We start from the raw sequence: 53,691 nt of genomic DNA on the forward strand, positions 1-53,691 counted from the left end.
AGCGTGACGACGGCGGGCAGCGCGGCGAAGGCGACGGCATACGGCAGCGGGGAGAGGACGGAGCGCTTGAGCCAGAGGTTGTACGCCCAGCCCGAGGCCACGCCGAGGAGCAGGTGCACGAGCGCGGCGCGCCAGCCGCACGCGAACGACAGGACGACGCACGCGAGCACGGCGGTCCCGCACGCCGCGCGGACGGCCGACTCGGACACCTCGCCGGCGGCGACCGGCTTGTCGGGACGCCCGACGGCACGGTCGCGGCGCACGTCGACGAGGTCGTTGGACCAGCCGATCGACAGCTGGCCGGCCAGCACGGCCGCCGTCACGAGCATCCCGCTCGCCAGGGTGTGGCCGGCCGACCACGCGAGCAGCGCGGTGAAGACCGTGACGGCCAGGGTCGGGCCCGGGTGGCAGGCGCGGAGGAGCCCGCGTGCCGTCCGCCGCCTCGCTCGCTGCACCACCACGGGCCGAGCCTAGGTCCGGATGGGTACGTCAGACCCGTGAGCCACCTCGCGGCCGTGCGCGGCGTCCTTCCCGGGCACACCTACGCCCAGGCCGAGGTGACCGCCGCCTTCGCCGACGTGCTCGGCTCGACCGGATCGGACCGCGCGCTGCTCGAGCGGTTCCACGCCAACGCCGGGGTCAGCCAGCGGCACCTGGCCCTGCCACTCGAGCGCTACTGGCAGCTCGCGGACTTCGGCGAGGCCAACGACGAGTTCATCCGCGTCGCCACCGAGCTCGGCTCGCACGCCGTCAGCAAGGCACTCGCTGCGGCTGGTCTCACGCCTCGGGACGTGGATCTCATCGTGTCGACGACGATCACCGGCCTCGCCGTCCCCTCGATCGAGGCGCGCGTCGCCGCCGAGATCGGCCTGCGCGACGACGTCAAGCGCGTCCCCCTCGTCGGCCTCGGCTGCGTCGCCGGGGCAGCAGGCGTCGCCCGGGCGCACGACTACCTCCTCGGCCACCCCGACGACATCGCGGTGCTGCTCTCGGTCGAGCTGTGCAGCCTCACCGTGCAGCGCGACGACCGCTCGGTCGCCAACCTCGTCGCGAGCGGCCTCTTCGGCGACGGCGCCGCCGCCGTCGTCATGGTGGGCGCCAACCGTGCCGCCGCGCTGGCCGCGGCGCAGCCGCGGGTCGTCGCCACCCGCAGCCGGCTCTACGCCGGGACCGAGCGGGCCATGGGCTGGGACGTCGGCGCCACCGGCCTGCGCATCGTCCTCGGTGCCGAGGTGCCCGACCTCGTGCGGGAGAACGTCCGCGACGACGTCGACGGGTTCCTCGCCGCGCAGGGGCTGGCCCGCTCCGACATCGGCTGGTGGGTCGCGCACCCGGGCGGGCCGAAGGTGCTCGAGGCCATGCAGGAGGCGCTCGAGGTCGACCGCGAGGCGCTCGGCGTCACCTGGCGCTCGCTCGACCGGATCGGCAACCTCAGCTCCGCCTCCGTGCTGCACGTCCTCGCCGACACGCTCGCCGACCACGCGCCCGCGCCCGGCTCGTGGGGCGTGCTCATGGCGATGGGCCCGGGCTTCTGCCTCGAGCTGGTGCTCCTGACGATGCCCGACTGAGACAGACTGGGACGCGAACCGGCTCGCGCCCGGCATCGAGAGAGAGAAGGAGTGGCGGTGTGACCTCGCAGTGGCTCTTCACCGCCCTCGTCCTGCTCGTCGGGCTGGAGCGCCTCGCCGAGCTCGTCGTCTCGAAGCGGCACACCGCGTGGGCCCTCGCCCGGGGCGGCGTCGAGCGCGGGCAGTCGCACTACCCGGCCATGGTCGCCCTGCACACGGGCCTGCTCGTCGGCGCGGTGGCCGAGGTGTGGCTCGCCGGCCGTCCCTTCGTCCCCGCCCTCGGCTGGACCATGCTGGCGCTCGTCGTCCTGAGCCAGGGCCTGCGCTGGTGGTGCATCGCGACGCTCGGCAACCAGTGGAACACCCGCGTCGTCGTCGTGCCGGGCCTGCCGCTCGTGCGGCGCGGGCCCTACCGCCGGGTGCCACACCCCAACTACGTCGCGGTCGTCGTCGAGGGCCTGGCCCTGCCGCTCGTGCACAGCGCGTGGGTGACCGCCGTCGTCTTCACCATCCTCGACGCCGCGCTGCTGACCGTCCGCATCCGCTGCGAGGACGCTGCCCTGCGCGAGCTGGCCGCGCCGGCGGCCGCGCCGGCCGAGGTGGCCCGGTGAGCGGCTCGGGTCGCGCCGACGTCATCGTCATCGGCGGCGGCCCCGTCGGCCTCGCCGCCGCGCTGTATGCCGTCCGCTCGGGCCTGTCTCCCGTCGTCCTCGAGCCTCGGGCCGGCACGATCGACAAGGCCTGCGGCGAGGGGCTCATGCCCGGTGGCCTGCAGAGCCTGCTCGAGCTCGGCGTCGACCCGCAGGGCTATGACCTGCACGGCATCCGCTACCTCGCCCGTGGCCGTTTCGCGGAGGCCGACTTCACGGCCGGCCCCGGCCGCGGCGTGCGCCGCACCACCCTGCACGACGCCCTGTCCGAGGCCGTGGCCGAGGCCGGGGTCGAGGTGCTCCCGCTGGAGGCCGCCGAGGTGACGCAGGACGACACCGGTGTCCGGGTGCGCACCGTCGAGTCGGGCCGGGCGGGGCCGACACTGACCGCGGCGTGGGTCGTGGCCGCGGACGGGCTGCACTCGCCGACCCGGCGCTCGCTCGGCCTCGACCGCGACCGGGCGCCGCGAGATCGACCCGCCGACCACGCCACTGACCAGCCCGGCGACCGGCCCGGCGACCGGCCCGGCGACCGGCCCGGCGACCGGCCCGGCGACCGGAACGGCGACCGGAACGGCGAACGGCCCGAGCGGCGCTACGGGCTGCGCCGGCACTACGGCATACGCCCGTGGAGCCACCACGTCGAGGTGCACTGGGGCGCGCACGGCGAGGCGTACGTGACCCCCGTGGCCGAGGACCTCGTCGGGGTGGCCGTCCTCAGCAAGCAGCGCGGGTCGCTCGACGAGGCCCTCGCCGAGTTCCCCCAGCTGCGCGAGCGGCTGGACGGCGCTCCCGTCGTCACCTCGGTGCGCGGAGCCGGCCCGCTGCGACAGCGCACCACTCGCCGCGTCGCCGGCCGGGTGCTGCTGGCCGGTGACGCCAGCGGCTACGTCGACGCCCTCACCGGCGAAGGGATCTCGCTCGGCCTGGCCCACGCCCGCGCAGCGGTCGCAGCGGTCGCCGCCGACGACCCGGAGTCCTACGAGCGGTCCTGGCGGGTCGCGACCCGCCGCTACTCGCTGCTCACCCACGCCCTCGTGCAGGTCACCCGCCCGGCGTGGGGCCGGCGCCTGCTCGTGCCCGCCGCCGCCAGCCTGCCCCCCGTCTTCCGGGGCGCCGTCAACGAGCTGGCACGGCCGGGCCGATGACCCGCGGCGATGCCCCGCAGGCGACCACCGAGGAGCTCGTGGTCCTCGTCGCCCCGGACGGCCGCGCCATCGGCACGGCCCCCAAGGCGACGGTCCACCATGCCGACACACCGCTGCACCTCGCCTTCTCCGTCTACCTCTTCGACGACGCCGGCGACGTGCTCGTCACCCGCCGCGCGCTGCACAAGGCGACCTTCCCCGGGGTGTGGACCAACTCCGCGTGTGGGCACCCCGCCCCCGGTGAACCCGTCGAGGACGCCGTCCGACGCCGGGGGCGCCAGGAGCTCGGCATCGAGGTGCACGACCTGCGTCTCGTGCTGCCCCGGTTCTCCTACCGCGCCGAGATGGACGGCGTCGTCGAGTGGGAGCTGTGCCCGGTGCTCGCCGGGCGGGTCCCCGGGGCTGCGCCGCAGCCGAGTCCCGACCCGGACGAGGTCGCGGGCGCCGAATGGGTGCCGTGGGAGGTGTTCGCCGGCGACGTCCGGTCGGGTCGCCGCGAGGTCTCCACGTGGTGCCGCGAGCAGGTCGGCGAGCTGAGCCGGCTCGGACCCGACCCCGCCGCTTGGCCGTCCGCCGACGCCGCCGACCTGCCAGCCGCCATGACGACGAAGGACCTGTAGGCGCGCACGAAGGTCCGGGTTGGGTAAAGGAGAGGCGTGAGCTCCCCCTCCAGCCACCTGCCTGCACCGGCTCCCGACCCCGCGCAGCCGTCCGGCGCGTCCACACTGCCGGCCGGTGTGCCGACGCCACCGTCCCGGGCCGCCGGTACTGCCCTCGCCACCGGGCTCGGGGTGGTCGCGTGGGTGACCGGGCGCAAACCGTTGCACGCCGCCGGCAGCACGTGGGCCGCCCACCTGCGCGTCGACTCGCCGCTGCCCGAGCTCGGGGTGCCGCTCGTCGACCAGCGCGGCGTCCACCCCTGCACGGTGCGGGTGTCCCGGGCGGTCGGGACGCCGGACGGTTGGTGGGACGTCGGGGGCCTGGCCCTCCGCATCCCCGGAGCCGGGTCGGCGGGCCGGCCGGCCGACCTGCTCTTCGCCACGACGGGCACCGGGCGCCTCAGCCGACACCTGCTGCGGCCGGTCCGGCAGGCGGCGACGCGACCCCTCACCACGCTGCTGCCCACGCGTGCCGGGGAGCGCTCGATCGAGCTGCTCGTCCGCCCAGCCGGCGACTCCGACCAGCCGCGCGAGTACGAGCTGGCCGTCTCCGTCGACGGCGGCCCCTGGACGGGCCTGGGGCTGCTGCAGCTCCAGGTCCAGCTCGCCGACACGCGTGCACGCTTCGACCCCATCGTCGACCAGCTGGCCGGAACGTCGACGCCGCCGTGGGTCGTCGCGCTGCGCGAGCCGGCCTACCGCTGGGCGCGGCGGCTCAGCCGCAGCCGCTCGTCCGACGCCGGGGCGCTGCCGGCCGCCGGGGACTGACCCTGCGGACCGACTCCGGCACCGACTGCGGCACCGACTCCGGCACCGACTCCGCCGGGCCGGCGGATCAGAGCAGCTCGCTCGCCAGGTCCTCGAGGACGACACGGTCGCAGCCGGCGGCGAGGGCCTCCCGCGTGGCGTCCCGGGCCGCCGCCAGGGCGTCCGGCTTGAGGGCGGCGATCACGGCGGCGACCGCACGGGCCTCGACGCACTCGTCGTGCAGGTGCAGCTGGGAGAGGTCCGCCGTGCGGGGATCGGCGCCGAGGCTCGCCTCGCACGCGGACTCGAGCCGGCGCTCGAGCTCCCACAGCTTCACGAGGTCGTCGATCTCCGGGTAGTGCTCGAGACCGCCACGGGCCACCTCGAGCGCGGTGTTGTCGTGGACGCCCGCCACCGAGCAGGCGAGCCGGGCGACGCGGAAGGCGAAACGCCGGGCCTGGCCTCGCTCCGCGCCGGCGATCCGGGCGGCCAGGCCGGGAGCCACGACCTCGACCTGGTGCAGATCCACGGGGACTCCTCGTCGGTTTCGGGCTCGGGCTGCCTTGCAGCAGCCCACCGGGCCATACCCGCTCTCGTCCCGGCCCGACCGGCCGCGTCCACGGGCGCGTGCCCCGACGCGTCCGGGAGCGGGTGGCTCAGGCCACCGGCAGCCGCTCCCGCAGGAACTCCATCGTCGTGGCCCAGGCCAGCGTCGAGGACGCCGGGTCGTGCCACGGCATGTCGTCGTTGTCGAACGCGTGGTCGGCGCCGGCATACGTCTCGACGACCGTGTCGGGCTGCCGGCTCAGCGAGGCCTCGATGCGGCGGACGGTGTCGGTGTCGATGAACGAGTCGGCGAGGCCGAAGTGGTGCAGGCTCGGGGCCGTCACGGTGAGCGACTCGTGCAGGCTCGGCAGGGAGGACCCGTAGTAGCTGACGAGCGCATCGAGCGGCGCCGAGTCGCCCGACTCGAGGTGCGCGGCGACGTTGTAGCCGAGGCCGCCGCCGAAGCAGAAGCCCACCGCGCCGACGCCACCGGTCACCTCGTCGCGGTCGCGCAGCCACTCGACCGTCGCGGCGGCATCCGTGACGGCGGCGTCCCAGTCGAGCCGCTGGACGAGGCCCATGCCCTGCTGCAGCGCGTCCTCGCCCTCGACCGGCTCGGTGACGCCGAGCCGCCAGAAGATCTCGGGCGCCACCACGACGTAGCCGGCCTCGGCGAGCTGGGCGGCGCGACGCTGGATGTAGTCGCTGACGCCGAAGATCTCCTGGAGCACGACGATCCCGGGGCCGTGGCCGGTGGGCGGGAGCCAGAAGCGTGCGGGCATCTCGCCGGCGTCGGTCGCAATCGTCACGTTCTCGGTCATGGCGCACAGTATGGCGAGCCTGCCTGAACGGCATCCGACGTCCCGGCGTATGCCGTGTGGCCGGGTCAGCGGGCAGGCAACGGGTCAGCGGCGGGCCCGGAGCTCCTGCAGTCGCGCCTCGTACATCTGGACCCGATGGGCCAGGGCGTCGTGCTCGGCCTCGTGGCGGCGCAGGACCACGACGAGTGCCACGACGACGAGGACGAAGGCGGCGGCGAGCAGGGCCAGGACAACCGCGCCGGGCGCGGCCTCGGCCCGGCCGGTCGCCAGCAGCACGAGGACGGCGGCGAAGACCGCGGAGCCGGTGAGCGCGAGCGCCCCGACGCGGCGTGAGGCCGTCCGGTCGGTGGCCTCGAGCGCCTGCTGGGCGATCGCGCGCTCCTCGCGGGCCACGGCGCGGCAGAGGTACGTCGCGGCGGGGAAGCGGTGCATGGAGCGGCTCTTGCCGGCGGCGGGACAGCGCAGGTCCGACGGGGCGTCGGCGAGGTGGTGGGCGCGTACGGCGGCGGCCGACGCGGGGCGGGTGGTCAGGGTGGTCATCAGCACTCTCCTTCGTCTACGTGGTCGGCAGGGGCGACCGCCGGGTGCGCCGTCACGGTCAGCGTGCACCCAGCGGTCGCCCGGTGTGGGCGCTTCGCTCAGTCGTCCGAGCCGACGTGCAGCCGCGCGCCGAGGGCGTGGGCGGCGACGACGAGCGCGGAGGCGGCGAGGACGATGTCCTTGAGGACGTACTGGCCCATCAGCGTGGGGCCGTGCGGGAACAGCTCGGCCGTGAAGAGGGCGAGCGGCGACATGATCCCGACGAGCGCGCCGGCGAGCACGACGAGGCCAACCCGCAGGAGCTTCCCCGAGACCAGGGTGATCCCGATGACGGTCTCGGTCACGGCCGTCAGCAGCACCGCGGCGTGGCCCGTGACCAGGCCGAAGGTGAGCCGGTCGAGGGTCGCCGAGGCGATCGCCTCCGCCGGGCTGAGGCCCGGGAAGAACTTCAGGACGCCGAAGCCGAGGAAGACCAGGCCCAGGCTGATCCGCAGGGCCACGAGGCTGTGGGCGACGAGGACGGCCAGCAGGCGGTCGACCGCCGAGGAGGCCAGGCGCGTGGCCCGCACGGTGAGCGAGGCCAGGCGGACGGACGGGATGGAACGGTGGGCGTCGGGGCCGGTGGGCCGGTCGATGACGTACTGCGACATGGTGCTCTCTCCTTGAGGTCGGACTGTCGAGACCTCAGAAGGAGCAGGGCCGCGGCGAGATACGCGGCGGCCGGGGTTTGAGTCGCCCTACCTAGACGAAAGTCGTGTGTTCGCAGGCAAATCGGGCGAGCTCACCAGTTGACGAGCAGGCGCTGCTGGGCGTCGCGGAAGCCGCCGACGAGGATGACGATCAGGTCGGCGAGCCACCAGATGCCGAACCCGCCGAACGTCACGAGCTGCAGGATGCCGGTGCCCACCTTGCCGACGTAGAAGCGGTGCACGCCGAAGACGCCGACGAAGAAGCACAGCAGCGCTGCTGCGAGCCTCGACCGGTCGCTCACCGGCATGCCGTTCGCGTCGGTCGCCACCGGCACGAAGGCCGACGCCAGGGACGGCGCGGCGTGGACCGGCTGGGCGGGCTGCATCTGGGGCAGCAGCGGGCCGAGCTGGTCGGTCCACTCCGCGCCGTCCCAGTAGCGCGACTGTGCCCGGCCCTCGGGGTCGGGATACCAGCCGGCGGGGATCTCCTGCGGGACGGGCACGGCAGACCTGGCCGGCGGTTCGGGCTGGGCGGCTGGCTGGCTCATCGGTCGACTCCGAAGCGGGGGTGGGAAACGGTGGTGGGACGGTGCGGCACGTCTCGGCACCAGCATCGTCCACACCGCCGCCGTACGCGCGCCAACGCGGACATCCGGGCCGGGCGGCAGGGCAATTCGGTTGCGCCACCGACCGGCGGCTGGTCTCCTGACCGCGTGACCGACCTGTGCACCGAGCGGCTGACCCTTCGCGCCATCGACGTCGACGAGGCCGAGCGCATCGTGGCGCGCCGTCCCGGGCCGCACGACTCGTGGGCGCCCGACTTCCCCTTCGACGGCGACGTCATCGGCGCCACGATGTTCCTGCGGGCGATCGCCGCGCATGGCGACCAGCGGCCCTTCGGCCACTACGTGATCGCCCGGACCGCCGACGGGCAGGCGATCGGCGGCATCGGCTTCAAGGGGCCGCCCGAGGACGGGACGGCCGAGATCGGCTACGGCCTCGCTCCCTCCGGCCGGGGCTCGGGCTTCGCGGCCGAGGCCGCGCGGGCGCTCGTCGACCTGGCCCGTGAGCACGGCCTCTCGCGCGTCGTCGCCGACACGGACCGGGACAACGTCCCGTCGCAGCGCACCCTCGAGCGAGCGGGCTTCACCCGGACCGGCGCCGACGGCGACCTCTACCGCTGGACACTGGCCCTCTGAGCACGCCGAAGCCGTATGCCGCGTCGGGAGGTCGGGCGGCATACGGCTTCGGGTGCCGGCCTACGTCGGGTTGCCGGCGGGGGAGTCCTCGTCGAAGGCACTGTGCTTGTCGTCGGGCACGCCAGGGGTGGGAGGAGCTGCCTGGTCGTGCTTGTCCACGAGCTTGTCAATGCCCTTGTCGACCGAGGCTCGAACCTTGGTGACGGTGTCGGCGTGCTTGCCGCCGGTCTTCTCGCTGATCTTGGCCTCGGCCTTGTCGAGGGCGCCGTCGACCTTGCCTCGGTTGTCCTGGGCGTAGCCGGCTGCGACCGACATCGCGGCCCTGGCCATCTCGACGAGGGCGTCGCCGAAGTCCTTGGCCTTCTCCTGGAAGTGGACCTCGTCAGCCTTGTGCTTCATCTGCTCACCGAACGACACGGTGTCTCCTCGTCTGCACTGGCCCGACCCGATGGCCGGACGTCCTGCTTCCACGGTCTTACCCCCGGTGTGCCGCCCGCAACCGGGGTCGACCCGGAAAGAACCCTGAGCACCCCTGACCGGCCGAGCTGACCGGTCGAGCTGACCGGTTCAACTGACCGGGGGAGATGTCTGGTTCGTCACCTCCCGCCACCGGTGCGGGGGATCACCGTGTGCCGCGGGCGCGTTGGGCGGACAATGGACCTGCAGGCAAGGCACCTGTCGCACAGAGGAATCGGGTGGATCATGGAACGGCTCGAAGGTCGGGTGGCCCTCGTGACGGGCGCAGCCAGCGGCATCGGCAGGGCCACCGCGCGGCGCCTCGCGGAGGAGGGCGCGGCAGTGCTCCTGACCGACGTCAACGAGAGCCTCGGTGCCGAGACGACGGAGCAGCTGAAGGCAACCGGCGCGAGGGTGGACTTCCTGCGCCACGACGTCACGAGCGAGGCCGACTGGCAGGTCGCGGTGGACCAGGCGGTCGAGGAGTTCGGGTCGCTCGACATCCTCGTCAACAACGCCGGCATGGGCGACCTCGCGGCCATCGAGGACACCACCCTCGCCGACTGGGAGCGCACCATCTCGATCGACCAGACCGGCGTCTTCCTCGGCATGAAGACGGCGGCGCCCCACCTCAAGGCGTCAGGCCACGGCTCGGTCGTCAACATCAGCTCGATCTTCGGCACGAGCGGCGGCTTCGGCGGCTCGCCGGCCTACCATGCGGCCAAGGGCGCGGTCCGCACGCTGACGAAGAACATCGCGCTGCACTGGGCGGCCGACGGGGTGCGCGTCAACTCGGTGCATCCCGGCTTCATCGACACCCCGATCCTCGAGCAGGCCAAGGGCACCCCGATCGAGCAGGCCATGCTCGACGTCACCCCGATGGGCCGCCTCGGCCGGCCCGAGGAGGTCGCCGCCGGCGTCGCCTACCTCGCCAGCGACGACGCGTCGTTCGTCACCGGATCCGAGCTCTACATCGACGGAGGGTTCATCGCGAAGTGACGCGGCCCCCAGCTGTCCCGGCGGTGTGACGGGGCACCGGCCGTCCACGGCGCTCAGCCGCGGACGGCCGACCACGCCGCCGACCAGGCCCGGGCGCCCACCCACGACAGGACCGAGCGGTGTCGCGCCCAGCCCGGGTCGCCCACCGAAGGGGCCTGCGGATCGCCCTCGACCGAGGCGCCGTCCGACGCGCCGTCGCCGGCCCGGGACGTCGCCAGCGACCGGGTCACGGCGTCGGCCACGGCGAGGCGCCCACCAGGAGGCTCGCCGAGGACATCCGCGGCGTCGAGGCGCCCGACCATGTCGTGGCCGAGGCTCGGGATGAGCGAGCGCACCGTGCCGCTCGGCACGTCGACGAGCGCGCCGGCGACGCGCGCGACCGCGCCGACGGGAGCGAGCCACACCGGCAGCTGCAGCCGCAGCAGCCGGGCGCGGGCGGCATACGTCCTCAGCAGCGCGACGTAGCTGAGCCGGTCGGGGCCCACGACGTCGAGGTGCCCGGTCGCGTCGGGCCGCTCGAGCGCCTCGGCGAGGAACCACACGGCATCGGCGACGGCGACCGGCTGGATCACCGAGCCGCCCATCCACGCTGGCACGGTCTGCACGACCCCGAGCCGGTGCGACATCTGGCGCATCACCTCGAAGCTCGTCGACCCGGCCCCGATGACCATCGACGCGCGCAGCGTCAGCACCGAGCACTCCGCTGCCGCCAGGACCTCCTCGACCTCGAGGCGCGAGAGCAGGTGGTCCGACAGCTCGGCCGCCGGCAGGTCGGGGACGATGCCCGAGAAGTAGACGAGGCGCGTCGCGCCGACGGCGCCCGCCGCGTACGCGACGTTGTCGGCGGCCTGCCGATCGAGGCGCATGAAGTCCTCGTCGTCGAGTCCGTGCACGAGGTAGCAGATCGCGTCGACGCCCTCCAGCGCCTCGAGCACGCGCTCCTCGTCCTGCACGTCGACGCGGCGCCACTCGACGTCGCCGGCCCAGGGGTATGCCGTCGCCGGGCTCCGGTGGTGCGTCGCCACGACGTCGTGGCCGCGCCGGAGCAGCTCGGGCACCAGCCGGGAGCCGACGTAGCCGCTCGCGCCGACGACGGCGACCCTCATCGCCGCTTGCGCTCGCGCCGCTCGCGGCGGAAGGAGCCGAGCAGGTCGGTGGCGGAGCGGACGAGGTCGAGGCCGTCGTCGTCGGCCTCCATCGCTTCGTCGTGGCCCCGGCCGGGCACCGACATGCAGGTGAGGAAGCGGTCGATGAGTGGGTCGGAGGCGCGCTGCACCAGGCCCGTGCCGAAGTCCATCGGGAAGCCGAGGAAGACGAGGTCGGTCGCGAGCTGCGCCCGGGTCCGGTTGCCGTCGCCGAGCGGATGCAGCTTCAGGGTGATGTCGATCGTCGCCTTGCCGAGGCCGTGACGCTCCTGGCCGGTCGCGGCGAGCCGGGCACGACCGGCGTCGGCGTCGCGCTCGGTCATGGAGCCGGTGCCGTCGAAGTAGAGCGACAGCGGCCCCAGCTTCGCCCGGATCTCGCCGACGAAGTCGTCGCCGTGGACCTGCGTGACCTTCGCACCCGGGAAGCAGCGCCCGATCCGGTGCAGGTCCATGAAGTGGGTCCAGACCGCGTCGAGCGGCGCATCGAGCACCTGCTCGTGACCGAGTCTCATCGCGCTCCTTCCGACGGGGTCAACCGTGGCATACCCGTCGCGGTCCCGACAGGGGCGGTCCGCGCCTCGGCGCCCGGGTCACGGCGTGGTGCCGCCCGGCAGCAGCTCCCAGTAGAGCCCGTCGCCCCAGCCGCCGTCGGCGAGTCGGTCGACCGCGTGCTCGCGGCCGAACTCCACGAAGCCGACCGACCGCAGGACCGCGTTGCTCGCCTCGTTGTCGGCAGCCGTCTCGGCCACGAGCCGGCGCAGCCCGAGGCCGCCCTCGCTCGTCGGGGCGAGCGCGTGGGCGACGGCCAGCCGCGCCGCCTCCTTCGCGGCCCCGCGACCGCGGGCGCTGGGGAAGAACTGGTAGCCGAGCTCGGCGACGTCGGTGATCGGGCCGCCGCGGCTGAAGACCGTGATGCCGCCCAGGGCGCGGTCGCTCTCGACGTCCGCGACGCACCAGTCGATCCCGGTACCCTCGGCCATCCGCTCCTGCCGGTTGTGGACCCACGTCGCGAAGTTCTCGCGACGGATGATCGAGCGCGACGGCATCCAGTGCTCGGGGTCGTTGCGCACCTCCACCGCGTCGATGTCCTCGATCCGCCACGGCCGCAAGCGAACTCGCTCGCCCTCGGCCGGAGTGGCCGCGAGCCACGGCGTCTGCGGCGACAACGGGTCGCCCGGGGTGATGCTGCCCATCCAGGTGTCGAGCGCGTCGGGGCCGCCGTCGGGGTCGGGGTGGCTGCCCGGGAGCGTGCCGTGGAAGGTGAACCCGGCTGCCCAGGCCGCACGGCGCGAGCCCCAGTTTCCGACGATCGCCCGCCAGTGCACCCGGCGCACCGGGACACCCCAGACGGGGGTGGCGAAGGCGTGCCGCACGACGAGCCGCACCGCCCGCGACATGAGCCCGCGGCCGCGGGCGTCGGGGTGCAGGCCGAAGCCCAGTTCGCCGACCGAGGCGGCCGCTCCCGGGCGCAGGTCGATCGTGCCGCCGTAGCGGGCGTCGCCGCCGTCGTCGGTCCACTCGATGGCCCACGACCGCTTGGCCCCGGCCTCGCCCCACGCCGCGAGGTTGCCCTCGATGAAGCCGACCGCGTGCTCGCGGGTATAGGGGCGGGGCACGGTGGTCCAGCGCAGGCTCTCGGGATCGCGGCTCTGGTCGACGATCGCGTCGGCGTCGTCGAGGGAGTGGGCGCGCAGGGTCACGACCCCGTCGGTCAGCGTCGGCACGGTGGTGGTCACGGTCACGGCGCCAGCCTGCCAGCCGGCACAGGGCCTCGTCACCGGCATATCGGCCGGCACAGCGGAAGGAGCGGGAGCCAGCGTGCCGGCTCCCGCTCCGTCGGCCCGCTTCCCCTCCACAGGCTGCGTTCCGGTGTCCCTGTACCCACCCCGGCACCCCGGCTAACACCGCGTCGGGAACCGGGGCCCGGAGTCGCTAGGTTGGAGCGATGGAGACCGTCGAGGTGCTGGCCCTGCTCGAGAACGTCGCGGAGGAGGTCATCAACCCGCGGTTCCGTTCGCTCGCCGACGCCGAGGTGCACGAGAAGCGGCCCGGTGACCTCGTCACCGACGCCGACCGCGAGGCCGAGAAGCTCATCACCGACGCGCTCGTCGCCGCCTACCCCGACGCCGTGATCCTCGGCGAGGAGACCTTCGCCGGCGACCCGGGGCTGATGCAGCGGTATGCCGCCGCCGACCACGCCTTCACCGTCGACCCCGTGGATGGCACGAAGAACTTCGTGCACGGCTCGAAGGACCACGCCGTCATGGTCGCCGAGACCGTGGGCGGCCAGGCGGTCCGGGCGTGGATCTGGCAGCCGCAGCACCGGCTCGGCTACGTCGCCGAGCGCGGCTCGGGCACGTGGCGCCACGACGACGAGGGCACGCACCGCCTCACCATCCCCGAGCCCGACGCTGAGGACCTGCGTGGGCGCACGTCCCGCCGCTCCTGGGTCGGCAAGACCCTCGACGGCCTGCCGCCGATGGGCCTCACCTGGGTCTCGTGCGGCATCGACTACCCCAAGCTCGTCGAGGGCGAGGCCGACTACATCGTCTACCGCAACGCCTCGCCGTGGGACCACGTGCCCGGCTCGCTGCTGCTCGCCGAGTCCGGCGGCGTCCTCGGCACGACCGCCGGTCACGTCTACAGCCCCCGCGACACCCGCCCCCCGGGCCTCGTCGCGGCCGGCAGCCCCACGGCATACGACGCCGTATGCCGTGCCCTCGCCTCGGGCGACCAGCTGACCTGAGAGCCCCGGAGGGTCAGTCCTCGTCGGCGTCCTCGGACGCCTTGAGGGAGGGCTCGGAGCTGACCGGCCCCGTGGTCGCAGCCTCCTCGGCGTCGCGGGCGGCCTGCTGCGCGACCTCGGACGGCTCGTCGGTCTTCTCGCCCTCGACGTAGTCCTCGGGGTCCTTGTCGCGGGGGGTGATGCCCTCGGCCCACCGCTGCGCCTCGTATCGCAGGAACTGGACGGCGATCTCGTGGCGCAGCTCGAGGCTCGCGCGCTGGCGGAAGTCGGCGAGGTCCTGGCGCTCCTCCTCGCCCATGTGGTCGCTGTTGTGCACGTTGGCGTCGACGACGGCGGTCCACCACTCGTCCGAGCCGGTCTCGGCGTCCGCGACCCGGCGCACCGCGTCGCGGATCTTGTTGTGGTCCTTGACGGCGTCCTCAACCTCCTCGTCGACGGACTCGGCGTCGGCGCCGCCCGTGCCGAGGCGCAGCAGCTCGGGGTAGAAGTAGCGCTCCTCCGCCTCGGCGTGCACCTCGAGCAGGATCTCGAGCCGCTTCCAGACGGCGGCGAGGCCCTCGCGGTCGTCGCGCGGCCACTCCTCGAGCATGGCGAACATGCGCCGCTGCTCGTCGTGCTGGCGGAGGATGACGTCGGTGATGTCCACAGGTGGTCCTTGCTCTCGTCCGGCGGGAAGTAGCCCCACTGTGCCTCATGCCCGAGCCCACGTCACCGGGCGGTGGTTGGGTGGGGCCATGAGCACTCCTGACAGCACTGCCCTTGACAGCACTGCCCCTGACGGCACCGGCTCGAACAGCACTGCCTCGAAGATCGGCTGGGACTGCGTCGCCCTCGACTGCGCCGACCCGGGCGGTGTCGCGACCTTCTACGCCGAGCTCCTCGGCGGCACCGTGAAGGCCGACCCGGACGGCGACTGGTTCGACGTCGTCTGGGACGGCCCGCGCATCGCCACCCAGCTCGCGCCCGAGCACACCTCGCCGGACTGGCCGCGGGGGCAGCAGCAGGCGCACCTCGACTTCGTCGTCGCCGACATCGCGGCGGCCCACGAGCGGGTGCTCGAGCTCGGCGGCACCGCCCTCGACCCGGTCGAGCCGCCGCAGCCGAAGCCCGAGCGAGGCTTCCGGGTCTACGCCGACCCCGCCGGCCACCCCTTCTGCCTCTGCCGCCCGAGCAAGGACGCCTGGGACTGAGCGGGCCGGCCGAGCGCGCCGGTCGAGGGCGCAGCCGCTCAGGCCAGCACGATCCCGAAGCGGCCGGCGAGGGCCGCCCGCCCCGCGCCCTCGTCGGCGAGCTCGGTCTCCTCACGACGGCCGTGCGCCGTCGTGATGAGGCGGCTGCCGCTCAGGGTGACCCGCCCGTCGCGGGTGAGGAGCGAGGCCACCCGCGAGCGGGTGAAGTGGCTGTCGGGCGAGGTCTGCTGCCACTCGTTGCGCTCGGCGAAGTCGGACAGGGGGTGTGGCGTGGTCGTGAAGACGAAGCGGTCACGCCACCCCTCGCCGTCCCGGCGCTCGCGGTAGGCCCACGTGTCGCCTGTCTCGCCGCGCCGCGCGAGGCCCACGTCGTGCCCGCGTTCCCGCCGCTCGAACCCGTCGCGAAGCGGCAGCGGCTCGACGAAGCCCTCCCCGAAGCCCACGTCGGCGAGCACCGGCCCGTCGAGCCCGCCGCCGGACACGAGGAGTGCGACGTGGTCGAACTCGGCGGTGAGCCCGCCGTCCGCGGTGGCCACGCGGGCGGAGACGAGGGTGACGGCATACCCGAGGTGGCGCAGCAGCAGCGCGAAGAGGCCGTTGAGCTCGTAGCAGTAGCCGCCACGACGGGCGCCCACCACCTTGGCGAGCATCGCGTCCCGATCGAGCCGGATCGGGCGGCCGAGCGAGATGTCGAGGTTCTCGAACGGCACGGCCAGCAGGTGCGCCAGGTGCAGCGACGCGAGCGCGTCGAGGGTGGGCGCCTCGGGGACGGCCGCGCCGATGCGGGCGAGGTACGCGTGGGCCTGCGCCGCGACGAGGGCGTCGGGCGGCTCGTCAGTAGCCGGCATGGTCGAGGGCCTCTCCCGTCAGCTCCCGGCCGAGCTCGATCATCTCCGCCGCCCGGTGGAAGTCGAGGGTGCGCACCGCGTTGGACGGGACGGTGACGAGCACGTCGGGCGGGTTGCTGGCCATCCGGTAGCGCGAGATCAGCGTCGACATGGTGTCGAAGCTCATGTTGAGCAGGTCGACGAGCCCGACGTCGGCGCCCTTCGTCAGGAGGGCCTCGGTCGGCGTCTGCGGCACGGCGTCCACCACCGACTGCGGCAGCGTCGCCTCGGAGTCGAGGTCACGGCCGTGCGCCGCGAACCGGCTCGTGATGGCCTTGACCCGCTCCCGCTCGAGCACCTCGGCCGCGCTGCGCCGCAGGCGGGACGTCCACTCCTCGTGCGGCCGCTGCTCCGAGGTCTCCTTGACCGGCGTCTTCGGCCCGACGCTGGCCCGCATGCCCGACAGCGAGACCGCGATGGTGAGGTCGGCCGACGCCGCTGCGGTCGGCTCGATCGGGATGGGGTTGATGAGGCCGCCGTCGACGAGCACCCGCCCGTTGATGACCGCGGGGGTGATGACGCCGGGGATCGCGATGGAGGCCCGGATCGCGTGGTCCACCGGTCCGTGCTGGAACCAGACCTCACGGCGGGCGTTGATGTCGGTCGCGACCGCCGTGTAGGGGATCGGCAGGTCCTCGATGGCCACGCCCTCGAGGATCTCGCCCACCTTGGCAATGATCCGCTCGGCCCGGATCGCCCCGCCCTGGGCGGGGAGGCCGAGGTCGAGCAGGCGCCACACCTCGCGCTGGGTGAGGCGCCGGGCCCACTCCGTGTAGGCGTCGAGCTTGCCCGCCGCCGCGACGCCGCCGACGAGCGCCCCCATCGACGTGCCGGCGATCGACACGACCTCGAAACCGCGCTCCGCCAGGACCTCGAGGGCCCCGATGTGGGCGTAGCCGCGGGCACCGCCCGAGCCGAGGACGACCGCTGCACGCATCCCGTCTGCCACGTCCTCGACGATAGCCGGACCCTGTTGCGGGCCGTCGAGCGTTCAGGAGGTCAGGTACCAGATCTCCATCGCGTCGAGCCGGGCCCGGTCCGAGACCATCTCGATGCCGGTGACCCGGTCGTCCTCGACCGTGAAGCGGAAGGCCACCTTCGGCTCGCCGCGCAGCGTCCACACCGCCCCGACCCCGCCGTCGAAGGCGGCGAGCCGCGCCGAGCGCGCCCCGCCGTTGAAGCGCGCCGCCACGGCGTCGGGGCCGCGCAGCACCTCCGGCGCGCCCATGGCCACGGCCGCGGCGTCAGCCGTCAGCACGACGTCCGGGTCGAGCAGCTCGAGCAGCCCGGCGAAGTCGCCACCGCGGGCGGCGGCGAGGAAGGCGGTCACGACCTCGCGCTCGCGCGTGCGCGCCGGCCCCACCGAGTCGGCGTCGGCGGCCCGGACCCGCCGCCTCGCGCGGCTCGCGAGCTGGCGGGTGGCCGCGGGGGAGCGGTCGACGATGTCGGCGACCTGCTCGAACGGCATACCGAAGAGGTCGTGCAGCACGAATGCGAGCCGCTCCGCCGGGGCGAGCGTGTCCAGGACGACGAGCAGCGCGAGGCCGATGCTGTCGGCGAGCTCGGCCTCGCTCGCCGGGTCGGGCGGCGGCTGCGTGGTGACTCCCGGTGCGCCACGGCCGCCGTGGCCGGTGAGCTCGGCCAGCCCGTCGTCCCAGCCGTCCTCGCGCCGGGAGCTGCGCGACCGCAGCAGGTCGAGGCTGATCCGCCCCACCACCGTCGTCAGCCAGCCACCGAGGTTCGCGATCTCGTCGGTGTCGCTGCGGCTCAGGCGCAGCCAGGCCTCCTGCACCGCGTCGTCCGCGTCCGCGGAGGAGCCCAGCACGCGGTAGGCCACGGCCCGCAGCCGCGGCCGGTGCTGCTCGAAGTCCCGGGCCAGCCACTGCTCGCGGCTGCCGTCGTCCGTCCCTGTCATCATCGCCGTCACATCCTCGGTTCGTCGTCCGTCATAGCACTGACGGACCGGGAGCACCCGATGTGACACCGGTCCGGCCACCATCCGACGCAGACCGAGGAGAGACCGATGTCCACCGCAACCACGCTCATCTACCCCGTCACCGACCTGGCCGCCGCCAAGAACGTCTTCACGACGCTGCTCGGCACCCAGCCGCACACCGACGAGTCCTACTACGTCGGCTACAACGTCGACGGCCAGGAGATCGCCCTCGACCCGAACGGCCACCGCAAGGGCCTGACGGGCGGCACGCCGTACTGGCCGGTCGACGACCTCGAGGCCACCGTCGAGTCCCTCGTCGGGGCCGGCGCCACCGTCAAGCAGAAGCCCACGAACGTCGGCGGCGGGCGCACCGTGGCCGTCCTCGCCGATCCCGACGGCAACATGATCGGCCTCATGCAGGGCTGACCGACCGAGTGCGTATGCCGTCCCGCGGGCCCCGCGGGACGGCATACGTCTGTCTCGGCTCCCGACTGCGGGTGGCGCTGTGCGGCAGGGGAACTCGGCTCGTCGGCGGCCTGGTTGCGTGCGCTGCCGCACACAGGGGTCTTGCGCCGCTTGCGGCAACTGTGCAGTATGGACAGGCGGATGTAAGCGCTTACAAGGCGCCGACTCAACGACGAGACGCGAAAGGTGGTGCCCCATGGCGACTGCACGCAAGCCCAACGGCCAGAGCTCCGGCCAGGCCTCCGGCACCAGCTCCGCGGGCGCCACCATCTACTCGGTCGCCGAGCGCGCCGGTGTCTCGATCGCCACCGTCTCGCGGGTGCTCCAGGGCGCGGGGACCGTCTCGACGACGACCACCCAGAAGGTCCTCGACGCGGTCGAGCAGCTCAACTACGTCCCGCTGGGGGCCGCGCGCAGCCTGGCCGTGCGCCACCACGAGGCCCACGGCCTGATCCTCCCGGAGCTCTCCGGCCCCTACTACGCCGAGCTGCTCATCGGCTTCGAGTCGCGGGCCGCCGAGCTCGGCCAGAGCGTCACCCTCATGCTCACCGAGGGCAAGGCCGACATCGCCCGGGCCGTGCGCCAGCTCGCGACCCACGTCGACGCCATCGCCGTCCTCGGGTCGGCGGCCATGCCTCCCGCCGTCGCCCGCGCGCTGCACGGGCAGAAGCCGGTGGTGATCATCGCCGGTGCGCCGCAGGAGGGCATCGAGAGCGTGCGCGCCGAGAACGCCCGGAGCGCCGAGCAGCTCACCGAGCACGTCCTCGCCCACGGCCGCACCCGGCTGCTCTTCGTCGGTGACCCCGACGGCGCGCCCGACATCTCCGAGCGCCACGCCGGCTTCGTCGCCGCCCACCGGGCCCGCGATCTCGAGCCGGCCGAGCCGCTGCGGGTCGCCTTCCGCGAGGGCACCGGCGAGGCCGTCGCCGAACGCATCCTCGCCGGGGAGCTCGAGGCCGACGGCCTCGTCTGCGCCAACGACGAGCTCGCGCTCGCGATCATGTCGCACCTGCAGGACGCCGGGCGCGACGTCCCCGGCGAGATCGCCGTCGTCGGCTGGGACGACGTCATGGCCGCCCGCTACGTCCGGCCCGGCCTCACCACCGTGCGCCAGCCCGTCCACGACCTCGGCGTCCTCGCCGCCGAGCGCCTGCACCAGCGCGTCTCGGGCGGCCGGCCGCTGCTCGAGCCCCAGGTCCTGCCCACCGCGCTCGTCATCCGCGGCTCCTGCGGCTGCGCAGCGCCCTGAGCCGCCCCCCGACTCCGTCACCCCTCCACGACAGCCCGCCCCCGACCCCACCCCCAAGCCGACACAGCCGTCGGACACCCGAGAAAGTGAGAGACCGATGAGACGCACCACAGCCATCACGGTCGCGTGCATGACTGCCGCGGCCCTCACCATGACCGCCTGCGGTCGCAACGCCGACGCCGGTGGCAGCGCAGCCGGCCAGACCGGCGCCGCCGTCAGCACCGGCAAGGCCAGCGGCACGATCACCGTCTGGGCGATGGGTGCCGAGGGGGACAACCTGTCCAAGCTGACCAAGGACTTCGAGGCCGCCAACCCCGGCGTCAAGGTCCAGGTCACGGCCATCCCGTGGGACGCCGCGCACGACAAGTTCACCACCGCCATCACGGCCGGCAAGACCCCCGACGTGGCCATGGTCGGCACGACGTGGATGGGCGAGTTCGCGAGCAGCAACGCCATCGACCCGACGCCTGCGTCGATCGACAAGTCCTCCTTCTTCGACGGTGCGCAGAAGACCACCGAGGTGAACGGCACCTCCTACGGCATCCCGTGGTACGTCGAGACGCGCGTCGTCTACTACCGCAGCGACCTCGCCAAGAAGGCCGGCTACGAGACCGTCCCGAACACCTGGCAGGGCCTGCACGACATGGCCAAGGCCATGCAGACCAAGGCCGGCGCCAAGTGGGGCATCGGCCTGCAGGCCGGTGGCGAGGGCTCGTGGCAGACCCTCATGCCCTTCGCCTGGAGCGACGGTGCGGACCTCACCAAGGACGGCGGCAAGGCCTACAACTTCGACAGCCCGCCGATGCTCAAGGCCGCGAAGTACTACCAGTCCTTCTTCACCGACGGCATCTCCGACAAGAGCGCCCCGGCCACCCCGACGACCGAGCCGGACTTCGCGAGCGGCAAGGTCCCGATGTTCATCTCGGGCCCCTGGATGATGTCCGCCGTCGAGAAGGTGGGCGGCGCCGGCTTCAAGGACAAGTACAACGTCGCGCCGATCCCCGCCGGCTCGGCCGGGTCCTCCTCGTTCGTCGGCGGCTCCAACTTCGTCGTCTTCAAGAACACGAAGAACCGCGACACCGCCTGGAAGTTCGTCCAGTGGCTGGCCGACCCGAAGGTCCAGGCCAAGTGGTACACGATCTCCACCGACCTGCCCTCGGTCAAGAGCGCATGGCAGGACCCGGCCCTGGCCTCGGACAAGAAGCTCGCCGTCTTCGGCAAGCAGCTCGAGACGGCCAAGGCCCCGCCGACCTTCCCGACCTGGGAGCAGGCCGTCAAGGGCCTCGACACCGAGATGGAGAAGGTCACCAAGACGGGTGAGGACCCGGCCCAGGCCCTCAAGACCGCGCAGCAGCAGGCCGACGCCATCGGCACGGGAATGTGATCCGATGACCGCCCAGACCGCCCACACCGGTGCGGCGCCCTCCCCCCGGCGGACCGACTCGGCCCGCCGGCGGGAGGGGCGGGCGGCCTGGATCCTGGCCGTCCCGTTCTGCCTGCTCTTCCTCGCCTTCACCGCGTGGCCGGTGGTCCAGTCGCTCTTCATGAGCTTCACGGACACGAGAGCCCGCGACCTGCGAAACCCGTTCGCCGTCAACATCATCGGGTTCGACAACTTCACCAAGGCGCTGTCCGACCCGCTCTTCCGCACCGCCGCCGGCAACACCGCCTACTTCGTCCTCGTCGGTATGCCGCTGACGCTCGTCGTCGCGCTCGCGGCGGCCGTCGCGCTCGACAAGGGGATCACCCGCTTCCGTGCGGTCTTCCGCCTCGGCTTCTACATGCCGGTCATCACCTCGATCGTCGCAGTGGCCGTCGTGTGGCGCTTCCTCCTGCAGAACCCTGGCGGGCTCATCAACACCGTGCTCGGCTGGGTCGGCATCGACGGGCCGAACTGGCTCGGCGACCCGCACTGGTCAATGCCCTCGCTGATCCTGATGGCCTCGTGGCGCAACTTCGGCACCGCGATGATCATCTTCCTCGCCGGCCTGCAGGCCGTGCCCGGCGAGCTGCACGAGGCCGCCGCCATCGACGGTGCCGGCGCGTGGAAGCGGTTCCGCCACGTCACGATGCCGCTGCTGCGCCCGACCCTGCTCTTCGTCATGGTGACGACGGCGATCGGCTACCTCCAGTTCTTCGAGGAGCCCTACGTCATGACCAGGGGCGGTCCGCTCAACAGCACCGTCTCGCTGTCGATGTACACCTACCAGCAGTTCGGCTTCGGCAACTACGGCCTCGCGTCGGCGATGAGCTACCTGATCTTCGTCGTCATCGCGATCGTCACGGCCATCCAGTTCCGGCTGCTGCGAGAGAGGACCTGACATGTCCGTCGACACCGCACCCCGCACCCCGGAGGCCCAGCCTCGGCGCAGTCCGCGAGCCGCCCAGTCGCCCAACGGTTCTCGCGCTCCTCGCGCGGGCATGGTCGGCTCGGGACAGGGCAGCCGGTGGTGGCTCTACCTCATCCTCGTCGTCGCGCTCGTCGCCGTCGTCGCACCGTTCGCGTGGATGGTGCTCGGCAGCTTCAAGGGCGAGGGCGAGCTGCGCCAGGTGCCGCCGACGTGGCTGCCCCAGCACGCCTCGCTGGACAACTACACGCAGCTGTTCAGCAAGCTCAACTTCGGGCAGTACTTCACCAACTCGATCGTCGTCGCCGTCGTCGTCACGGCCGGCAACCTCATCTTCTGCTCGATGCTCGGCTACGCCCTGGCGATGCTCGACTTCAAGGGCAAGCGGGTCATCTTCGTGGCCGTCATGACGACCCTGATGATCCCCGGCGTCGTCACCTTCGTGCCGCTCTTCGTGCTCGTGGCCAACGCCGGCCTCGTCGACACGATCCCGGGCCTGTTCCTGCCCTTCCTCGTCAGCCCCTTCGGCGTCTTCCTCATGCGCCAGTTCATCCTCGGCCTGCCCAAGGACCTGCTCGACGCCGGCCGCGTCGACGGCGCCGGCGAGCTGCGGATCTTCTTCCGGATCATCCTGCCGCTCTGCGGCCCCGCCCTCGCGACGCTCGGGATCCTCACCTTCCTCGGCAGCTGGAACAACTTCCTGTGGCCGCTCGTCGTCGCGCAGTCCGAGGACCACTACACCCTCCCCGTGGCCCTCGCCCTCTACTCGACCGGTCAGAACAGCACGAACTACGGGCTGCTCCTCGCCGGAGCGACCGTCGTCATCATCCCGATCCTCGTGGTCTTCCTCGTCTTCCAGAAGCGCTTCATCGAGGGCATCGCCACCACCGGCCTCAAGTAACGGCAGAAGGAGCACCCAGATGACCCAGCACACCCCCACCCGCAGGTCGCTGCTCGTCGGCGGCGCCGCCTCCATCGCAGCCCTCGCGTTCACCCCGTCGGCGTATGCCGGGTCGCGCCCGAGCGCTGCCGGCAGCCGGTTCGCCGCCGCGTCGGGCCCGACCGTCGTGCGCTCCCTCGACCGCGCCACCGTCCGCACGTGGGCGGCCGACACGTGGCGCAGCCTCGTCGCCATGACGGACCCGACCACGGGCCTGCCCGCCGACAACATCGCCGAGTCGCTCGCGGCCGGCGACCGGTCCGGCTACACCTCCCCGACGAACATCGGCGGCTACCTGTGGTCGACGATCGCGGCCCGTGAGCTCGGCATCATCACCCGCGGCGAGGCGACGGCCCGCCTGCTCCGGACCCTCAAGACGGTCTACCGGATGGAGCACCACGCCCCGAGCGGCATGTACTACAACTGGTACGACGAGGCCACCGGCACGGCGCTGCACTCCTGGCCCGGCTCCGGCGACAAGGTCGTCCCGTTCTGCTCGAGCGTCGACAACGGCTGGCTCGGCGCCGCGCTGCTCGTCGTCCAGAGCTCCGACCGCGCGGCCGGGCCGTGGGCCAAGCGGATCTTCGACCGCATGCGATGGGACGCGTTCTACAACGACAACAGCGACCCGGCCCACCAGGTCCGCGAGGGCGGCCTCATCCACGGCGGCTTCTACCCGCACGAGGACGGCCGGCCCGGCGGCACCTACCGGGGCACCCACATCGGCGGCGACCCCGTCTGGCTCACGACGCACCACTACGACACGACCGTGTCGGAGACCCGCATCACGAGCTATCTCGGCATCATCACCGGGCAGATCCCGGCCAAGCAGTACTTCGCCATGTGGCGCACCTTCCCGGCCTCGTGCGACTGGGCGTGGCCCGAGATGCAGCCGGTCGGCGAGCACCGCACCTACTTCGGCATCGACGTCTACGAGGGCGCCTACACCTACCGCGGCACGCACATCGTCCCCGGCTGGGGCGGCTCGATGTTCGAGGAGCTGATGCCCGACGTCTTCGTCGACGAGGCCGCGTGGGCGCCGAACTCGTGGGGCCGCAACCACCCGCTGCACGTCCGGGCCCAGCGCGAGCACGGCCTGCTCGAGGCCGGCTACGGCTACTGGGGTTTCAGCCCGTCGAGCAACCCCGCCGGCGGCTACCGCGAGTACGGCGTCGACGCGCTGGGGATGAACCCCGACGGCTACTTCTCCGACCAGGAGATGACCAACTACGACGCCGGCTTCGGTGACTGCCGGCCGGCGACCAACCCGTCACCGACCTACGGCGACGGCGTCGTCACCCCGCACGCGTCGTTCCTCGCGATGATGCACGAGCCCGACGAGGCGTTCACGAACCTCGCGCGCATCCAGACCGAGCTGCACGCATACGGCCCGGGTGGCTTCTTCGACGCCGTCGCGGTCCGGTCGGGCACGATCGCCCGCCGCTACCTCTCGCTCGACCAGGCGATGATCATGGGCGCGGTCGGCAACGTCCTCGGCAACGACGTGATCCGCCGGGCCTTCAGCACCGACGCCGTCGAGCGCGCGCTGCGGCCGGTCATCGGCATCGAGGAGTTCGGCGCCAGCCCGGTCGCCTGACCCGCCGACCGACCTCACCCCCCACCCCCTCGCGAACGAAAGGCACTGACCTGTGCGCCCCGAGCTGAGCACGACCGAGGACGGCGTCGCCTACCGCGACCTCAACGGCAACGGCCGGATGGACCCCTACGAGGACCCCCGGCTGCCCGTCGAGGAGCGGGTCGACGACCTCCTCGGTCGGCTCTCGCTCGAGGAGAAGGTCGGCCTGATGTTCCAGACCGTCATCGAGGCGGGCACCGACGGGACGGTGCTCGAGCGCCCCGGCAACATCAGCAAGTCGGCGACGAGCACGGTCGTCCTCGAGAAGCACCTGAGCCACTTCAACGTCCACGCCCTCGAGGACCCGCGGATGGCGGCCCGGTGGAGCAACGCCCTGCAGGCGCTCGCCGAGCGGACGCCACACGGCATACCGGTGACGGTCTCGACCGACCCGCGGCACGCGTTCATCGAGAACGTCGGGGTGTCCTTCTCCGCCGGCGCCTTCTCGCAGTGGCCCGAGCCGCTCGGGCTCGCGGCGCTGCGCGACCCGGACGCGGTGCGGCGCTTCGCCGACATCGCCCGCCAGGAGTACGTCGCGGTCGGGATCCGCGCGGCCCTGCACCCGACGCTGGACCTGGCGACCGAGCCGCGCTGGGCCCGTCAGGCCGGCACCTTCGGCCAGGACCCCGACCTCGTCACCGAGCTCGGCGTCGCGTACCTCAAGGGCTTCCAAGGGGATTCGCTCGGACCGGGCAGCGTCGCGTGCACGAGCAAGCACTTCCCGGGCGGTGGCCCGCAGAAGGACGGCGAGGACGCGCACTTCCCCTACGGCCGCGAACAGGTCTATCCCGGAGGCCGTTTCGCCGACCACCTGAAGCCCTTCCCGGCGATCATCGAGGCCGGGACGGCCGGGATCATGCCCTACTACGGCATGCCGGTCGACCTCGTCGTCGACGGAGTCGAGATCGAGCCGGTCGGCTTCGGCTACAACAAGCAGGTCGTGACCGGGCTGCTGCGCGAGAAGCTCGGCTACGACGGCGTCGTCGTCACCGACTGGGAGCTCGTCAACGACAACCACGTCGGCGAGCAGGTCCTCCCGGCGCGCGCGTGGGGGGTCGAGCACCTCGACCCGCACGGCCGGATGGAGCTGATCCTCGAGGCCGGCGCCGACCAGTTCGGCGGCGAGGAGTGCGTCGAGATCCTGCTCGACCTCGTGCGCCAGGGCCGGGTCACCGAGGCCCGCATCGACGAGTCGGCGCGGCGGATCCTCGCCGTGAAGTTCCGCCTCGGGCTCTTCGAGAACCCCTACGTCGACGAGGACGCGGCCGCCGCCGTCGTGGGCCGCGACGACTTCCGCGAGGAGGGGTATGCCGCCCAGGCCCGTTCGGTGACCGTCCTCCACAACGACGGTGGTCGGCTCCCGCTGGAGTCGGGGCTGCGCATCTACGCCGAGCGGGTCTCGCCCGAGGCGGTGGCCCGGCACGGCAAGCTCGTCGACCGGCCCGAGGACGCCGACGTCGCCGTCGTCCGGCTCACCGCGCCGTTCGACCCGCGCTCGGACCTCTTCCTCGAGTCGTGGTTCCACCAGGGCTCGCTCGACTTCCCGCCCGGCCTGGTCGCCCGCCTCGAGCGCATCGCCGCGGTGTGCCCGCTCGTCGTCGACGTCGTCCTCGACCGGCCCGCCGTCATCACGCCGCTGCTGCGGTTCGCCTCGGCGGTGGTCGGCAGCTACGGCAGCTGCGACGACGCCCTGCTCGACGCCGTCACCGGCACGATCCCGCCGGTGGGCCGCCTGCCCTTCGACCTGCCGCGCTCGATGGACCAGGTCCGTGCGCACGGCGAGGACGTGCCCGGCTACGACGACCCGCTCTTCCCCTTCGGACACGGCCTCGGGTTCGAGACCGACTGACCCTCGATGTGGCACCATCCTCGGGTGCTGCGACTGACCGATGTCATCATCGACTGCCCGGACACGTTGGGGCTGGCCGCCTTCTACGCGGAGGTGACGGGCCGCCCGGTCAAGGAGGGCAGCACCGTCGACTGGGCCGGCATCCAGTTCGGCGAGCTCGAGCTGGCCTTCATCCGCGTGGAGGACTATCGCGCCCCGCAGTGGCCCGACGACGAGCACCCGAAGCAGTTCCACCTCGACTTCGAGGTCGACGACATCGAGGCCGAGCAGCAGAGGGTGCTGGCCCTCGGTGCCACCCTGCGGCGGGACTCCCTCGGCCCCGGTGGCTACGGGTGGCGCGTCTACACCGACCCTGTGGGTCACCCGTTCTGCCTCTGCCGCAACAGGGGTGTCACCTGGACCGACCAGGGCCCCGTCTGGCCCCAGAGCGACTAGGGCGCGTACGCCGCGAGGTCCGAGGTGATCCGCGACCGCATACGGTCTCCGATCACCTCGACTCGCGAGCGTCAGCTGCCCCCTAGGTGTCCCAGCCGAGGGCCCAGAGGTCGTGGGCCGCGAGCCCGTCTGCCGCGCGGGCGAACTCGCCCAGCGAGCTGACAAGGCCGGCGCGTCCGGTCGCACTCATCCGGGCGAGGATGGGCCGGATCTCCTCGGCGCGCTCGTGCATGACGTCGCGGACCACCTGCTGCCCGGCGGGCGTGAGGCGCAGCACGAGCTGGCGGCGGTTGACCGGGTCGTCGGCGCGGTCGACGAGGCCGCGGGTCACGAGCCGGTCGCACAGCCGGCTCGCGCGGGTCAGGTGGATGCCCACCGCGTCGGCGAGCTCGCCGAGCGACAGGGACGGCCGGCTCCACAGCACGACCAGCGCGCGCAGGTGAAGCAGGTCCGTCACCTCGGAGGTGGCAGCCATCGAGCGGGCGGTGATCGCGACGAGAACCCGGCACGCGTCGAGCACCGCTTCGACCTCGTCGTCCCGGGGTAGGCGACCGTCGGCAGGCTCGCCACGGGTGTGCGCGGGGGTGTCCTTGTTCGGCACCGCTCCAGTCTGCCGCGCAACTCTTGCGTTCCGCAACTGTTGCGCGTAGAAAGAAAGGGAAGGTCTTCCGGTCAGGCGCCGCTGGCGGAGGGCTCGCAGGGGGCGAGCCACGGACTCGACGAGGTCCGGTTGCACTCGTCCACGACGACGTCGAAGGAGATCGAGATGGCCCAGCAGGTTGCCGACGTGGTTCTCTCCCGGCTGCGCGACTGGGGTGTGCGCCAGGTGTTCGGCTTCCCCGGTGACGGGATCAACGGACTGCTCGCCGCGTGGGGGCGGGCCGAGGACGACCCGCAGTTCGTCCAGGCGCGTCACGAGGAGATGGCGGCCTTCGAGGCGGTCGGCTACGCGAAGTTCTCCGGGGAGGTGGGGGTCTGCGCCGCGACGAGCGGTCCGGGCGCCATCCACCTGCTCAACGGCCTCTACGACGCCAAGCTCGACCACGTGCCGGTCGTCGCCATCGTCGGGCAGACCGCTCGCAGCGCGATGGGCGGGTCGTACCAGCAGGAGGTCGACCTGCTCACCCTCTTCAAGGACGTCTGCTCCGACTACGTGCAGATGTGCACCGTGCCCGAGCAGCTGCCCAACCTCATCGACCGCGCCATCCGGATCGCCCGGGCCCGCAGCGCGCCGACCTGCATCATCTTCCCGTCCGACGTCCTCGAGCTCGAGTACACCCCGCCCGGCCACGCGTTCAAGATGGTGCCCTCGAGCGTGGGCACTGCACGGGCCACGGCGTGCCCCGACGACGAGGCCGTCCGGCGCGCCGCCGACCTGCTCAACGCCGGCGAGAAGGTCGCCCTGCTCGTCGGTCAGGGGGCGCGGGGGTGCGAGGCCGAGCTGACCGAGGTGGCCGACCTGCTCGGTGCCGGTGCGGCCAAGGCGCTGCTCGGCAAGGACGTGCTGCCCGACACCCTGCCCTGGGTCACCGGCTCCATCGGCCTGCTCGGCACGACCGCGTCGTGGGACCTCATGATGGGCTGCGACACGCTGCTGACCATCGGCTCGAACTTCCCCTACACGCAGTTCATGCCACCGCTCGACCAGGCCCGGGCCGTCCAGATCGATCGCTCCGAGGCGTGGATCGGGATGCGCTACCCGTACGAGCTCAACCTCGTCGGCGACGCCAAGGCCACCCTGCGGGCCCTCATCCCGCTCCTGCACCGCAAGGAGGACCGCTCCTGGCGCGAGGAGATCGAGGGCAGCGTCGAGGACTGGTGGCGGACCGTCGACACCTGGGCGATGAACGACGCCGACCCGGTCAACCCGATGCGGATCTTCTCCGAGCTCTCGAGCCGCCTGCCGGCCGACGCCATGGTCGCCGCCGACTCCGGCAGCGCCGCCAACTGGTACGCCCGCAACCTGCGCTTCCACGGTGACATCCTCGGCTCGCTCTCCGGGACCCTCGCCACGATGGGTCCGGGCGTCCCCTACGTCATCGGCGCCAAGTGGGCCCACCCCGACCGCCCTGCCATCGCCCTCGTCGGCGACGGCGCGATGCAGATGAACGGCATGGCCGAGCTCATCACGGTCGCGCACTACTGGCAGCAGTGGACCGACCCGCGGCTCGTCGTGGCGGTCCTGCACAACAACGACCTGAACCAGGTGACGTGGGAGATGCGCGCCATGGAGGGCTCGCCGAAGTTCGCCGAGTCGCAGACCCTCCCCGACGTCGACTACGCCGGCTTCGCCCGCAGCCTCGGACTCGTCGGGGTCAACATCGACGACCCGGACCAGCTCGGGCCGGCCTGGGACGCCGCCCTGTCCGGCGACCGGCCGACCGTCCTCGACGTGCGCTGCGACCCCGACGTGCCGCCCATCCCACCGCACGCCACGACGGAGCAGGCCAAGGCGACCGCGGCGGCGGTGCTGCACGGCGACGAGAACCGTTGGGGCTTCATCAAGCAGGGCGTGAAGATGAAGGCCCAGCAGGTCGTGCCCGGCCTCAAGGGTGGTGAGTGACCGTGGCACGACCCACGAGCTGGCTCGAGCGCGCCGTCTCCGACGTGCGCACCGGACGCTTCGAGCAGACCCTCGCAGGCCTGACCGCGGCCGGCGCCGCCGTCACGACGGCCGAGATCTACCTGGCCCACGACGGCGCGAGCTTCGGCAACAAGCTGATGTGGTGGCCGGTCGCGATCCTGCCCGCCGCCGTGCCGGCGGGTGTGGCCGGCGTCTTCTCCAAGCGCGCCGCCCACACCGTGCTGCCCGTCGCCTCGGCGCTCATCGTCGCCAACGGCCTGCAGGGCACGTGGCTGCACTGGCGCGGTGTCGCACAGCGCCCCGGGGGTGTCACCCGCTACAACCTCGAGGCCGGTCCGCCACTTTTCGCCCCGCTGCTGGCCACCGTCGTCGGTGGCATGGGCCTGCTCGCGGCCGTGCTCCGGCGTGAGGACCGGGCCCCACGCCACGGCAGGCCGCGAGCCGGCCGTTCCCTCCGAGCGGGACGGCGGCGCTGATGCCGTACCGGGCCCCGCACCGCCGGGCGGTCACGCCGCAGGGGCGCGGTCGCTTCCCCGGCTTCGACGTGCTCGACTCGGTCGACGACTGGGACGACGTCACGGCCGGCGTCGTGCTCGCCCGCCTGGCCCACCCGTCCGACCTGGCCTTCTTCACCCCGCACGAGGTCTCCGTCGCGGCGCCGCTGCTCGACCTGCTCCTCGACCAGGACGCGGAGCCCCGCGTGCCGGTGCTCGAGCTGCTCGACGCCCGCCTGGCCGTCGGTGAGACCGACGGCTGGCACTACGACGACCTCCCCGAGGACGGCGAGGCGTGGCGGCACACCCTGTCCTGGCTCGACGACGACGCGAGGGCGCACTTCGACAGCGCCGGGTTCGGCGAGCTCGACGCGAGCCGGCAGGCCGCGCTCGTCCAGGACGTCCAGGACCGATCCTCCGCCGGCAAGCAGTGGCACGGCGTCTCCGCCGAGCGCGTGTGGAGCCTGTGGACGCGGTATGCGTGCACGGCCTTCTACTCGCACCCGTGGGCCTGGAACGAGATCGGCTTCCCCGGCCCCGCCTACCCGCGGGGCTACGTCAACCTGGGCGGCCGTGAGCACTGGGAGGTCGCCGACGCCGTCGACCGGCGCCCCACCCCCTTCGCGGAGCGCGTCGAGGCGGCCCGCCAGCGGCACAGCGCTCTCGTCGAGGGCCGTGCGCTGGAAGGAGGTTCGCGGTGATCGGCCTGCCTAACCCGCTGCAGGGCCCGCGCGCCGAGCGGGAGGTGCGCGCCCGCAACGACTCCGCGTGGCTGCTGCCGACCGACGGCACGCGCACCAACCACCGCCTGCGCGACGACATGCGGCGCTTCGACGACAGCGACGAGGTGGACCTCGTCGTCGTGGGCGCCGGCGCCGGCGGCAGCGTGCTCACCCAGCGCCTGGCCCGGGCCGGCTGGCGCGTCGTGTGCCTCGACGCCGGTCCCTTCTGGGACCCGGACGCCGACTGGGTCTCCGACGAGCGCGGCTCGCACACCCTCTACTGGACCGACCCGCGCCAGATCGGCGGCAGCGACCCGGTGCCCCTGGGCTCGAACAACTCCGGCCGCGGCGTCGGCGGCTCGATGGTCCACTACGCCGGCTACACCCCGCGCTTCCACCCCAGCGACTTCTCGGTCCTGTCCGACGACGGGGTGGGCGCCGACTGGCCCATCGCGTACTCCGACCTGCGCCCCTTCTACGAGCAGATCGAGCAGGAGCTGCCCGTCGCCGGGCAGGACTGGCCGTGGGGCGACCCGCACTCCTACCCGCACTCGGCGCACCCGGTCGGCGGCAACGGCGAGATCTTCCAACGGGGCGCGCTCGCCGCCGGGATCGAGACCCGCGTCGGCCCCGTGGCGATCGCCAACGGCCGGTTCGGCCACCGCCTGCACTGCATCTACCGCGGCTTCTGCCTGCAGGGCTGCAAGGTGAACGCCAAGGCGAGCCCGCTCATCACCCACGCCCCCGACGCCCTCGCGCACGGCGCTGAGATCCGCCCCGACAGCATGGTGACGCGCGTCGTCGTCGACGACGACTCGGGCCGGGCGACCGGGGTCACCTACCTGCGGCGCGGCCGCGAGCACTTCCAGCGCGCCCGGGCGGTCGCGGTCGCCGGCTACTCCATCGAGACGCCGCGCCTGCTCCTGCTCTCGGCGACCGAGCGGTATGCCGCCGGGCTGGGCAACGACACCGACCAGCTCGGGCGCTACCTCATGGTCCAGGGCGCCCCGCAGACGTCCGGCCGGTTCGAGGAGGAGGTCCGCGCCTACAAGGCCCCGCCGCCGGAGGTGTCCTCGGAGCAGTTCTACGAGACCGACCCGACGAAGCCGTACCGCCGCGGCTGGTCCATCCAGAACGTCAGCCCGCTGCCGATCACCTGGGCCGAGCACGTCGTGGCGCAGGGCCACTGGGGCGCGCCGCTGCGGGAGTACCTGCGCGACTTCGTGCACTGGGCCACCATCGGCGCGCTCTGCGAGTTCCTCCCGCAACCCGAGAACCGCGTTACCCTGGCCGACGAGAAGGACCGCCACGGCCTGCCCATCGCCCACTTCTCCTACTCGCAGTGCGACAACGACCGCCTGCTCACCAAGGCCGCGACCGAGTCGATGGAGACCATCCTCGAGGCCGCGGGCGCCAGCGAGGTCATGACGATCGACCGCTACGCCCACCTCGTCGGCGGAGCCCGGATGGCGGCGCGCGCCGACGACGGCGTGGTCGACTCCGACCACCGCGTCTTCGGGATCCCCAACCTCTACGTCGTCGACGGCAGCGTGCTGCCCACGCAGGGCTCGGCCAACCCGGCCCTGACGATCATGGCGCTCGCCGCCCGAGCTGCGAACCGCCTTGCGACACAGGCGCGGCGGGGTCTGACCGAGCAGGAGGCGGTGCGGGCATGAGCGCGCGAGCTGAGCACCCGGCATACGCCCGCGACGACAGCGCCATCACGGGTGTCGGGGTCGCGGTCTACCGCTTCCCGACGCCCGAGCCGGAGGGCGACGGCACGTTCGAGTGGCACACGACGACGGCCGTCACCGTCACGCTCGAGGCGGCCGGCTTCACCGGCCTCGGCTGGACGTACTCGAGCCGGGGCGCGGCCGCGGTCGTCGACGACGAGCTGGTGCCGCACGTCCTGGGCCGCAGCGCCCTCGACGTGACCGAGGGCTGGTCGGCGATGCGCCGCGCCGTGCGCAACCTCGGCGGCAGCGGCCTCGCGATGCAGGCGATCAGCGCGGTCGACGTGGCCTGGTGGGACCTCAAGGCGCGGCTGCTCGGTGTGCCGCTCGGCGACCTGCTCGGCCGCTGCAGCGACGATGTGCCCGTCTACGGTTCCGGCGGCTTCACCACGCTCGACGACGCCCAGCTCGCCGAGCAGGTCGAGGGCTGGGCCGAGGCCGGCTGTGCGGCGATGAAGATCAAGATCGGCGAGAGCTGGGGCAGCGACCCCGCGCGCGACCTGCACCGCACCCGCCAGCTGCGCCGTCTCGCCCCGGAGGGCACGCAGCTCATGGTCGACGCCAACGGCGGCTACACCGTCGGCGAGGCGATCCGCGTCGGCGACCGGCTCGACGCCCTCGGGGTCGTGTGGTTCGAGGAGCCGGTCAGCAGCGATGACACCGAGGGCCTCACGGCCGTGCGCGAGGCGCTCGCCTGCGACGTCGCGGCGGGCGAGTACGCCGCGACCCCTGACGACGTCACGGCGCTGCTGCCGGTCGTCGACTGCCTCCAGCTCGACGCCACCCGCTGCGGGGGCTACACCGGCTGGCTGCGGGCGGCGTCGCTCGCCGAGGCGGCCCACCTGCAGGTGTCGGCGCACTGCGCGCCCTCGCTGCACGCGGTCGTCGCCGCCGCGGTGCCCAACCTGCGGCATGTCGAGTGGTTCGTCGACCACGTCCGGCTCGAGGCCCGGCTGCTCGACGGCATCCCCGAGGTGAGCGATGGGGCGCTGCACCCGCGGCACGACGGTCCGGGGCACGGCATGACGGTGAGCGGGGGTGCCGAGCAGTGGCGGGTCGCTTGAAGCTGCCGGCGGGGCTGCCGCTGCACGTCCTGCGGGAGTATGCCGTCCTCGCCGACGGCGAGCGCGGCGCGCTCGTGGGCCCCCGCGGCGAGATCGCCTGGCTGTGCGCGCCGCAGTGGCACGACGACCCCGTCTTCGGCTCGCTCATCGGCGGCCACGGGACGTATGCCGTCACCCCCCTGGACGAGCGCTACGTCTGGGGCGGCTACTACGAGCCGGGCAGCCTCGTCTGGCGCGGTCGGTGGACCGCCGACGACCGGGTGATGGAGTGCCGCCAGGCCCTCGCCTTCCCCGGCGACAAGGACCACCTCGTCCTCCTGCACCGGATCGAGGCGCTCCACGGCGACGCGCACTTCGCCGCGATCCTGTCCCTGGCTGCAGGCTTCGGCGCCGACCCGATGACCGACGTGCACCGCTCGGGCGACGTCTGGACCGCCCGCGCCGGCCAGCACCTCGCCCGGTGGACCGGCGCCGGCGACGCCCACTACGTGACCTCCGAGAACCGCCTCGAGCTCGCCATCGAGCTGCGCGAGGGCGAGACCCACGACCTCGTCCTCGAGATCGGCCGCGACCGCCTGCCGGACCGCCCGCCCGCCCCGGACCCGACCTGGTCGGCGACCCTGAGCTCGTGGAGCGACGCCGTGCCGAGCTTCGAGCAGACGATCGCGCCCACCGACGCCAAGCAGTCGTATGCCGTGCTGCGCGGCCTGACGAGCGCCACCGGCGGGATGGTGGCCGCGGCGACCATGTCGCTGCCCGAGCACGGCGGTCGCAGCCGCAACTACGACTACCGCTACGCCTGGATCCGCGACCAGTGCTACGCCGGCCAGGCCGTCGCCGCCTGTGGCGCGCACCCGCTCCTCGGGTCCGCGGTCACCTTCGTCTCCGGGGCGCTGCTCGAGCACGGCAACGACCTGCGCCCGGCGTACACCGTCGACGGCGGCCTGGTGCCGGACGAGCGGCAGCTCGACCTGCCCGGCTACCCCGGCGGCAAGGACGTCGTCGGCAACTGGGTCAACCAGCAGTTCCAGCTCGACACGCTCGGCGAGTCGCTGCTGCTCCTCGCCGCCGCCGAGCGCCACGGGATGCTCGACCTCGACGGCTGGCGAGCGGTGGAGACGTGCATCGACGTCATGCGGGGGCGCTGGAAGAAGCCCGACGCCGGCATCTGGGAGCTCGACGACCGCCGCTGGGCGCACTCCCGGCTCATCTGCGCGGCCGGGCTGCGCGCCATCGCCGCCGTCGCGCCGACCGCCCAGGCGGCCGAGTGGGCCGGCTTCGCCGACACCATCGTGGCCGACGCGACCTCGGACTGCCTCCACCCGACGGGCCGCTGGCAGCAGAGCCCGCAGGACGAGCGCGTCGACGCCTCCCTGCTGCTCGCCGCCGTGCGCGGCGCCGTGCCGGCCGAGGACCCGCGCAGCGTCGCCACCCTCGAGGCGGTCCGCAGCGAGCTCGCCGACGAGGGCTACCTCTACCGCTTCCGTCACGACGAGCGGCCGCTCGCCGAGGCCGAGGGCGTGTTCCTGCTCTGCGGGTTCCACATGGCGCTCGCCGCGCACCAGCAGGGCCACCGCGCCGAGGCGCTGCGGTGGTTCGAGCGCGGCCGGGCGGCCTGCACGACGCCGGGCCTGTTCACCGAGGAGTTCGACGTCCGCCAGCGCCAGCTGCGCGGCAACCTGCCGCAGGCCTTCGTGCACGCGGGGATGCTCGAGGCGAGCGCACGGCTCGCCGACGGCCCCGGCACGCACCTGCACACCTGACCTGCCCGACCCCGGGCGACGACGACGAGAGGAAACCCATGAACGACACAGGGACCCACCGCAACCAGGTGGTCGCCGTGACCGGCGCCAGCGGCGGCATCGGCCGCGCGACCGCGGTCGCCTTCGGGCGGCGCGGCGCGAAGGTGGCGCTGCTGGCCCGCGGCACGGCCGGCCTGGCGGCAGCCGCCGACGAGGTACGCGCCGCCGGCGGCCACCCGCTGGTCGTCGAGGTCGACGTGGCCGACGCCGACGCCGTCACCGCAGCCGTCGACACCGTCGAGAAGGAGCTCGGCCCCGTCGACGTCTGGGTCAACGTCGCCTTCACGTCGGTCTTCGCGCCGTTCGACGAGATCGCGCCGGAGGAGTTCCGGCGCGTGACCGAGGTGGCCTACCTCGGCTACGTCTACGCGACCATGGCGGTCCTGCCCCGGATGAAGAAGCGGGGTCGCGGCACCATCGTGCAGGTCGGCTCGGCGCTGGCCTATCGCGGCATCCCGCTGCAGACGGCCTACTGCGGGGCCAAGCACGCCATCCAGGGCTTCCACGAGTCGCTGCGCTGCGAGCTGCTCCACGAGAACAGCCCGGTGCACGTGACCATGGTGCAGATGCCGGCCGTCAACACGCCCCAGTTCCGGTGGGTGCGCTCCCGGCTGCCGAAGAAGCCACAGCCGGTGCCGCCCATCTACGAGCCGCACGTCGCCGCCAGCGCGGTCGTGTATGCCGCCGACCACCCGAAGCGCCGGGAGTACTGGGTGGGCGGCAGCACCGTCGGCACGCTCGCCGCCAACGCCATCGCGCCGGGGGTGCTCGACCGCTACCTCGCCAGGACCGGCTTCTCGTCCCAGCAGACCGACCAGCCGAGCGACCCGGACCGGCCGGACAACCTCGAGCAGCCCGCCGACGAGCACCACGACTACGGCACTCGCGGGCCCTTCGACGAGCGGTCCACCGACCGGTCGCCGCAGCTGTGGGCCTCGCAGCACCACGGCCTGCTCGGCGCGATCGGTGGCCTGGCCCTCGCCGGGATCGCCGCGGGTGTCGGCGCCAGGCGCTCGCGGTGACGCGACGCCGTCGGGCTGCCCGGGCGCTCACCGCGCCGGTCGTGCTCGAGGCCGGGAGGGCGGCATACGGCCTCGTCGCGCTCGTCGCCCCGCACCGGGTGGCCGCGCTGGAGCTCCGGCGCTCGCCCAGCCGCCGCGCGACCCGGGTCGCGCGGCTGCTCGGCGCGCGGCACTTGGCGCAGGGCGTGGCCGTGCTCGCGGCCGGAACGGCCCGGGCGCACCGCCTCGGCGGCGGCGTGGACGCGCTGCACGCGGCGAGCATGGTGCCCTGGGCGGCGGTGACCCGCACCGACCGTCGCTACTACGTCACGAGCGGCGCCATCGCCGCGACGCTCGCGCTGCTCGAGTGGCAGGCGTCGCGCCGGGCGCCCCACTAGGCGCGCGACAGGTCAGCCGATGTAGCCCTCGACGGTGCGCTCGGAACGCACCTGCGCGTCGTCGGGGTTCTCCCCGAACTCGCGCTTGGCGCGGCGCTGGCGCAGCAGGTCCCAGCACTGGTCGAGCTCGACCTCGACGCTGCGCAGCCGAGACTGCTCCTCGTCGACGCTGATCTCACCCGACTGGAGCGCCGAGCGCAGCTCGTGCTCCTCGTCGATGAGCGACTTGATGCGGTGCTGGATCGAGACGTCGTCAGCCATGCGGCCACCTTGGCACGCGCCCGCGCCCCCGTCGAGAGCAGGGTCGACAGCAGAGTGGACTGTGGTGCGGCGCCTTGGAACACACCCGGAACGGCGCGCCCCACGCCGACCCCTCGGTGGACGACGATGGGGTGCGACGGCACACGGGTGGCCGTCGTCATCGAGGGGCGACCCTCCGCCACGGTCGAGGAGGACCGCATGGGACGAGCGACGGTGCGGCTGGACCCGGCCTTCACGGTGGGGCCGGTGCGGCCCCGGATGTTCGGGTCCTTCGTCGAGCACATGGGCCGGTGCGTCTACACCGGCATCTACGAGCCGGGGCATCCGGCCGCCGACGAGCTGGGCTTCCGCACCGACGTGGCCGAGCTCGTCCGCGAGCTCGGCGTGACCCTCGTGCGCTACCCCGGGGGCAACTTCGTGTCCAACTACCGGTGGGAGGACGGCGTCGGGCCCAAGGCCGACCGGCCCCGACAGCTCGACCTCGCCTGGCGCTCCGTCGAGACCAACCAGGTCGGCACCGACGACTTCGTCGACTGGGCGCGGCGGGTCGGGGTCGAGCCGATGATGGCCGTCAACCTCGGCACTCGCGGCCTGCAGGATGCCGTCGACCTCCTGCTCTACTGCAACGCCCGGCCCGGCACCAGGCTGCCCGACCAGCGCGTCGCGAACGGCCACGTCGAGCCGCACGACATCCGCGTGTGGTGCCTCGGCAACGAGCTGGACGGGCTCTGGCAGATCGGCCACAAGACCGCCGAGGAGTACGCCCGCGTCGCAGAGGAGACCGCCCGCGCCATGCGCCAGGTCGACGGCCGGGTCGAGCTCGTCGCCTGCGGCTCGTCGAACCGGGCCATGCCCACCTTCGGCACGTGGGAGCGGGTCGTCCTCGAGCGGTGCTTCGACCTCGTCGAGCACATCTCCGCCCACGCCTACTACGAACCGGTCGACGGCGACGTCGACTCGTTCCTGGCCGCCGGCGAGGACATGCACCGGTTCATCGAGGCGGTCGTCGCCACGGCCGACCACGTCGCCGCCGTCAAGGGGTCCGACAAGCGGGTCATGGTCTCCTTCGACGAGTGGAACGTCTGGTACCACTCGCGCTTCCCGGGCGAGCGCTCGCTCGAGATCCGGGAGGCACCGGAGCTGATCGAGGACGTCTACGACGTCAGGGACGCGGTCGTCGTCGGGAGCCTGCTCATCACGCTGCTCCAGCACGCCGACCGGGTCTCGATGGCCTGCCAGGCGCAGCTCGTCAACGTCATCGCCCCCATCCTGACCCGCCCCGGGGGCCCGGCCTGGCGGCAGACGATCTTCCACCCCTTCGCGCTCACGGCGAGGTATGCCCGGGGCACCGTCCTGCGCCCCGCCGTCGTCAGCGACAGGGTGGAGACCAGGGCGTACGGGCCCGTCGACGCGGTCGTCGTCACGGCGACGCACGACCCCGAGAGCGGCGACCTGACCGTCTTCGTCGTCAACCGGAGCCGCACGGAGTCGTCCGAGCTGACGCTCGACGTCGCGCCCCCGGTCGGGGGCGACCCGACGGCATACGTCCTCGTCGAGCACCTGGTGGTGCACGACGAGGACCCGTCGGCCACCAACACCGAGGAGCGACCTCACCGGGTCACCCCGCACCCCGGTGACGCGGCGGTCGACGGCGCCACCCTCACGGCGACCCTGCCCGCCACCTCGTGGCACTGCATCCGGCTCACCGAACGCGGTGTCCGTTGACGACGGGTCGGGGACGGGTCAGGTGCGGGCGGAGGCGAGCACCTTCCCTGTGCCGGTCCGCACCTCCAGCGACCGGATCTCACTGGGGGACAGGGCTGTCGCGCCGGTGACGCGGGAGTAGCCGGCGGCCGTCGCGCGCCAGGACGCTGCCGTCATCGCGCGCCCGGACCGGTCGACGACCCACAGGGCCAGCTCGCCCTGCGTCGGCATGTCCTCGCAGTCGATGTCGAGCTGGGTGCCCCAGCCACGCGGCACGAGCGCGATGTCCACGCGTACGCCGCTGCCCGAGACGGCTGCCGCCGCGACGTGCGTCGCCGGGAGCGGGGGAGGGCTCGAGGGAGCCAGCCGCGGGCCGAGCCAGGCGCCGCCGGCGAAGAGCACCACCGCGGCAGCCGCGGCGACCACTGCCAGCCAGCCGCGTCGCCGCCGCCGGCGCCGGCCCACCTCGTCGAGCAGCCGCGCGACGTTCGCCTCGTCGACCGGCTCGCTGCGCGGCCCGCGGTCACGGCCGTCCGCACCGGTCGCCATGTGCGGCCCGCCCTCCGGTCCCGCCAGGTCGAGCAGGCGCGGCAGCCCCGACACCTGGCCCAGGTCGGTCTGGCAGCGGCCGCACGTGCGCAGGTGCTCGCTGAAGGCGCTGTGGTCGTCGTCGGACAGCCCGCCCAGCACGTAGGCGCCGAGCAGCTCGTGCAGGTCGTCCGAGCCGGTGGTCATCTCGTCACTCCCATCTCGTCGAGGACGGCGCGCAGGTTGCGCACGGCGTAGTAGGCGCGGGACTTGACCGTGCCCTCCGGCACCCCGAGGCGAGCGGCGGTCTCGGCGACGGACAGTCGCTCGTAGTAGAGGCACCGCACGATCTCGCGGTGGTTGGGCTGGAGTCTGCCGAGGGCCTCCTCGACGAGCACCTGGTCGAGGGCCCGGTCGAGGGCGGAGTCACGCTCGGCCACCTCGACGAGCTGCGCCTGCTGCGGGCGCCGCCCGGCCGCGCGGTGCTGGTCGACGATGAGGTGGCGGGCGGTGGTGATGAGGTAGGCGCGCAGGTTGTCGGTGTCGGGCGCCTGCTTCCAGACGCGGAGGATGACCTCCTGGACGATGTCGTCGACGCGGTTGGCGTCACTGGTCGCCCGCCACACCACGCGCCGCAGCATCGGCCCGTGCTCGCGGTAGATCGCCGCGACCGCATCCTCGTCGAGCGGCATGCCGCAGCCACCTCCTCCTCCGGTCGTTCCTGTCACCGAAGACGCCGGCAGGGCCGGATCGGTTCAGCTCGGGCACGCCTCGCGCGACCCCTGAACCGTCTCATGGGGCTGGGCGTCATCGCAGGAGGACGTCGGTGCTCGGCGCCCTCGACGAGGAGGTCATCATGCGTCCCACCATCCGTTCCTCATCCCGTCCCACCTCCCGCCCCCGGGCGCTGTCCACGACGGTCATCGCGTCCGCGGTGCTGCTCGCCGCGGCGGCCTGCGGCTCGACTGCCCCGCAGCCGTCCGCGTCCCCTGCTGCTGCGGCCGGCGGGGCCGCCACCAAGGCGTCGGCGGCGTCATCGATGCACGAGGTCTCGGCCCTCAAGACGGCCTCCACGCCCCTCGGCGACGTCGTCACCGACGGCAACGGGATGACGCTCTACATCTTCACCAAGGATCCCAAGGGGACCACCAAGAGCGCCTGCACCGGGGCGTGCCTCGCCGCGTGGCCGGCGGCCCTCATGGGCTCGTCGGCGCCCACGGCGACCGGGATCACCGGCACGGTCGGCTCCATCGCGGCACCGGGCGGCGGCAAGCAGGTCACCCTCAATGGCCGGCCGCTCTACTACTTCGCCAAGGACCAGGCAGCGGGCGACGTGCTCGGCCAGGGTGTCCTCAACGTCTGGTGGGTGCTCGGCACCACCGGCGAGCCGATCACCGGCTCCGGCAGCTCGAGCAGCACCACCTCGGGCGGCGGGTCGGTCGGCGGCTACTGACGCGTCGCCGCGTCGCCCCGCCGTCGAGTCGCCACGCGCCGTATGCCGTCCGTCCCGGCTCGCGCCCTAGCGTGGGGGCCATGTGCCCTCCCGCCATGCCGAACCCGGCCCAGCACCCCGTGACCGGCGGCCTCTTCCTCTCCCCGGTGCCCGCCGGCTCGGGGTGGCCGGGTGACCCCGCGACGGCCGACACGCCGGTCGCCAGCACCCCGGCGCAGGTGCGTCGGCTCGCGAAGGGAGCGGACGGCATACCCGAGCTCGATGCCCGTGTCAGCGTGTGCCGCGCATGCCCGCGGCTCGTCGCATGGCGCGAGTCGGTGGCGACCGAGGGGCGGCGGGCGGCCTTCGCCGACCAGCCGTACTGGGGCCGACCCGGTCCGTCGTTCGGCGACCCCGACGCGGACGTCCTCATCGTCGGGCTCGCGCCGGCGGCGAACGGCACCAACCGAACCGGACGGATGTTCACCGGCGACCGCTCCGGCGACTGGTTGTATGCCGCCCTCCACCGCGGCGGCTACGCGAGCCAGCCGACGTCGGTGGCCGCGGGCGACGGGCTCGTGCTGACCGGCATCCGCATCGTGGCGACGGTGCGCTGCGCGCCCCCGGCGAACAAGCCGACGACCGAGGAGCGCGAGGCCTGCGCAGGGTGGCTCGACCGGGACCTCGAGCTGTCCGAGCCGCGGCTGCGCTCGATGCTCGCGCTCGGCTCGATCGCGTGGGAGGCCGCCCTGGGTGCCGCGCGCCGTCGCGGATGGCTGGTGCCGCGCCCCAAGCCGAGGTTCGGCCACGGCGCCGAGACGGTGCTGCGGACCACCGCGGGTCACCCCGTCCGGCTCGTGGGCAGCTACCACGTGAGCCAGCAGAACACCTTCACCGGCAAGCTGACCGAGTCGATGCTCGACGAGGTCATTGCCCGCCTGTGACGAGCTGAGTAGCGGCACGGATGCCGATCGTGGCGGCGTGCGCGACGGTGGGCGTGTGGCACGACGCAACCTCCTTCCGTATGCCGTCGCCCTGGGCCTGTTGTGGGGCGTACCGGTCAACCTCGTGATCCTGCTGCACCTGGTGCTGCCCGACCACAATGCCTCGGGCCAGTGCACCGGCATCGGCTTCGGCTGCACGCTGCCTCCGTCCGAGGGCGTGGTCCTCCTCGGCTACCTCGCGGCTCTGCCGCTCTTCGTCCTGGGACTTGTCGCCTGCATCGTGATCGCCGCCGTCCAGTCCCGGCGACGGCTCAGGGCGCCAGGAGGCTCAGCGGACTGATGCCGAGCACGAGGAGCAGGGCACTCGCACCGACGACGCCGCCGATCCCGGCCGCGAGCAAGGCGGTGATCCAGGCGGCCCACTGCCGAGCAGCGGTGCGCAGCAGCAGCCAGAGCATCGCGCAGGTCGCGGCGATGGCGAGGAGCGCGCCGGCGACGAGTGCCCGGACGTAGTCGTCGGTGTGCGGAGGAGCGACCGTGCCCGGGTCGAGGACCTGCTCGAACCCGTAGCCGATGGCGTGCATCATCAGCGCGGCCCAGTCCAGCGCGACGAGCCCCACCACTGCCACCGTGACGAAGCCGGTGGCCCACAACACGAGTCCCGCGGGACTCTGCCGACGCGGCGCCCTCGGGACCGCTCCTGCCGATCCGACATCGTCGGTCCCTGTCACCTCCATGTCGCCAACCATGCCAGTGCCAGCGCAATCGTCAGGGGCATTCCCCTCATCTCCGGCAGCCCCGGCGGGGGCAGCGAGCCCCGGTGGGCCGGTCAGGCGCGGGTGAAGTCGACGAGGTGCCGGTGCAGGGGTGCGCCGGTGGGGGCGGGGTAGCGCCGGCCGAGGCGCGCGGGCGGTCTGCCGCGGCTGTGGGGTGCGGGCTCGGGTTCGGTGCTGGCGAAGGCCGCGAGGGTGGCTGGGGGCGGCGTGGATGGTGGGGGTTGGGGTGGGCCGATGTGCAGGCCGGTGTGGGTGGTGAAGGCGAGCCCGTCGGGTCGGGTGGGGTCGCCGGTGATGGTGAACTCGCCGCGGTGGTGTCCGTCGTGGTGGAACGGGCACAGGGCCAGCAGGTTGGTGACGTCGGTGGGGCCGCCGTCGCGCCAGTGGGTCAGGTGGTGGACCTCGAGGTGGACGGTGGCGCCGCAGCCGGGGAAGCGGCAGCCGCGGTCCCGGTCCAGGACGAGCACGCGGGTGCGGTGCGGGACGACGCGGTGGGTGCGGCCGACGTTGACGGGGTGTCCGTCGGTCTCCCAGACCGGGGTGAGGGTGCCGTCGCAGGTCAGGCCGTCGACGAGGTGCCGTGGTAGGCGGGGGCGGCCGGTGAGCCAGCCGCCGTCGGTGTCCAGGTGGACCTGGACCCGGTACCGGGCCCGCCGCGCCGCCCCACCGGTGGTCGACGCACCGGCGCTCGTGCCGGTGGCGTCGAGGGAGCGGATGGCCATCAGCTGCAGGGCGTCGGCCCAGGTGACCCGGGGCGTGCCGCCGTCGGCGGGACACCGGTTCGGGTCGATCACGTCGCCGTTGAGGGCCCGCCGGTCCGGCTCCGTCCCGGGCTCGGTGAGCGTGTGGAACAGGTGGTCCTTGGCCTCGGTGAGCGCGGCCTCGATGAGCGCGCCGACCTCGGCCGGGGCGTCGTAGCGCAGCCGGAACCGCCCGTCCGCGTCGACGCCCATCGACAGCCGCGGCGGCTCCACGGGCTCCCGCTCGACACGCTCCGGCTCGACACGGCCCGGCTCGCGCTCGTCCTCGTCGGTGCCGGGCTGGTCGGTGCCGGGCTGGTCGGGGTCCGCGGGCCTTGCGGGTTGCAGCTCTCCGGCGGCGTTGACGACCGGCTCGGGGAGGGTGAAGTCGTACCGGGTGACACTGCGCTGGAGCTGGCTGACCGTGGCGTGCTGCGCGAACGCGGCGACCGTCGCGTCGAACGCGGCCGGGGTGTGCCGGGCCACGACCGCGGCCTGGTCCAGGCTGATCCGCCCCTGCCGCAGCGCGGCCGCCGTCACCGGCAGCTCTTCAGACCGGCGCGCCACGAGCAGCACCGCCGCCGCCTGCCCGCGGGACAGCCCCGCACGCAGCATCAGCCAGTGCTCCGGCGAGCGCAGCCCGGCCGCCTGCCAGGACCCCTCGGCCAGCACGGTGCCCACGAAGTCGACCAGCCGGGCGTGCGCGTCGTGCAGGTCGGCGGCCAGGGACGCGACGTGGTCCCAGTCCTGCTCGACCCGCTCCGCGCTCTGGCTCATGTCCCAATCGTACAGGTGTTCGAATAGATCTGCCAGAGTGGTCGCAGCAGTTCGATTGCGCTGCAAGCGAACTCGCCACACGCCCGGATGGCGCTCGCTCGGCGCCCAACGCGTACGCCCTCCTCAGCCGCCCTGTCGGTTAGCGTGGTCGCATGTCCGGCCAGCCGTACTGGGAGAGCCCCGTGGAGAAGCAGATCCGCGAGGCGCAGGAGCGTGGCGACTTCGACAACCTGCCCGGTGCAGGCAAGCCGCTCGACCTCAGCGACTCGGGCGACCCCGACTGGTGGGTCAAGCGTTTCGCCGCCCGCGAGAACCTCGACCTCGGCAGTGCGCTGCCCGGTGCGCTGGCCCTTCGCAAGGAGGCTGCCGGCTACCCCGAGTCGCTCGTCGACGTGCGCACCGAGGCGCAGGTGCGCGAGATCATCGAGGACTACAACAAGCGCGTCCTCGCCGATCGGCGACGCCCGGCGGTCGGCAACCTGCCGCCGGCCATCGCCAAGACGCTCGACGTCGACGAGATGGTCGAGCGGTGGCGGCCGCTGCGTGCCGAGCTCGAGGAGCAGCAGCGCCGGGCGCGTCAGGAGCGGGCCGCTGCCCGCGCCGCCGAGCTCGCCGCCCGCCCGTCGTGGTGGCAGCGCCTCTTCGGCCGCGGCCGCTAGCTCAGGTCGTCTCCGCGTACGGCGTCAGGTCGGCGATCGAGTCGACGATCCGGCTGGGCCGGTAGGGGAAGTGCTCGACCTGCTCCCGGCTCGTCGACCCGGTGAGGACGAGGACCGTGCGCAGCCCCGCCTCGAGGCCGCTGATGATGTCGGTGTCCATGCGGTCGCCGACCATGACCGTCGTCTCCGAGTGCGCGTCGAGCCGGTTGAGCGCGCTGCGCATCATCAGCGGGTTGGGCTTGCCGATGTAGTAGGGCTGGCGGCCGGTCGCCGTCGAGATCAGGGCGGCGACCGAGCCGGTGGCCGGCAGCGTGCCGTAGGGGCTCGGCCCGCTCGGGTCGGGGTTGGTCGCGATGAACCGGGCGCCCTTCTCGATCAGGCGGATCGCCCGGGTGATCGCCTCGAAGGAGTACGTACGCGTCTCGCCGAGGACGACGTAGTCCGGATCCCGGTCGGTCATGACGTAGCCCACGTCGTGCAGCGCCGTCGTGAGCCCCGACTCGCCGACGACGTATGCCGTGCCGCCCGGACGCTGCTCGGCGAGGAACTGCGCCGTGGCGAGCGCCGAGGTCCAGATCGACTCCTCCGGCACGTCGATGCCGCTCATGAGCAGCCGGGCGCGCAGGTCCCGGGGTGTGAAGATCGAGTTGTTGGTCAGCACGAGGAACGGCCGGCCGGAGCTCTTGAGCGCCTTGACGAACTCGGCGGCTCCGGGGATCGCGTCCTCCTCGTGCACGAGGACGCCGTCCATGTCGGTGAGCCAGGTCTCGACGGGCCGGTGATCGGTCATGGGCCCATTGTGTCGGCTCCCGTGCCTCGCCGCTGCCGCGCTTCCCCTCCGCCCGGGGCGGGCCCGGCGCTACCGTCGAGCCATGGCACACCGGGAGGCGCAGGGACTGGTCCAGGTCGCGCAGCACGCCGAGGACCTCGGCCGCGCGACCGCCTTCTACCGCGACCTGCTCGGGGCCGAGCCGCTCGCGACCTACGACCCGCCCGGGCTGGTCTTCTTCGACGTGGGCGGCGTGCGGCTCCTGCTCGACCGGGGCGCGCCGAGTGCGCTGCACTACCTGCGCGTCGACGACCTCCACGGGACGGTGTCGCGGCTGCGGGCGGCGGGCGTCGAGGTCCGGACCGAGCCGCACGTCATCTTCGGCCACGACGACGACACCCTCGGGCCGGCCGGCACCGACGAGTGGATGGCCTTCGTCGTCGACTCCGAGGACAACCTCGTCGGCCTCGTCGAGCAGCGCCCGCGCGGCCGAGCCGGCTGACCCGTGCGCGTTTGTCGAAGTGGCTCCGGCCCGTTCGTGGACAGGGTGGAGGACGCACGACGGGTGCGACCCCGGACCACGAGCCGGCCGGCACGCGCCGGCGGGAGGAGAGAGTCATGAAGACCTACCTGATCAGCCTGTTCTCACCCGACGGACCGCCACCGGCGGACCTCGACCTCGACGCCGTCATGGCCGACCTCGAGGTCGTCAACGCCGACATCCGCGCCGCCGGCGGCTGGGTGTTCGCCGGAGGGCTGGGCGACCAGTCCAGTGCCACGACGATCCGCCGGCAGCGCCGGAGCCCCGACGCCGTGGTCACCGACGGACCGTTCGTCGAGGCCAAGGAGCACCTCGGCGGCCTGTCGATCGTGCGCTCCGACGACTACGACGTGGTCCTCGGCTGGGCCGAGCGGATCGCCGGTGCCACCGGCCTTCCCGTGGAGGTGCGCCCGTTCCAGGGTGAGGACGAGCCCGGACAGGCCCCGACCGACCGGTGACGCCCGGACGTGACCCTGGACATGACGCTCGGTGACCCCAAGTGACCGGCGGTAACCTGCGGTCATGAGCAGCCTGCTGGCCACTGCACCCCTGGACCTCGCGACGCCGTGGGGCGGCACCAGCCGCACCATCGACCTCGAGGGGCCGGTGCACTGGGTCGAGTTCGCGGGTACCGACGGCGAGCCCGGGCGTGGCACGGCAGGTCCGCCGGTCGTGCTCGTTCACGGGCTCGGTGGGTCCTACCTCAACTGGGTCGGCATCGCCCCCGCGCTCGCGCAGGGGCGCCGGGTCGTCGCGATCGACCTCCCGGGCTTCGGCCTGACCCCGGCACAGGGTCGCGACACCAGCGTCAACCACAACGCCGCCCTGCTCAGCCGCTTCATCCACGAGGTCCTCGGTGAGCCGGTGGTCCTCGTCGGCAACTCGATGGGCGGCATGATCAGCCTGCTGCTCGCAGACCGCCGCCCCGAGCAGGTCGCAGGCCTCGTGCTGCTCGACCCGGCCCTGCCCAACCCGGGCGGCCGCCCGGACCCCCAGGTCGCCGCGACCTTCGCCTTGTATGCCGTGCCGCGGGTCGGCGAGCTGGTGCTCACCCGCTACAACACCCGCTTCTCCGACCGGCAGCGGGTGCTCGGCACGGTGGCCCTGTGCTTCGCCGACCCCTCGCGCGCCGACCCGGCGGTCACCGAGGCCGGGGTCGAGCTCGCGGCCTGGCGCCGGTCGCTGCCGAGCCCCGAGGCGGAGTTCGTCGGAGCCGCCCGGTCGCTGTTGCGCGTCCTGCGCGGGCGACGCGACTACGACCGGATCATCCGCGAGGTCGACCGTCCGGTCCTGCTCGTCCACGGCACGCGCGACCGGCTCGTCCCCGTCTCGGCCGCGCGCCGGGCCGCGCGGCTCAACCCGGCCTGGCAGGCGGCATACCTCGAGGGGGTCGGGCACACGCCCCAGCTCGAGGTCCCCGACCAGGTCCTGGGGCACCTCGAGCCCTGGCTCGACTCATTGGGCTGAGGGAGGGTCGAGCCAGGGCCGTCGAGGCCGCGGTCCGGCCGTCAGGAGACGCCGTGGGCCACGCGCGTGGCGAGCGTCGCACCCCACGCACGAGCGCGGTCGAGCTCACCCTCCACGACGGGACCGGCGGTGTCCTGCACCCAGAAGGTCTCGCCACGCTCGACCCGGTCGAAGCCGCGGTGCCGCAGCGCCTTGGCCGCAGCGGCGGCCGCCGATCCGGGCATCATCCGGACGTGGATGCGGGTGTCGAAGGTGACCACGGGCAGGCCCTTGCGCGGTGTGACCGCCTCGATCCACTCGCGGACGCCCTCGCGGGCTGCGGTCGCACCCTTGGTCTGCGCGTCCTCACGGGTCGAGGGCCGGGTCATGCTGAAGGCGTGCGTGGGCCCGCCGACGAGCAGCAGGTCGACGTCGTCGCCGATGGTCGTGGGGGCGTCGTCGACGTGGACGAGCCTGACGTCGGCCGCCTCCGTCGCTCCGTCCTGCGCTCTGTCGCGCAGCCCCTCCGCGATGGCCGTCGCCACCTCGCGGGTGTTGCCGAACAGGGACTCGTGGACGATGAGGACGTTCATGTGCTCACTGCCTTTCTGGCCTCCACGCTACGCGCGGCGCAGGTCGCCGACTCCCGTTCCGGGTCGAAGGAGAGGCACGCCACCACAGGCGCCACCAGAATGGGACCGAGGCCGTCGCCGGGCGGCCCGTGACAGCGAGGAGGGCGCCATGAAGGCCAGCGACTGGGACGAGCGGTATGCCGCCCACGACCTCGTGTGGTCCGCGGAGCCCAACCGCTTCGTCGCCGAGATCGTCGGCCCGATGACGCCGGGACGTGCGCTCGACGTCGCCGCGGGCGAGGGGCGCAACGCCATCTGGATGGCGCAGCAGGGCTGGACCGTCGTGGCGGCCGACTACTCCACCGTGGCGGTCGAGCGGATGCGGTCGCTGGCCGCCGACCGGCTCGGCGACGACCTGGCCCGGCTGACCCCGCTCGTCGCGGACGCGACGCAGCCGGCGCCCGGCGGCCCGGCGGCATACGACCTCGCCCTGCTCTCCTACCTCCAGCTGCCCGCCCCCGAGTGGCGCCAGGCGCTGCGCGAGGCGGTCGAGGCCGTGCGCCCGGGCGGGCGAGTGGTCGTCGTCGGGCACGCGGGTCGCAACCTCGCGGAGGGCTGGGGCGGTCCCGGCGACCGCAGCGTGCTCTACGACCCCGACGAGGTGCTCGAGCGTGCCGACGGGCTGCCCGTCACGGTCGAACACTCCGGCATCCGGGAGCGGCCCGTCGACACCGACGAGGGCGAGCGCGTGGCGCTCGACACCGTCGTCGTGCTGCGCCGGGAGGCCTGAGCTGCGCCGGGCTCAGCTCTCCTGCGAGGCGGTGCGCCTGATCTTGCCCGGGCCGCGGAAGCGGTGCACCTCCTGCGGCCAGTCGAGCGTGGTCGCGAGCCGGCCGGCCCAGTAGCGCGCGGCCTCGTCGTCGGGCACGTCGACAACGCAGAAGCCGCCGAGGTGCTCCTTGGTCTCGACGTAGGGGCCGTCGGTGAAGACCGGGCGGCCGTCCTGTGACTCGACGCTGAAGAGGGCCGTGGACCGGTCGAGCCCGCCGTTGGTGAAGAGCAGGACCCCGCCCTGCTGCATCTCCTCGATGACTGCGCCGACCGCCGTGGCCTTGTCGTTGATCTGCTCGCTCGTGTGCTCCTGCACCCACTCGTCGTTGAAGGTGATGAGGTACTCCGGCATCGTGCTCTCCTTGGTCTCGGGTGGCGGGGACGGCGGCATCGCCGTTCACCTACCCGACGAACGGGTGTGCCCCGATCCGACAGTCTTCCCTGCGCGGCGGGCAGCCGCTCAGCGGCGGCCGTACTTCTTGTGCACCGCCTGGCGACTGACGCCGAGCTGCTCGGCGATGTCGGCCCACGCGAGCCCCTGGTTGCGGGCGCGGCGCACCACGGCCGCCTCGGTGCGGTCGGCCGCGCGCCGCAGCTCACGCGCAGCCGCGAGGGCGGCTCGCGGGTCGTCGTCCCCGGTCGCCCGGGCCAGTGCCAGCATCTCGTCGACCTCCATCGTCACTCCGGTCACGTCGTCGCGCGTGTCAATCTCGGTTGACAACGTATGCCGGCCGGTCCGGCGTGTCAATGGACGTTGACATATTTCGGGCTGAGCTGTGGAGGACTTGACGGCAGGATGTCGGCATGGCGCTCGCTCTCTCGCACACCACCGTCAACGCCCTCGACGCCTACGCGCAGTCGGTCTGGTGGGCCGAGCTGCTCGACTACCACGAGGACCCGAGCGACCCGAACGAGCCGGGCCACGAGGAGTGCATGATCTTCTCGCCGGACGGCTCGCACCGGTTGCTCTTCATCGAGGTCCCGGACGCCAAGCAGGTGCGCAACCGCGTGCACCTCGACCTGCGTCCCACCGACCGGCCCCGCGACGAGGAGGTCGCTCGTGTCGAGGGACTCGGCGCCACCGTCGTCCAGGACTGCCGCACGGAGGACGGTCGCGGCTGGGTCGTACTGGCCGACCCCGAGGGCAACGAGTTCTGCATCCTGCGCAGCGACGAGGAGCGCCGGGCGGCCGGCGACCTCTGAGGAGACGAGACGACGGTGCGACGATGGCGCGCGTGACCGTCACTCGCTCGATCCTGCTCTTCGTGCTCGCCGCCGTCGCCGAGATCGGCGGAGCGTGGCTCGTCTGGCAGGGCGTGCGCGAGCATCGCGGGTGGGTGTGGGCCGGCGCGGGTGTGATCGCCCTCGGGCTCTACGGCTTCGTCGCGACACTGCAGCCCGACGCGAGCTTCGGTCGCATCCTCGCGGCCTACGGCGGGGTGTTCATCGCCGGTTCCCTCCTGTGGGGCATGGTCGCCGACGGCTTCCGGCCCGACCGGTGGGACGTGGCAGGCGCGCTCGTCTGCCTCCTCGGCGTCGCGATCATCATGTACGCGCCCCGCTCGGGCTGAGCGGAGCGGGCCGTCGTGCCCCCGGGACACGGCATACGGCATACGTACCGGGGTATCATGGACGGACAGTCCACAGACCCAGGAGGATGCCGTGGAGCTCGACCTCGACGAGATGCAGTCGGTCATCCGTCGCCTCAACCGCGCCCGCGGCCAGATCGGCGGCATCGTCAAGATGATCGAGGAGGGCCGCGACTGCAAGGACATCGTCACGCAGCTCGCCGCCGTCTCCAAGGCGCTCGACCGCGCCGGCTTCGCCGTCATCGCCACCGGGCTGCGCGAGTGCATCACCAACCCGCAGGGCGAGACGATGGACGTCGCCGAGATGGAGAAGCTCTTCCTCTCGCTGGCCTGACCGTCTGGTCGCGTCCATCTGCCGCCTGCCTGCTCTGGACGAACCGCGCGCCGAGGCCCCACCATGGACGCCACGGAGGTCGCGCCCATGAACGTCCAGCCGAATGCAGCCAGCCCGCCCCTCACCACGGCGGCGCAGGCCGGCGTGGACCTCGCCACCCACCTCGAACGCGTCCGCGCCCACCGGTCCGAGCTGCACGAGTCGCTCGCCGCCGTGGTGCTGGCCCTCGAGGCGCCGATCGCCCGGGGCGGGATGTGGCGCGAGCGGGTCCGGGCCGCCCTCGCCGAGCTGGCGCACGACTTCGAGGACCACGTGGCGCTGACCGAGAGCCCGGGCGGCCTCTACGACCGGCTGCGCCACGACGCGCCTCGGCTCTCCGGGCCCGTCGACCGGCTCGCAGCCGAGCACCGCGAGCTGCACGCGGTGATCCACGGCTACCTCGCGGTGCTCGAGCACGGTGGCACCCTCGCGGACCTGCCGGTCTTCCGCGAGGAGCTCACCGTGCTCGCCGGCCGCCTGGTCCGGCACCGCCAGAAGGGCGGCGACCTCGTCTACGAGGCCTACGACGTCGACCTCGGCGGGTCGGACTGAGGGCGGCCCTCAGCCCTCGGAGGGCTCGAAGCGCGGCCGCAGCGCGAAGCCCGAGACGCCTGCGCTGCTCGTGCGCGACCCGAGCACCTGGTGCAGCTGGATCTCGTTGCGCTCGAACGCGAGTCGTGAACCCGCGAGGTAGAGGCCCCACACCCGCGCCCGGCCCAGGCCGGCGAGCTCGACGCAGTCCTCCCAGTGCTTGGCGAGGTTCGCGTTCCACGCGGCGCAGGTGCGGGCGTAGTGCTCGCGCAGGTTCTCGTGGTGGCGCACCTCGAACCCCTCGTCCTCCATGACGCGCACGATGTCGCCGCTGCCGGTCAGCTCGCCGTCGGGGAAGACGTAGCGGTTGATGAACCCGCGGGCCGGCAGGCCGGCGTGCTGGTTGTCGGGCCGGGTGATGCAGTGGTTGAGCAGGCGCCCCTCCTCACGCAGCCGCTCGCGCAGGAAACGGAAGTAGGCCGGGTAGTTCTTGACGCCGATGTGCTCGGTCAGGCCGATGGAGCTGATCGCGTCGAAGCCGCGCTCGGTGACGTCGCGGTAGTCGCCGAAGCGCACCTCGGCCCTGTCGCCGATGCCGTCGGCCGCGATGGCCTTCTGCGCCCACGTGGCCTGCTCGCGCGAGAGGGTGACGCCGAGGGCCGTGACGCCGTAGTGCTTGACGGCGTGGCGCACCATGCCGCCCCAGCCGCAGCCGACGTCGAGCAGGCGCATCCCGGGCTTCAGGCCCAGCTTCTTGGCGACGAGGTCGTACTTGTAGGCCTGGGCCTCCTCGAGCGACGCCTCGTCGGTGGGGAAGCACGCGCACGTGTAGGTCATGGAGGGCCCGAGCACGTGCTCGTAGAACTCGTTGGACACGTCGTAGTGGTGGTGGATCGCCTCGGCGTCGCGGCTGCGGCCGTGGCGCAGGCCGTGCGCGAGGCGGCGCAGCGGGCTCGGCGTCTCCTCCGGGGGCAGCGTCGGCGGGTGCGGGCGGTGGTGCGCCACGAACCGGGCCAGCTCCGCCGCGTCGCGGCGGTCCGGGCGCCGGGGCGTGAGGCCGTCGCGCACCACCCGCAGCACGTCGTAGGGATCCGCCTCGTCCATGCCGTCGATGACGAGGTCACCGCTCAGGTACGCGCGTGCCAGGCCGAGGTCGCCGGGCGCGGCGACGATGTGGTTGAGCGCGTCGGGGTTCGTCAGCCGCAGCACGAGGCCGTCGGGGCTGCCGCCCTCCGAGCCGTCCCACGCGACGACCCGCACCGGGGCCTCCGGGCCGAACACCCGGTCGAATGCCTGTCCCACCGTCAGCGTCATCGAGCCTGCACCGCCTTTTCGTAGAGAGTGGGGAACCGTCCCCTCGGGTCATATCTGTGCTTGACCGGCGCGTACTCCTCGCCGCCGTAGAGGGCGGCGAAGGTCCCCTCGTCGTAGTACGCGTCGGAGTAGAGGGACTTGTGGCCTCCGAGCCTCGTCACCTCCGCCTCGATGCGACGGTTGACGTCACCGTCGCTCGCCCCCGGCTCGATGGGGACCGTGGACCAGAACCCGACGTTGACGTAGGGCTCGTCACGGCGCATCGGGTAGAGGGGCCATGGCGTGTCGTCTCCGGGTGCCCGCCCGTCCGGCCGGAGCTTCACCGGGCACAGCCAGACCGGCTCGATCGGCACCTCGCGCAGGAACCACCCGACGAACTCGGCCGTGTGCTCGAGCGGGATCTCGACGTCCTGGACGACGCGCTCGCGCTCGGGCAGCCCACGGATGCGGTCGATCCGGGCCATCACCCGGTGCCGGTTCTCGAAGGCGACGATCTTCCAGTAGACGTCGCTGCGCAGCAGGTCGCGGGGCCAGAGGCGGCGGATCGTGGGGTTCTGGGCCCCGAAGGCGCGGCTGCACCAGAACCAGTCGGTGTCCCACCGCCACAGGTAGTCGTGGGCGGTGAGCACGTCGGTGCGGCGCGTCTGGATCGAGCGGTAGAAGATCTCCGAGCCGGTGTAGTCGCTCGGCCGGGGCTGGCCCTCGAGGGTGTCGGTCCACCGGCCGAGGGTGAGGTAGGCCTCCCGGGCGCCGAAGACGACGCCGTCGAGGAAGTCGACGCGGTCGCCGTCCCACGTCTGCGACGCCATGACGTCGCCGATGGCATCGGTGAGGGCCTCGAGGGAGTCGAAGCGCACGTGGCGCAGGGCGACGTAGGGCCGGGCCGGCTCGAGCTCGATGAGCAGGTCCAGCGCGTAGCCGAGCGAGCCGTAGGAGTTTGGGAACGTGCGGAACAGGCCGGCGTGCTCACCGTCGGGCGTGGCGGTCACGACCTCGCCGTCGCCGGTCAGGATCCGCATCTGCAGCACCGACTCGTGCGGCAGCCCGTTGCGGAACGACGCCGCCTCGATGCCGAGGCCCGTGACCGCCCCGCCGATGGTGATCGTGCGCAGCTGCGGGACGACGAGCGGGACGAAGCCGTGCGGGAGCAGCTCGTCGACGAGCTGCTCGTAGGTGGTCAGGCCGCCGACCAGGGCCGTTGCCGGTGCGCCGTCGCGGCCGGGCCGCACCTCGACGACCCCGCGGAACGCCGACAGGT

Annotated in this window: 64 protein-coding genes (2 of these 64 only partly in view); 38 read left to right on the forward strand and 26 right to left on the reverse strand. The window is 73.1% G+C overall.

Annotated elements, in window-relative coordinates; genetic code table 11:
- Positions 1–461: the 5' portion of a UbiA family prenyltransferase gene (locus ABD241_RS10550; RefSeq protein WP_344061714.1), read on the reverse strand. Its footprint begins 367 nt before the window's first position; 461 of the gene's 828 nt are visible here — the first part of the coding sequence; its start codon is at positions 459–461; the stop codon falls past the left edge of the window.
- A gap of 36 nt (positions 462–497) precedes the next feature.
- Between ABD241_RS10550 and ABD241_RS10555 the strand changes: the two genes are divergently transcribed.
- From ABD241_RS10555 to ABD241_RS10575, 5 genes are read left to right on the forward strand one after another with little or no spacing between them, the layout of a single operon-like run.
- A complete protein-coding gene (locus ABD241_RS10555) occupies positions 498–1,568 on the forward strand; it encodes a type III polyketide synthase (RefSeq protein ID WP_344061717.1) in 1,071 nt (356 codons plus the stop codon).
- 59 nt (positions 1,569–1,627) lie between these two features.
- The gene (locus ABD241_RS10560) at positions 1,628–2,179 is read left to right on the forward strand and encodes an isoprenylcysteine carboxyl methyltransferase family protein (RefSeq protein WP_344061720.1); all 552 of its coding nucleotides are present in this window, start codon (positions 1,628–1,630) and stop codon (positions 2,177–2,179) included.
- On the forward strand, positions 2,176–3,366 hold the full coding sequence (locus ABD241_RS10565; RefSeq protein WP_344061723.1) for an FAD-dependent monooxygenase: 1,191 nt from the start codon (positions 2,176–2,178) through the stop codon (positions 3,364–3,366). Before ABD241_RS10560 ends, ABD241_RS10565 begins: the two co-directional genes overlap by 4 nt.
- Positions 3,363–3,986, forward strand: coding sequence for an isopentenyl-diphosphate Delta-isomerase (gene idi / locus ABD241_RS10570; RefSeq protein WP_344061726.1), 624 nt, complete (start codon positions 3,363–3,365; stop codon positions 3,984–3,986). The genes ABD241_RS10565 and idi overlap by 4 nt, the downstream gene beginning before the upstream one ends.
- Positions 3,987–4,022: 36 nt before the next feature.
- A complete protein-coding gene (locus ABD241_RS10575) occupies positions 4,023–4,793 on the forward strand; it encodes a phosphodiesterase (protein WP_344061729.1) in 771 nt (256 codons plus the stop codon).
- 67 nt (positions 4,794–4,860) lie between these two features.
- Here the strand turns inward: ABD241_RS10575 and ABD241_RS10580 are convergent, their stop codons facing one another.
- The 5 genes from ABD241_RS10580 to ABD241_RS10600 form a co-directional block, all read right to left on the reverse strand.
- On the reverse strand, positions 4,861–5,301 hold the full coding sequence (locus tag ABD241_RS10580; protein ID WP_344061731.1) for a hypothetical protein: 441 nt from the start codon (positions 5,299–5,301) through the stop codon (positions 4,861–4,863).
- Between the two features lie 127 nt (positions 5,302–5,428).
- Positions 5,429–6,139 (reverse strand): dienelactone hydrolase family protein, encoded by a 711-nt coding sequence (locus ABD241_RS10585; RefSeq protein WP_344061734.1) that lies wholly within the window; start codon positions 6,137–6,139, stop codon positions 5,429–5,431.
- An 84-nt stretch (positions 6,140–6,223) separates the two neighbouring features.
- Entirely contained in the window at positions 6,224–6,679 is a 456-nt protein-coding gene (locus tag ABD241_RS10590) for a hypothetical protein (RefSeq protein ID WP_344061737.1), read from the reverse strand.
- Positions 6,680–6,777: 98 nt separating this feature from the next.
- Complete coding sequence (locus ABD241_RS10595) at positions 6,778–7,329, reverse strand: DoxX family membrane protein (protein ID WP_344061741.1); 552 nt, start codon at positions 7,327–7,329, stop codon at positions 6,778–6,780.
- A 131-nt stretch (positions 7,330–7,460) separates the two neighbouring features.
- Entirely contained in the window at positions 7,461–7,916 is a 456-nt protein-coding gene (locus ABD241_RS10600; RefSeq protein WP_344061744.1) for an NINE protein, read from the reverse strand.
- A 165-nt stretch (positions 7,917–8,081) separates the two neighbouring features.
- On the opposite strand from ABD241_RS10600, the gene ABD241_RS10605 reads away from it, so the two are divergent.
- The gene (locus ABD241_RS10605) at positions 8,082–8,567 is read left to right on the forward strand and encodes a GNAT family N-acetyltransferase (protein WP_344061747.1); all 486 of its coding nucleotides are present in this window, start codon (positions 8,082–8,084) and stop codon (positions 8,565–8,567) included.
- Positions 8,568–8,627: 60 nt separating this feature from the next.
- Here ABD241_RS10605 and ABD241_RS10610 read toward each other — a convergent pair whose 3' ends face one another.
- Positions 8,628–8,984, reverse strand: coding sequence for an antitoxin (locus tag ABD241_RS10610; protein WP_344061749.1), 357 nt, complete (start codon positions 8,982–8,984; stop codon positions 8,628–8,630).
- A 285-nt stretch (positions 8,985–9,269) separates the two neighbouring features.
- Here ABD241_RS10610 and ABD241_RS10615 point away from each other — a divergent pair, with 285 nt between their 5' ends.
- A complete protein-coding gene (locus ABD241_RS10615; RefSeq protein WP_344061752.1) occupies positions 9,270–10,022 on the forward strand; it encodes an SDR family NAD(P)-dependent oxidoreductase in 753 nt (250 codons plus the stop codon).
- A 53-nt stretch (positions 10,023–10,075) separates the two neighbouring features.
- Here ABD241_RS10615 and ABD241_RS10620 read toward each other — a convergent pair whose 3' ends face one another.
- The 3 genes from ABD241_RS10620 to ABD241_RS10630 all read right to left on the reverse strand — a co-directional run bounded on the left by ABD241_RS10620 (position 10,076) and on the right by ABD241_RS10630 (position 12,909).
- Positions 10,076–11,128, reverse strand: coding sequence for an NAD-dependent epimerase/dehydratase family protein (locus ABD241_RS10620; RefSeq protein WP_344061755.1), 1,053 nt, complete (start codon positions 11,126–11,128; stop codon positions 10,076–10,078).
- Positions 11,125–11,679, reverse strand: a complete 555-nt coding sequence (locus tag ABD241_RS10625) for an SRPBCC domain-containing protein (RefSeq protein WP_344061758.1) — start codon at positions 11,677–11,679, stop codon at positions 11,125–11,127. Before ABD241_RS10625 ends, ABD241_RS10620 begins: the two co-directional genes overlap by 4 nt.
- Before the next feature lie 78 nt (positions 11,680–11,757).
- Positions 11,758–12,909, reverse strand: a complete 1,152-nt coding sequence (locus ABD241_RS10630; protein WP_344061761.1) for a GNAT family N-acetyltransferase — start codon at positions 12,907–12,909, stop codon at positions 11,758–11,760.
- Between the two features lie 203 nt (positions 12,910–13,112).
- Between ABD241_RS10630 and ABD241_RS10635 the strand changes: the two genes are divergently transcribed.
- The gene (locus ABD241_RS10635; RefSeq protein ID WP_344061764.1) at positions 13,113–13,913 is read left to right on the forward strand and encodes an inositol monophosphatase family protein; all 801 of its coding nucleotides are present in this window, start codon (positions 13,113–13,115) and stop codon (positions 13,911–13,913) included.
- Positions 13,914–13,926: 13 nt separating this feature from the next.
- Here ABD241_RS10635 and ABD241_RS10640 read toward each other — a convergent pair whose 3' ends face one another.
- A complete protein-coding gene (locus tag ABD241_RS10640) occupies positions 13,927–14,559 on the reverse strand; it encodes a hemerythrin domain-containing protein (RefSeq protein ID WP_344061767.1) in 633 nt (210 codons plus the stop codon).
- Positions 14,560–14,647: 88 nt separating this feature from the next.
- Between ABD241_RS10640 and ABD241_RS10645 the strand changes: the two genes are divergently transcribed.
- Positions 14,648–15,103 (forward strand): VOC family protein, encoded by a 456-nt coding sequence (locus ABD241_RS10645; protein ID WP_344061770.1) that lies wholly within the window; start codon positions 14,648–14,650, stop codon positions 15,101–15,103.
- Positions 15,104–15,141: 38 nt separating this feature from the next.
- Here ABD241_RS10645 and ABD241_RS10650 read toward each other — a convergent pair whose 3' ends face one another.
- The 3 genes from ABD241_RS10650 to ABD241_RS10660 are packed head-to-tail and all read right to left on the reverse strand — an operon-like array spanning position 15,142 to position 17,908.
- Positions 15,142–15,951 (reverse strand): arylamine N-acetyltransferase family protein, encoded by an 810-nt coding sequence (locus tag ABD241_RS10650; RefSeq protein WP_344061773.1) that lies wholly within the window; start codon positions 15,949–15,951, stop codon positions 15,142–15,144.
- Positions 15,938–16,939, reverse strand: a complete 1,002-nt coding sequence (locus tag ABD241_RS10655) for a patatin-like phospholipase family protein (protein WP_344061776.1) — start codon at positions 16,937–16,939, stop codon at positions 15,938–15,940. Before ABD241_RS10655 ends, ABD241_RS10650 begins: the two co-directional genes overlap by 14 nt.
- A gap of 42 nt (positions 16,940–16,981) precedes the next feature.
- Positions 16,982–17,908: a sigma-70 family RNA polymerase sigma factor gene (locus tag ABD241_RS10660; RefSeq protein WP_344061779.1), complete on the reverse strand. Its 927-nt coding sequence runs from the start codon at positions 17,906–17,908 to the stop codon at positions 16,982–16,984.
- Positions 17,909–18,013: 105 nt separating this feature from the next.
- Here ABD241_RS10660 and ABD241_RS10665 point away from each other — a divergent pair, with 105 nt between their 5' ends.
- The 8 genes from ABD241_RS10665 to ABD241_RS10700 all read left to right on the forward strand — a co-directional run bounded on the left by ABD241_RS10665 (position 18,014) and on the right by ABD241_RS10700 (position 26,848).
- The gene (locus ABD241_RS10665) at positions 18,014–18,352 is read left to right on the forward strand and encodes a VOC family protein (RefSeq protein WP_344061782.1); all 339 of its coding nucleotides are present in this window, start codon (positions 18,014–18,016) and stop codon (positions 18,350–18,352) included.
- A gap of 235 nt (positions 18,353–18,587) precedes the next feature.
- Complete coding sequence (locus ABD241_RS10670) at positions 18,588–19,640, forward strand: LacI family DNA-binding transcriptional regulator (protein WP_344061785.1); 1,053 nt, start codon at positions 18,588–18,590, stop codon at positions 19,638–19,640.
- A 97-nt stretch (positions 19,641–19,737) separates the two neighbouring features.
- Positions 19,738–21,024 carry a sugar ABC transporter substrate-binding protein gene (locus tag ABD241_RS10675; RefSeq protein WP_344061788.1) on the forward strand — a complete coding sequence of 429 codons (1,287 nt, stop codon included), beginning with the start codon at positions 19,738–19,740 and terminating at the stop codon, positions 21,022–21,024.
- A gap of 4 nt (positions 21,025–21,028) precedes the next feature.
- On the forward strand, positions 21,029–21,961 hold the full coding sequence (locus ABD241_RS10680; protein WP_344061791.1) for a carbohydrate ABC transporter permease: 933 nt from the start codon (positions 21,029–21,031) through the stop codon (positions 21,959–21,961).
- 100 nt (positions 21,962–22,061) lie between these two features.
- A complete protein-coding gene (locus ABD241_RS10685; RefSeq protein WP_425580770.1) occupies positions 22,062–22,889 on the forward strand; it encodes a carbohydrate ABC transporter permease in 828 nt (275 codons plus the stop codon).
- A gap of 19 nt (positions 22,890–22,908) precedes the next feature.
- Positions 22,909–24,525: a glucoamylase family protein gene (locus ABD241_RS10690; RefSeq protein WP_344061797.1), complete on the forward strand. Its 1,617-nt coding sequence runs from the start codon at positions 22,909–22,911 to the stop codon at positions 24,523–24,525.
- Positions 24,526–24,577: 52 nt separating this feature from the next.
- The gene (locus ABD241_RS10695) at positions 24,578–26,413 is read left to right on the forward strand and encodes a glycoside hydrolase family 3 protein (protein WP_344061800.1); all 1,836 of its coding nucleotides are present in this window, start codon (positions 24,578–24,580) and stop codon (positions 26,411–26,413) included.
- A gap of 24 nt (positions 26,414–26,437) precedes the next feature.
- The gene (locus ABD241_RS10700; RefSeq protein WP_344061803.1) at positions 26,438–26,848 is read left to right on the forward strand and encodes a VOC family protein; all 411 of its coding nucleotides are present in this window, start codon (positions 26,438–26,440) and stop codon (positions 26,846–26,848) included.
- A gap of 82 nt (positions 26,849–26,930) precedes the next feature.
- On the opposite strand, the gene ABD241_RS10705 is transcribed toward ABD241_RS10700, so the two are convergent.
- Positions 26,931–27,449, reverse strand: coding sequence for a MarR family winged helix-turn-helix transcriptional regulator (locus ABD241_RS10705; protein WP_344061806.1), 519 nt, complete (start codon positions 27,447–27,449; stop codon positions 26,931–26,933).
- Positions 27,450–27,614: 165 nt separating this feature from the next.
- Here ABD241_RS10705 and ABD241_RS10710 point away from each other — a divergent pair, with 165 nt between their 5' ends.
- From ABD241_RS10710 to ABD241_RS10745, 8 genes are read left to right on the forward strand one after another with little or no spacing between them, the layout of a single operon-like run.
- Positions 27,615–29,411, forward strand: coding sequence for a thiamine pyrophosphate-requiring protein (locus tag ABD241_RS10710; RefSeq protein WP_344061809.1), 1,797 nt, complete (start codon positions 27,615–27,617; stop codon positions 29,409–29,411).
- Between the two features lie 2 nt (positions 29,412–29,413).
- Entirely contained in the window at positions 29,414–29,908 is a 495-nt protein-coding gene (locus ABD241_RS10715; protein ID WP_344061812.1) for a hypothetical protein, read from the forward strand.
- Positions 29,908–30,627, forward strand: a complete 720-nt coding sequence (locus tag ABD241_RS10720) for a gluconate 2-dehydrogenase subunit 3 family protein (protein WP_344061815.1) — start codon at positions 29,908–29,910, stop codon at positions 30,625–30,627. The genes ABD241_RS10715 and ABD241_RS10720 overlap by 1 nt, the downstream gene beginning before the upstream one ends.
- Positions 30,624–32,324: a GMC family oxidoreductase gene (locus ABD241_RS10725; RefSeq protein WP_344061818.1), complete on the forward strand. Its 1,701-nt coding sequence runs from the start codon at positions 30,624–30,626 to the stop codon at positions 32,322–32,324. The genes ABD241_RS10720 and ABD241_RS10725 overlap by 4 nt, the downstream gene beginning before the upstream one ends.
- Positions 32,321–33,445: an enolase C-terminal domain-like protein gene (locus ABD241_RS10730; protein WP_344061821.1), complete on the forward strand. Its 1,125-nt coding sequence runs from the start codon at positions 32,321–32,323 to the stop codon at positions 33,443–33,445. Before ABD241_RS10725 ends, ABD241_RS10730 begins: the two co-directional genes overlap by 4 nt.
- Positions 33,430–35,208, forward strand: a complete 1,779-nt coding sequence (locus ABD241_RS10735; RefSeq protein WP_344061824.1) for a glycoside hydrolase family 15 protein — start codon at positions 33,430–33,432, stop codon at positions 35,206–35,208. Before ABD241_RS10730 ends, ABD241_RS10735 begins: the two co-directional genes overlap by 16 nt.
- 38 nt (positions 35,209–35,246) lie before the next feature.
- The gene (locus tag ABD241_RS10740; RefSeq protein ID WP_344061827.1) at positions 35,247–36,269 is read left to right on the forward strand and encodes an SDR family oxidoreductase; all 1,023 of its coding nucleotides are present in this window, start codon (positions 35,247–35,249) and stop codon (positions 36,267–36,269) included.
- Positions 36,266–36,646 carry a hypothetical protein gene (locus tag ABD241_RS10745; protein WP_344061831.1) on the forward strand — a complete coding sequence of 127 codons (381 nt, stop codon included), beginning with the start codon at positions 36,266–36,268 and terminating at the stop codon, positions 36,644–36,646. Before ABD241_RS10740 ends, ABD241_RS10745 begins: the two co-directional genes overlap by 4 nt.
- Before the next feature lie 12 nt (positions 36,647–36,658).
- On the opposite strand, the gene ABD241_RS10750 is transcribed toward ABD241_RS10745, so the two are convergent.
- Positions 36,659–36,907 carry a DUF2630 family protein gene (locus ABD241_RS10750; protein WP_344061834.1) on the reverse strand — a complete coding sequence of 83 codons (249 nt, stop codon included), beginning with the start codon at positions 36,905–36,907 and terminating at the stop codon, positions 36,659–36,661.
- Between the two features lie 198 nt (positions 36,908–37,105).
- Between ABD241_RS10750 and arfA the strand changes: the two genes are divergently transcribed.
- A complete protein-coding gene (gene arfA / locus ABD241_RS10755; protein WP_344061837.1) occupies positions 37,106–38,632 on the forward strand; it encodes an arabinosylfuranosidase ArfA in 1,527 nt (508 codons plus the stop codon).
- An 18-nt stretch (positions 38,633–38,650) separates the two neighbouring features.
- Here arfA and ABD241_RS10760 read toward each other — a convergent pair whose 3' ends face one another.
- Both ABD241_RS10760 and ABD241_RS10765 read right to left on the reverse strand, forming a co-directional pair.
- Complete coding sequence (locus tag ABD241_RS10760; RefSeq protein ID WP_344061840.1) at positions 38,651–39,346, reverse strand: zf-HC2 domain-containing protein; 696 nt, start codon at positions 39,344–39,346, stop codon at positions 38,651–38,653.
- The gene (locus tag ABD241_RS10765; RefSeq protein WP_142180731.1) at positions 39,343–39,831 is read right to left on the reverse strand and encodes a sigma-70 family RNA polymerase sigma factor; all 489 of its coding nucleotides are present in this window, start codon (positions 39,829–39,831) and stop codon (positions 39,343–39,345) included. The genes ABD241_RS10760 and ABD241_RS10765 overlap by 4 nt, the downstream gene beginning before the upstream one ends.
- 134 nt (positions 39,832–39,965) lie before the next feature.
- On the opposite strand from ABD241_RS10765, the gene ABD241_RS10770 reads away from it, so the two are divergent.
- The 3 genes from ABD241_RS10770 to ABD241_RS10780 all read left to right on the forward strand — a co-directional run bounded on the left by ABD241_RS10770 (position 39,966) and on the right by ABD241_RS10780 (position 41,855).
- On the forward strand, positions 39,966–40,592 hold the full coding sequence (locus ABD241_RS10770; protein ID WP_344061846.1) for a COG4315 family predicted lipoprotein: 627 nt from the start codon (positions 39,966–39,968) through the stop codon (positions 40,590–40,592).
- Between the two features lie 80 nt (positions 40,593–40,672).
- Positions 40,673–41,515: a uracil-DNA glycosylase gene (locus tag ABD241_RS10775; protein WP_344061849.1), complete on the forward strand. Its 843-nt coding sequence runs from the start codon at positions 40,673–40,675 to the stop codon at positions 41,513–41,515.
- Between the two features lie 55 nt (positions 41,516–41,570).
- A complete protein-coding gene (locus ABD241_RS10780) occupies positions 41,571–41,855 on the forward strand; it encodes a hypothetical protein (RefSeq protein WP_344061852.1) in 285 nt (94 codons plus the stop codon).
- On the opposite strand, the gene ABD241_RS10785 is transcribed toward ABD241_RS10780, so the two are convergent.
- A complete protein-coding gene (locus ABD241_RS10785) occupies positions 41,827–42,171 on the reverse strand; it encodes a hypothetical protein (RefSeq protein ID WP_344061855.1) in 345 nt (114 codons plus the stop codon). The two genes, ABD241_RS10780 and ABD241_RS10785, sit on opposite strands and share 29 nt — an antisense overlap.
- A 173-nt stretch (positions 42,172–42,344) precedes the next feature.
- Positions 42,345–43,808 carry an HNH endonuclease signature motif containing protein gene (locus ABD241_RS10790; protein ID WP_344061858.1) on the reverse strand — a complete coding sequence of 488 codons (1,464 nt, stop codon included), beginning with the start codon at positions 43,806–43,808 and terminating at the stop codon, positions 42,345–42,347.
- A 152-nt stretch (positions 43,809–43,960) separates the two neighbouring features.
- Here ABD241_RS10790 and ABD241_RS10795 point away from each other — a divergent pair, with 152 nt between their 5' ends.
- Positions 43,961–44,467, forward strand: coding sequence for a DnaJ family domain-containing protein (locus ABD241_RS10795; protein ID WP_344061862.1), 507 nt, complete (start codon positions 43,961–43,963; stop codon positions 44,465–44,467).
- Position 44,468: 1 nt separating this feature from the next.
- Here ABD241_RS10795 and ABD241_RS10800 read toward each other — a convergent pair whose 3' ends face one another.
- On the reverse strand, positions 44,469–45,257 hold the full coding sequence (locus ABD241_RS10800; protein WP_344061865.1) for an HAD-IIA family hydrolase: 789 nt from the start codon (positions 45,255–45,257) through the stop codon (positions 44,469–44,471).
- An 82-nt stretch (positions 45,258–45,339) separates the two neighbouring features.
- On the opposite strand from ABD241_RS10800, the gene ABD241_RS10805 reads away from it, so the two are divergent.
- The 3 genes from ABD241_RS10805 (at position 45,340) to ABD241_RS10815 (ending at position 47,244) form a co-directional block, all read left to right on the forward strand.
- Positions 45,340–45,738 (forward strand): VOC family protein, encoded by a 399-nt coding sequence (locus tag ABD241_RS10805; RefSeq protein WP_344061868.1) that lies wholly within the window; start codon positions 45,340–45,342, stop codon positions 45,736–45,738.
- Positions 45,739–45,854: 116 nt separating this feature from the next.
- Entirely contained in the window at positions 45,855–46,235 is a 381-nt protein-coding gene (locus ABD241_RS10810) for a YciI family protein (protein ID WP_344061871.1), read from the forward strand.
- 64 nt (positions 46,236–46,299) lie between these two features.
- On the forward strand, positions 46,300–47,244 hold the full coding sequence (locus ABD241_RS10815) for an alpha/beta fold hydrolase (protein WP_344061874.1): 945 nt from the start codon (positions 46,300–46,302) through the stop codon (positions 47,242–47,244).
- 41 nt (positions 47,245–47,285) lie between these two features.
- Here the strand turns inward: ABD241_RS10815 and ABD241_RS10820 are convergent, their stop codons facing one another.
- The gene (locus ABD241_RS10820; protein WP_344061877.1) at positions 47,286–47,816 is read right to left on the reverse strand and encodes a flavodoxin family protein; all 531 of its coding nucleotides are present in this window, start codon (positions 47,814–47,816) and stop codon (positions 47,286–47,288) included.
- Positions 47,817–47,964: 148 nt separating this feature from the next.
- Here ABD241_RS10820 and ABD241_RS10825 point away from each other — a divergent pair, with 148 nt between their 5' ends.
- Positions 47,965–48,585, forward strand: a complete 621-nt coding sequence (locus ABD241_RS10825) for a class I SAM-dependent methyltransferase (RefSeq protein ID WP_344061880.1) — start codon at positions 47,965–47,967, stop codon at positions 48,583–48,585.
- 12 nt (positions 48,586–48,597) lie between these two features.
- On the opposite strand, the gene ABD241_RS10830 is transcribed toward ABD241_RS10825, so the two are convergent.
- Entirely contained in the window at positions 48,598–48,978 is a 381-nt protein-coding gene (locus ABD241_RS10830) for a YciI family protein (RefSeq protein WP_344061882.1), read from the reverse strand.
- Positions 48,979–49,086: 108 nt separating this feature from the next.
- Positions 49,087–49,317, reverse strand: a complete 231-nt coding sequence (locus tag ABD241_RS10835) for a hypothetical protein (RefSeq protein ID WP_425580741.1) — start codon at positions 49,315–49,317, stop codon at positions 49,087–49,089.
- 113 nt (positions 49,318–49,430) lie between these two features.
- Here ABD241_RS10835 and ABD241_RS10840 point away from each other — a divergent pair, with 113 nt between their 5' ends.
- The 4 genes from ABD241_RS10840 (at position 49,431) to ABD241_RS10855 (ending at position 51,140) form a co-directional block, all read left to right on the forward strand.
- The gene (locus tag ABD241_RS10840) at positions 49,431–49,829 is read left to right on the forward strand and encodes a VOC family protein (RefSeq protein WP_344061886.1); all 399 of its coding nucleotides are present in this window, start codon (positions 49,431–49,433) and stop codon (positions 49,827–49,829) included.
- Between the two features lie 32 nt (positions 49,830–49,861).
- The gene (locus tag ABD241_RS10845; RefSeq protein ID WP_344061889.1) at positions 49,862–50,197 is read left to right on the forward strand and encodes a YnfA family protein; all 336 of its coding nucleotides are present in this window, start codon (positions 49,862–49,864) and stop codon (positions 50,195–50,197) included.
- Between the two features lie 91 nt (positions 50,198–50,288).
- The gene (locus ABD241_RS10850) at positions 50,289–50,549 is read left to right on the forward strand and encodes a metal-sensing transcriptional repressor (RefSeq protein WP_142180746.1); all 261 of its coding nucleotides are present in this window, start codon (positions 50,289–50,291) and stop codon (positions 50,547–50,549) included.
- A gap of 87 nt (positions 50,550–50,636) precedes the next feature.
- The gene (locus tag ABD241_RS10855; RefSeq protein WP_344061892.1) at positions 50,637–51,140 is read left to right on the forward strand and encodes a hemerythrin domain-containing protein; all 504 of its coding nucleotides are present in this window, start codon (positions 50,637–50,639) and stop codon (positions 51,138–51,140) included.
- Positions 51,141–51,149: 9 nt separating this feature from the next.
- Here ABD241_RS10855 and ABD241_RS10860 read toward each other — a convergent pair whose 3' ends face one another.
- Positions 51,150–52,433, reverse strand: coding sequence for a class I SAM-dependent methyltransferase (locus tag ABD241_RS10860; RefSeq protein WP_344061895.1), 1,284 nt, complete (start codon positions 52,431–52,433; stop codon positions 51,150–51,152).
- Positions 52,430–53,691, reverse strand: the 3' portion of a protein-coding gene (locus tag ABD241_RS10865; protein WP_344061897.1) for an FAD-binding oxidoreductase. 184 nt of this gene lie beyond the right edge of the window; only the last 1,262 of its 1,446 coding nucleotides appear in the window; its start codon lies off the right edge, out of view — the gene reads right to left on this strand; its stop codon occupies positions 52,430–52,432. The genes ABD241_RS10860 and ABD241_RS10865 overlap by 4 nt, the downstream gene beginning before the upstream one ends.

The organism is Terrabacter lapilli (assembly GCF_039531305.1).
Lineage (GTDB): Bacteria > Actinomycetota > Actinomycetes > Actinomycetales > Dermatophilaceae > Terrabacter > Terrabacter lapilli.

Excerpts from the sequence above, each read along its gene's own strand:
- ABD241_RS10800 (WP_344061865.1), bottom strand. The coding sequence starts at position 45,257 with ATGACCGATCACCGGCCCGTCGAGACCTGGCTCACCGACATGGACGGC.
- ABD241_RS10635 (WP_344061764.1), top strand. The coding sequence starts at position 13,113 with ATGGAGACCGTCGAGGTGCTGGCCCTGCTCGAGAACGTCGCGGAGGAG.
- ABD241_RS10810 (WP_344061871.1), top strand. The coding sequence starts at position 45,855 with ATGAAGACCTACCTGATCAGCCTGTTCTCACCCGACGGACCGCCACCG.
- ABD241_RS10825 (WP_344061880.1), top strand. The coding sequence starts at position 47,965 with ATGAAGGCCAGCGACTGGGACGAGCGGTATGCCGCCCACGACCTCGTG.
- ABD241_RS10840 (WP_344061886.1), top strand. The coding sequence starts at position 49,431 with ATGGCGCTCGCTCTCTCGCACACCACCGTCAACGCCCTCGACGCCTAC.
- ABD241_RS10815 (WP_344061874.1), top strand. The coding sequence starts at position 46,300 with ATGAGCAGCCTGCTGGCCACTGCACCCCTGGACCTCGCGACGCCGTGG.
- ABD241_RS10670 (WP_344061785.1), top strand. The coding sequence starts at position 18,588 with ATGGCGACTGCACGCAAGCCCAACGGCCAGAGCTCCGGCCAGGCCTCC.
- ABD241_RS10720 (WP_344061815.1), top strand. The coding sequence starts at position 29,908 with ATGCCGTACCGGGCCCCGCACCGCCGGGCGGTCACGCCGCAGGGGCGC.
- ABD241_RS10665 (WP_344061782.1), top strand. The coding sequence starts at position 18,014 with ATGTCCACCGCAACCACGCTCATCTACCCCGTCACCGACCTGGCCGCC.
- ABD241_RS10615 (WP_344061752.1), top strand. The coding sequence starts at position 9,270 with ATGGAACGGCTCGAAGGTCGGGTGGCCCTCGTGACGGGCGCAGCCAGC.
- ABD241_RS10650 (WP_344061773.1), bottom strand. The coding sequence starts at position 15,951 with ATGCCGGCTACTGACGAGCCGCCCGACGCCCTCGTCGCGGCGCAGGCC.
- ABD241_RS10860 (WP_344061895.1), bottom strand. The coding sequence starts at position 52,433 with ATGACGCTGACGGTGGGACAGGCATTCGACCGGGTGTTCGGCCCGGAG.
- ABD241_RS10765 (WP_142180731.1), bottom strand. The coding sequence starts at position 39,831 with ATGCCGCTCGACGAGGATGCGGTCGCGGCGATCTACCGCGAGCACGGG.
- ABD241_RS10685 (WP_425580770.1), top strand. The coding sequence starts at position 22,062 with ATGGTCGGCTCGGGACAGGGCAGCCGGTGGTGGCTCTACCTCATCCTC.
- ABD241_RS10790 (WP_344061858.1), bottom strand. The coding sequence starts at position 43,808 with ATGAGCCAGAGCGCGGAGCGGGTCGAGCAGGACTGGGACCACGTCGCG.
- ABD241_RS10855 (WP_344061892.1), top strand. The coding sequence starts at position 50,637 with ATGAACGTCCAGCCGAATGCAGCCAGCCCGCCCCTCACCACGGCGGCG.
- ABD241_RS10600 (WP_344061744.1), bottom strand. The coding sequence starts at position 7,916 with ATGAGCCAGCCAGCCGCCCAGCCCGAACCGCCGGCCAGGTCTGCCGTG.
- idi (WP_344061726.1), top strand. The coding sequence starts at position 3,363 with ATGACCCGCGGCGATGCCCCGCAGGCGACCACCGAGGAGCTCGTGGTC.
- ABD241_RS10625 (WP_344061758.1), bottom strand. The coding sequence starts at position 11,679 with ATGAGACTCGGTCACGAGCAGGTGCTCGATGCGCCGCTCGACGCGGTC.
- ABD241_RS10585 (WP_344061734.1), bottom strand. The coding sequence starts at position 6,139 with ATGACCGAGAACGTGACGATTGCGACCGACGCCGGCGAGATGCCCGCA.
- ABD241_RS10680 (WP_344061791.1), top strand. The coding sequence starts at position 21,029 with ATGACCGCCCAGACCGCCCACACCGGTGCGGCGCCCTCCCCCCGGCGG.
- ABD241_RS10750 (WP_344061834.1), bottom strand. The coding sequence starts at position 36,907 with ATGGCTGACGACGTCTCGATCCAGCACCGCATCAAGTCGCTCATCGAC.
- ABD241_RS10595 (WP_344061741.1), bottom strand. The coding sequence starts at position 7,329 with ATGTCGCAGTACGTCATCGACCGGCCCACCGGCCCCGACGCCCACCGT.
- ABD241_RS10740 (WP_344061827.1), top strand. The coding sequence starts at position 35,247 with ATGAACGACACAGGGACCCACCGCAACCAGGTGGTCGCCGTGACCGGC.
- ABD241_RS10620 (WP_344061755.1), bottom strand. The coding sequence starts at position 11,128 with ATGAGGGTCGCCGTCGTCGGCGCGAGCGGCTACGTCGGCTCCCGGCTG.
- ABD241_RS10805 (WP_344061868.1), top strand. The coding sequence starts at position 45,340 with ATGGCACACCGGGAGGCGCAGGGACTGGTCCAGGTCGCGCAGCACGCC.
- ABD241_RS10675 (WP_344061788.1), top strand. The coding sequence starts at position 19,738 with ATGAGACGCACCACAGCCATCACGGTCGCGTGCATGACTGCCGCGGCC.
- ABD241_RS10590 (WP_344061737.1), bottom strand. The coding sequence starts at position 6,679 with ATGACCACCCTGACCACCCGCCCCGCGTCGGCCGCCGCCGTACGCGCC.
- ABD241_RS10645 (WP_344061770.1), top strand. The coding sequence starts at position 14,648 with ATGAGCACTCCTGACAGCACTGCCCTTGACAGCACTGCCCCTGACGGC.
- ABD241_RS10820 (WP_344061877.1), bottom strand. The coding sequence starts at position 47,816 with ATGAACGTCCTCATCGTCCACGAGTCCCTGTTCGGCAACACCCGCGAG.
- ABD241_RS10775 (WP_344061849.1), top strand. The coding sequence starts at position 40,673 with ATGTGCCCTCCCGCCATGCCGAACCCGGCCCAGCACCCCGTGACCGGC.
- ABD241_RS10830 (WP_344061882.1), bottom strand. The coding sequence starts at position 48,978 with ATGCCGGAGTACCTCATCACCTTCAACGACGAGTGGGTGCAGGAGCAC.
- ABD241_RS10710 (WP_344061809.1), top strand. The coding sequence starts at position 27,615 with ATGGCCCAGCAGGTTGCCGACGTGGTTCTCTCCCGGCTGCGCGACTGG.
- ABD241_RS10660 (WP_344061779.1), bottom strand. The coding sequence starts at position 17,908 with ATGATGACAGGGACGGACGACGGCAGCCGCGAGCAGTGGCTGGCCCGG.
- ABD241_RS10690 (WP_344061797.1), top strand. The coding sequence starts at position 22,909 with ATGACCCAGCACACCCCCACCCGCAGGTCGCTGCTCGTCGGCGGCGCC.
- ABD241_RS10795 (WP_344061862.1), top strand. The coding sequence starts at position 43,961 with ATGTCCGGCCAGCCGTACTGGGAGAGCCCCGTGGAGAAGCAGATCCGC.
- ABD241_RS10730 (WP_344061821.1), top strand. The coding sequence starts at position 32,321 with ATGAGCGCGCGAGCTGAGCACCCGGCATACGCCCGCGACGACAGCGCC.
- arfA (WP_344061837.1), top strand. The coding sequence starts at position 37,106 with ATGGGACGAGCGACGGTGCGGCTGGACCCGGCCTTCACGGTGGGGCCG.
- ABD241_RS10760 (WP_344061840.1), bottom strand. The coding sequence starts at position 39,346 with ATGACCACCGGCTCGGACGACCTGCACGAGCTGCTCGGCGCCTACGTG.